General features: G+C 60.8%; 54 protein-coding genes, 5 pseudogenes and 2 riboswitches (2 of these 61 running past the window's edge). Of the genes and pseudogenes, 31 read left to right on the forward strand and 28 right to left on the reverse strand.

The features are described 5' to 3' along the window. Both OSW16_RS14200 and OSW16_RS14205 read right to left on the reverse strand, forming a co-directional pair. Positions 1–151, reverse strand: partial view of a methylated-DNA--[protein]-cysteine S-methyltransferase gene (locus tag OSW16_RS14200; RefSeq protein WP_267816079.1) — the start only. It extends 350 nt beyond the left edge of the window; the window shows 151 of its 501 coding nt (coding positions 1–151); its start codon is at positions 149–151; its stop codon lies beyond the left edge, outside the window. A 73-nt stretch (positions 152–224) separates the two neighbouring features. After that, a complete protein-coding gene (locus tag OSW16_RS14205; protein WP_267816081.1) occupies positions 225–1,025 on the reverse strand; it encodes a lipopolysaccharide biosynthesis protein in 801 nt (266 codons plus the stop codon). 192 nt (positions 1,026–1,217) lie between these two features. Here OSW16_RS14205 and OSW16_RS14210 point away from each other — a divergent pair, with 192 nt between their 5' ends. Further along, positions 1,218–1,415, forward strand: a complete 198-nt coding sequence (locus tag OSW16_RS14210) for a hypothetical protein (protein ID WP_267816083.1) — start codon at positions 1,218–1,220, stop codon at positions 1,413–1,415. Between the two features lie 33 nt (positions 1,416–1,448). Here OSW16_RS14210 and OSW16_RS14215 read toward each other — a convergent pair whose 3' ends face one another. From OSW16_RS14215 to OSW16_RS14250, 8 genes are all read right to left on the reverse strand, one after another. After that, entirely contained in the window at positions 1,449–1,778 is a 330-nt protein-coding gene (locus OSW16_RS14215; protein WP_241803498.1) for a hypothetical protein, read from the reverse strand. Positions 1,779–1,960: 182 nt separating this feature from the next. Beyond that, the gene (locus tag OSW16_RS14220; protein ID WP_241803499.1) at positions 1,961–2,293 is read right to left on the reverse strand and encodes a hypothetical protein; all 333 of its coding nucleotides are present in this window, start codon (positions 2,291–2,293) and stop codon (positions 1,961–1,963) included. Positions 2,294–2,524: 231 nt separating this feature from the next. Next, a complete protein-coding gene (locus OSW16_RS14225) occupies positions 2,525–2,821 on the reverse strand; it encodes a hypothetical protein (RefSeq protein ID WP_267816086.1) in 297 nt (98 codons plus the stop codon). A gap of 103 nt (positions 2,822–2,924) precedes the next feature. After that, a complete protein-coding gene (locus OSW16_RS14230) occupies positions 2,925–3,152 on the reverse strand; it encodes a hypothetical protein (protein WP_267816088.1) in 228 nt (75 codons plus the stop codon). A 390-nt stretch (positions 3,153–3,542) separates the two neighbouring features. After that, positions 3,543–3,872: a hypothetical protein gene (locus OSW16_RS14235; protein ID WP_241803503.1), complete on the reverse strand. Its 330-nt coding sequence runs from the start codon at positions 3,870–3,872 to the stop codon at positions 3,543–3,545. A 113-nt stretch (positions 3,873–3,985) separates the two neighbouring features. Further along, positions 3,986–4,492 (reverse strand): flavin reductase family protein, encoded by a 507-nt coding sequence (locus OSW16_RS14240; protein WP_267816091.1) that lies wholly within the window; start codon positions 4,490–4,492, stop codon positions 3,986–3,988. Positions 4,493–4,602: 110 nt separating this feature from the next. After that, positions 4,603–5,637 carry a methionine synthase gene (locus tag OSW16_RS14245; protein WP_267816093.1) on the reverse strand — a complete coding sequence of 345 codons (1,035 nt, stop codon included), beginning with the start codon at positions 5,635–5,637 and terminating at the stop codon, positions 4,603–4,605. Between the two features lie 26 nt (positions 5,638–5,663). Further along, the gene (locus tag OSW16_RS14250; protein ID WP_267816095.1) at positions 5,664–6,647 is read right to left on the reverse strand and encodes a DUF1852 domain-containing protein; all 984 of its coding nucleotides are present in this window, start codon (positions 6,645–6,647) and stop codon (positions 5,664–5,666) included. 393 nt (positions 6,648–7,040) lie between these two features. Between OSW16_RS14250 and OSW16_RS14255 the strand changes: the two genes are divergently transcribed. Then, on the forward strand, positions 7,041–7,388 hold the full coding sequence (locus OSW16_RS14255; RefSeq protein ID WP_267816097.1) for a hypothetical protein: 348 nt from the start codon (positions 7,041–7,043) through the stop codon (positions 7,386–7,388). Between the two features lie 30 nt (positions 7,389–7,418). On the opposite strand, the gene OSW16_RS14260 is transcribed toward OSW16_RS14255, so the two are convergent. Further along, positions 7,419–7,619 carry a hypothetical protein gene (locus OSW16_RS14260; protein WP_267816099.1) on the reverse strand — a complete coding sequence of 67 codons (201 nt, stop codon included), beginning with the start codon at positions 7,617–7,619 and terminating at the stop codon, positions 7,419–7,421. Between the two features lie 162 nt (positions 7,620–7,781). On the opposite strand from OSW16_RS14260, the gene OSW16_RS14265 reads away from it, so the two are divergent. Further along, complete coding sequence (locus OSW16_RS14265) at positions 7,782–8,261, forward strand: carboxymuconolactone decarboxylase family protein (RefSeq protein ID WP_241803509.1); 480 nt, start codon at positions 7,782–7,784, stop codon at positions 8,259–8,261. Here OSW16_RS14265 and OSW16_RS14270 read toward each other — a convergent pair. Then, positions 8,254–9,690 (reverse strand): PLP-dependent aminotransferase family protein, encoded by a 1,437-nt coding sequence (locus OSW16_RS14270; RefSeq protein WP_267816101.1) that lies wholly within the window; start codon positions 9,688–9,690, stop codon positions 8,254–8,256. The two genes, OSW16_RS14265 and OSW16_RS14270, sit on opposite strands and share 8 nt — an antisense overlap. Before the next feature lie 90 nt (positions 9,691–9,780). Between OSW16_RS14270 and OSW16_RS14275 the strand changes: the two genes are divergently transcribed. The 3 genes from OSW16_RS14275 to OSW16_RS14290 all read left to right on the forward strand — a co-directional run bounded on the left by OSW16_RS14275 (position 9,781) and on the right by OSW16_RS14290 (position 11,451). Continuing rightward, on the forward strand, positions 9,781–10,263 hold the full coding sequence (locus OSW16_RS14275; protein WP_267816103.1) for a GNAT family N-acetyltransferase: 483 nt from the start codon (positions 9,781–9,783) through the stop codon (positions 10,261–10,263). Positions 10,264–10,293: 30 nt separating this feature from the next. Continuing rightward, the gene (locus OSW16_RS14280) at positions 10,294–10,971 is read left to right on the forward strand and encodes an FMN-dependent NADH-azoreductase (RefSeq protein WP_267816105.1); all 678 of its coding nucleotides are present in this window, start codon (positions 10,294–10,296) and stop codon (positions 10,969–10,971) included. Positions 10,972–11,199: 228 nt separating this feature from the next. Continuing rightward, positions 11,200–11,451, forward strand: a complete 252-nt coding sequence (locus OSW16_RS14290) for a helix-hairpin-helix domain-containing protein (RefSeq protein ID WP_267816106.1) — start codon at positions 11,200–11,202, stop codon at positions 11,449–11,451. 205 nt (positions 11,452–11,656) lie between these two features. Here the strand turns inward: OSW16_RS14290 and OSW16_RS14295 are convergent, their stop codons facing one another. From OSW16_RS14295 to OSW16_RS14330, 8 genes and pseudogenes are all read right to left on the reverse strand, one after another. After that, on the reverse strand, positions 11,657–13,315 hold the full coding sequence (locus tag OSW16_RS14295) for a type VI lipase adapter Tla3 domain-containing protein (protein WP_324288778.1): 1,659 nt from the start codon (positions 13,313–13,315) through the stop codon (positions 11,657–11,659). After that, a pseudogene (locus OSW16_RS14300) lies at positions 13,315–13,435 on the reverse strand (PAAR domain-containing protein); the annotation flags it as partial. The pseudogene OSW16_RS14300 and the gene OSW16_RS14295, both read right to left, overlap by 1 nt. Then, the gene (locus OSW16_RS14305) at positions 13,435–14,994 is read right to left on the reverse strand and encodes a type VI lipase adapter Tla3 domain-containing protein (protein WP_267823970.1); all 1,560 of its coding nucleotides are present in this window, start codon (positions 14,992–14,994) and stop codon (positions 13,435–13,437) included. The gene OSW16_RS14305 and the pseudogene OSW16_RS14300, both read right to left, overlap by 1 nt. 97 nt (positions 14,995–15,091) lie before the next feature. Beyond that, positions 15,092–16,715: pseudogene (locus OSW16_RS14310) on the reverse strand (type VI lipase adapter Tla3 domain-containing protein). A 39-nt stretch (positions 16,716–16,754) separates the two neighbouring features. After that, positions 16,755–17,024 (reverse strand): PAAR domain-containing protein, encoded by a 270-nt coding sequence (locus OSW16_RS14315; RefSeq protein WP_267816110.1) that lies wholly within the window; start codon positions 17,022–17,024, stop codon positions 16,755–16,757. Positions 17,025–17,026: 2 nt separating this feature from the next. Beyond that, complete coding sequence (locus OSW16_RS14320) at positions 17,027–18,709, reverse strand: type VI lipase adapter Tla3 domain-containing protein (protein WP_267816112.1); 1,683 nt, start codon at positions 18,707–18,709, stop codon at positions 17,027–17,029. Further along, a complete protein-coding gene (locus OSW16_RS14325; protein ID WP_267816114.1) occupies positions 18,706–20,730 on the reverse strand; it encodes an effector protein Tle3 domain-containing protein in 2,025 nt (674 codons plus the stop codon). Before OSW16_RS14325 ends, OSW16_RS14320 begins: the two co-directional genes overlap by 4 nt. Further along, the gene (locus tag OSW16_RS14330; protein ID WP_267816116.1) at positions 20,727–23,282 is read right to left on the reverse strand and encodes a type VI secretion system Vgr family protein; all 2,556 of its coding nucleotides are present in this window, start codon (positions 23,280–23,282) and stop codon (positions 20,727–20,729) included. The genes OSW16_RS14325 and OSW16_RS14330 overlap by 4 nt, the downstream gene beginning before the upstream one ends. A gap of 772 nt (positions 23,283–24,054) precedes the next feature. Between OSW16_RS14330 and OSW16_RS14335 the strand changes: the two are divergent. The 3 genes and pseudogenes from OSW16_RS14335 to OSW16_RS14345 all read left to right on the forward strand — a co-directional run. Further along, positions 24,055–24,249: pseudogene (locus tag OSW16_RS14335) on the forward strand (site-specific integrase); the annotation flags it as partial. A gap of 20 nt (positions 24,250–24,269) precedes the next feature. Next, a complete protein-coding gene (locus OSW16_RS14340; RefSeq protein WP_241803514.1) occupies positions 24,270–25,856 on the forward strand; it encodes an ABC-F family ATPase in 1,587 nt (528 codons plus the stop codon). 187 nt (positions 25,857–26,043) lie between these two features. Further along, positions 26,044–27,237, forward strand: coding sequence for an MFS transporter (locus OSW16_RS14345; RefSeq protein WP_267816119.1), 1,194 nt, complete (start codon positions 26,044–26,046; stop codon positions 27,235–27,237). A gap of 60 nt (positions 27,238–27,297) precedes the next feature. Here OSW16_RS14345 and OSW16_RS14350 read toward each other — a convergent pair whose 3' ends face one another. Continuing rightward, complete coding sequence (locus OSW16_RS14350) at positions 27,298–27,909, reverse strand: FMN-dependent NADH-azoreductase (RefSeq protein WP_267816121.1); 612 nt, start codon at positions 27,907–27,909, stop codon at positions 27,298–27,300. 134 nt (positions 27,910–28,043) lie between these two features. On the opposite strand from OSW16_RS14350, the gene OSW16_RS14355 reads away from it, so the two are divergent. Both OSW16_RS14355 and OSW16_RS14360 read left to right on the forward strand, forming a co-directional pair. Then, a complete protein-coding gene (locus tag OSW16_RS14355; RefSeq protein ID WP_267816123.1) occupies positions 28,044–28,946 on the forward strand; it encodes a LysR substrate-binding domain-containing protein in 903 nt (300 codons plus the stop codon). Between the two features lie 7 nt (positions 28,947–28,953). Next, the gene (locus OSW16_RS14360; RefSeq protein WP_418942189.1) at positions 28,954–29,298 is read left to right on the forward strand and encodes an MmcQ/YjbR family DNA-binding protein; all 345 of its coding nucleotides are present in this window, start codon (positions 28,954–28,956) and stop codon (positions 29,296–29,298) included. A 28-nt stretch (positions 29,299–29,326) separates the two neighbouring features. Here the strand turns inward: OSW16_RS14360 and OSW16_RS14365 are convergent, their stop codons facing one another. Further along, entirely contained in the window at positions 29,327–29,755 is a 429-nt protein-coding gene (locus OSW16_RS14365; protein ID WP_267816127.1) for a DUF1294 domain-containing protein, read from the reverse strand. A 1-nt stretch (position 29,756) separates the two neighbouring features. Further along, complete coding sequence (locus OSW16_RS14370; RefSeq protein WP_267816129.1) at positions 29,757–30,587, reverse strand: undecaprenyl-diphosphate phosphatase; 831 nt, start codon at positions 30,585–30,587, stop codon at positions 29,757–29,759. A 390-nt stretch (positions 30,588–30,977) separates the two neighbouring features. On the opposite strand from OSW16_RS14370, the pseudogene OSW16_RS27110 reads away from it, so the two are divergent. The 14 genes and pseudogenes from OSW16_RS27110 to OSW16_RS14435 all read left to right on the forward strand — a co-directional run. Continuing rightward, positions 30,978–31,601, forward strand: a pseudogene (locus tag OSW16_RS27110) (cache domain-containing protein); the annotation flags it as partial. 405 nt (positions 31,602–32,006) lie between these two features. Beyond that, positions 32,007–32,522: pseudogene (locus OSW16_RS27115) on the forward strand (methyl-accepting chemotaxis protein); the annotation flags it as partial. A 124-nt stretch (positions 32,523–32,646) separates the two neighbouring features. Then, positions 32,647–32,838 carry a hypothetical protein gene (locus OSW16_RS14380; RefSeq protein WP_267816133.1) on the forward strand — a complete coding sequence of 64 codons (192 nt, stop codon included), beginning with the start codon at positions 32,647–32,649 and terminating at the stop codon, positions 32,836–32,838. 2 nt (positions 32,839–32,840) lie between these two features. After that, positions 32,841–33,191, forward strand: coding sequence for a hypothetical protein (locus tag OSW16_RS14385; protein WP_267816136.1), 351 nt, complete (start codon positions 32,841–32,843; stop codon positions 33,189–33,191). A 54-nt stretch (positions 33,192–33,245) separates the two neighbouring features. Beyond that, positions 33,246–33,770 (forward strand): hypothetical protein, encoded by a 525-nt coding sequence (locus OSW16_RS14390; protein WP_267816138.1) that lies wholly within the window; start codon positions 33,246–33,248, stop codon positions 33,768–33,770. Positions 33,771–34,423: 653 nt separating this feature from the next. Continuing rightward, the gene (pnuC, locus tag OSW16_RS14395; protein ID WP_241803523.1) at positions 34,424–35,002 is read left to right on the forward strand and encodes a nicotinamide riboside transporter PnuC; all 579 of its coding nucleotides are present in this window, start codon (positions 34,424–34,426) and stop codon (positions 35,000–35,002) included. Beyond that, entirely contained in the window at positions 34,999–35,550 is a 552-nt protein-coding gene (locus OSW16_RS14400; protein WP_267816142.1) for an AAA family ATPase, read from the forward strand. The genes pnuC and OSW16_RS14400 overlap by 4 nt, the downstream gene beginning before the upstream one ends. 297 nt (positions 35,551–35,847) lie before the next feature. Next, positions 35,848–36,285 carry a hypothetical protein gene (locus tag OSW16_RS14405; RefSeq protein ID WP_267816144.1) on the forward strand — a complete coding sequence of 146 codons (438 nt, stop codon included), beginning with the start codon at positions 35,848–35,850 and terminating at the stop codon, positions 36,283–36,285. A 1-nt stretch (position 36,286) separates the two neighbouring features. Further along, a complete protein-coding gene (locus OSW16_RS14410; RefSeq protein ID WP_267816146.1) occupies positions 36,287–36,865 on the forward strand; it encodes an adhesin in 579 nt (192 codons plus the stop codon). Positions 36,866–36,912: 47 nt separating this feature from the next. After that, complete coding sequence (locus OSW16_RS14415; protein ID WP_267816148.1) at positions 36,913–38,409, forward strand: heme utilization protein; 1,497 nt, start codon at positions 36,913–36,915, stop codon at positions 38,407–38,409. 66 nt (positions 38,410–38,475) lie between these two features. Continuing rightward, a complete protein-coding gene (locus tag OSW16_RS14420) occupies positions 38,476–39,156 on the forward strand; it encodes a C39 family peptidase (RefSeq protein ID WP_241803528.1) in 681 nt (226 codons plus the stop codon). A gap of 32 nt (positions 39,157–39,188) precedes the next feature. Then, entirely contained in the window at positions 39,189–39,932 is a 744-nt protein-coding gene (locus OSW16_RS14425) for a hypothetical protein (RefSeq protein WP_267816151.1), read from the forward strand. 46 nt (positions 39,933–39,978) lie between these two features. Next, positions 39,979–41,259 carry a hypothetical protein gene (locus OSW16_RS14430; protein ID WP_267816153.1) on the forward strand — a complete coding sequence of 427 codons (1,281 nt, stop codon included), beginning with the start codon at positions 39,979–39,981 and terminating at the stop codon, positions 41,257–41,259. A 134-nt stretch (positions 41,260–41,393) separates the two neighbouring features. Next, the gene (locus tag OSW16_RS14435) at positions 41,394–43,589 is read left to right on the forward strand and encodes an LTA synthase family protein (protein ID WP_267816155.1); all 2,196 of its coding nucleotides are present in this window, start codon (positions 41,394–41,396) and stop codon (positions 43,587–43,589) included. 50 nt (positions 43,590–43,639) lie between these two features. On the opposite strand, the gene OSW16_RS14440 is transcribed toward OSW16_RS14435, so the two are convergent. Then, the gene (locus OSW16_RS14440) at positions 43,640–44,965 is read right to left on the reverse strand and encodes a sigma-54 dependent transcriptional regulator (protein WP_267816157.1); all 1,326 of its coding nucleotides are present in this window, start codon (positions 44,963–44,965) and stop codon (positions 43,640–43,642) included. 341 nt (positions 44,966–45,306) lie between these two features. Between OSW16_RS14440 and OSW16_RS14445 the strand changes: the two genes are divergently transcribed. Next, positions 45,307–45,573, forward strand: coding sequence for a hypothetical protein (locus OSW16_RS14445; protein ID WP_012314620.1), 267 nt, complete (start codon positions 45,307–45,309; stop codon positions 45,571–45,573). A gap of 114 nt (positions 45,574–45,687) precedes the next feature. Here the strand turns inward: OSW16_RS14445 and OSW16_RS14450 are convergent, their stop codons facing one another. The 4 genes from OSW16_RS14450 to cobW all read right to left on the reverse strand — a co-directional run bounded on the left by OSW16_RS14450 (position 45,688) and on the right by cobW (position 52,191). Then, positions 45,688–46,278 carry a vWA domain-containing protein gene (locus OSW16_RS14450; RefSeq protein ID WP_267823974.1) on the reverse strand — a complete coding sequence of 197 codons (591 nt, stop codon included), beginning with the start codon at positions 46,276–46,278 and terminating at the stop codon, positions 45,688–45,690. A 77-nt stretch (positions 46,279–46,355) separates the two neighbouring features. Then, positions 46,356–47,357: an ATP-binding protein gene (locus OSW16_RS14455; RefSeq protein WP_267816161.1), complete on the reverse strand. Its 1,002-nt coding sequence runs from the start codon at positions 47,355–47,357 to the stop codon at positions 46,356–46,358. 1 nt (position 47,358) lies between these two features. After that, entirely contained in the window at positions 47,359–51,120 is a 3,762-nt protein-coding gene (gene cobN / locus OSW16_RS14460) for a cobaltochelatase subunit CobN (protein WP_267816163.1), read from the reverse strand. Positions 51,121–51,123: 3 nt separating this feature from the next. After that, positions 51,124–52,191: a cobalamin biosynthesis protein CobW gene (cobW, locus tag OSW16_RS14465; protein WP_267816165.1), complete on the reverse strand. Its 1,068-nt coding sequence runs from the start codon at positions 52,189–52,191 to the stop codon at positions 51,124–51,126. A 98-nt stretch (positions 52,192–52,289) separates the two neighbouring features. Next, positions 52,290–52,500, reverse strand: a riboswitch (cobalamin riboswitch). A gap of 972 nt (positions 52,501–53,472) precedes the next feature. Further along, positions 53,473–53,698: riboswitch (cobalamin riboswitch) on the forward strand. A 108-nt stretch (positions 53,699–53,806) separates the two neighbouring features. Here cobW and OSW16_RS14470 point away from each other — a divergent pair. The 5 genes from OSW16_RS14470 to OSW16_RS14490 all read left to right on the forward strand — a co-directional run. Further along, entirely contained in the window at positions 53,807–53,992 is a 186-nt protein-coding gene (locus OSW16_RS14470; protein ID WP_241803538.1) for a CbtB domain-containing protein, read from the forward strand. 9 nt (positions 53,993–54,001) lie between these two features. Then, positions 54,002–54,709 (forward strand): CbtA family protein, encoded by a 708-nt coding sequence (locus OSW16_RS14475; RefSeq protein ID WP_267816168.1) that lies wholly within the window; start codon positions 54,002–54,004, stop codon positions 54,707–54,709. A gap of 17 nt (positions 54,710–54,726) precedes the next feature. Further along, on the forward strand, positions 54,727–55,119 hold the full coding sequence (locus tag OSW16_RS14480) for a cobalamin biosynthesis protein (protein ID WP_267823976.1): 393 nt from the start codon (positions 54,727–54,729) through the stop codon (positions 55,117–55,119). A 31-nt stretch (positions 55,120–55,150) separates the two neighbouring features. Further along, positions 55,151–55,903, forward strand: a complete 753-nt coding sequence (cobM, locus tag OSW16_RS14485; RefSeq protein ID WP_267816170.1) for a precorrin-4 C(11)-methyltransferase — start codon at positions 55,151–55,153, stop codon at positions 55,901–55,903. Between the two features lie 66 nt (positions 55,904–55,969). Further along, on the forward strand, positions 55,970–56,137 hold the 5' portion of the coding sequence (locus OSW16_RS14490; protein WP_267816172.1) for a DUF1272 domain-containing protein. It continues 75 nt past the right edge of the window; 168 of the gene's 243 nt are visible here — the first part of the coding sequence; its start codon is at positions 55,970–55,972; its stop codon lies beyond the right edge, outside the window.

The following is a 56,137-nucleotide window of genomic DNA, read 5'->3' on the forward strand; positions in this document are numbered from 1 at the left end:
GTATTGGCTTTTCATCATCGCGATGCACCTCACCCAGGCGCACGCGGTTCTCCCGCTCCTGTTCCCACAGTACAGCGGCCAGGCACTCGCCGCGGGCCACCAGGGTCAAGGTGCCGACCGGGGACTGCATCAAGGTGAAGGCACTGGACATGGGATTTTCTCACTGCAAGGCTGGGTGCGGGCACTGTAGCGTCGGCCCTGGCACCGCGCATCCGTTTTCTTGCTCAGGCATCCACGCAGCTCGCGATGCGGCGGGCTTGGGCCAGGTCGATTTTCGGGATCAACGTCGCGGGAATGCGAGAAACCTCGGACAGGTTGTAAACCCGGAACCGCTCGCTGACAACCTGCTCGGCCATCAGCGTCAGCGACGGCAGTATGCGGCTCTCCCAGTGCTGATCGAGCCCACAGGGGGAATGCTGCCCCTCGGCCTTCTCGTAAAAGCGCCCCAGTGACTGGTCGAGGTCGACACCGACCAGCAACACCTGCTCGAAACCCAGGTGATAGGCCAGTTGCAGCGCTACATAAACCACTGTCCGGGCATCGTAGTAGCCCCTTGAGAGGTCTTTGCTGAAGGCGATCGATCGCGCCCGTTTGCTCCACAACGCCCTGCTGCAGACATGGGACGCGCCGTGCCCGCGCAACCCGTCGAGCAAGCCGGGGTTGTCGGCTTTATGCAGTGGGTAACACGCGGTACCGAGCGGGATATCCGCGCCGACGAACTGCTCTGGCCACAATGCCAAGCGCTGGCTATCGCGCAACGCCAGGGCAAACAACGCCGGCTGCTGCGTGGGAAAACTTTTGTCGGTGCAGAGGTAAAAGAACGGCTTCACACCACACGCATCGGTGAGGGAAACCGAACCATTCATGGCAAGCACAGGAAGGTGTGCAAATTCAAGCAAGGGGAACTGTTTGGCAGAAGCGCCCGACGCAAGAATCACCACAGGCCCTTTCTGGGTATTTCGGCACGCCTCGAAACTTGAGAACGCGCCACGCTCGGCGTTGAGCCGTGTAGGAGATGTATTCATCGTGCCATCATCGGTTTGCAGTACTCAAAACACAATACCCCGGGCACCGTACGATCATTTATACAGAGCGCACACACCTGGGCAATGTCTGGCCCTGCGTATCAGGCGCCGGCGTCATTTATTCATGAGTCTCCTTGCTGGTTACCCCTGGCGGTACTAATACTTAACTCTCTGCCTGGGGAGGCACGAACAATGCAACCAAGATTCGTTATCGTTCCCGCAGTACCTATCGAAAGGGAATCATTCCGTGTCGCCGGCCGTTATTACGCAGCAATCGTCAGCGGCGGCTACGACATCTACGACAACCAAGCAAAGGAGCGTCTCAAGCCCAGTTACTCCAGCAAAGAGGATGCGCAGGTGCAATGCCGGCAGATGAACCTGAAGGCCTAGAAGGCATGGGAGTGCCAGGAGCCAGGCCTCACCTCAATCCAGACACTCCCTGGCCGCCAGGCGCAATTTGTTGCCCGAGAGGAAACTACCTTTGTAGAACGTCGCCCGGCTGCCCTCCCCGGACTCCACCACTTCAAGGACTTCGTCGGAAGTCACTGCGCTGGGTGCGGTCAGGCGGTAGCCGTGGGAAATGGATTTTTGCGTCGTCATTGGCGCCAGCGCTTGCCATTTGGGCAATACACAGGCGACATAGCCTTCTGGCGACTTGCGGGTCAGCTTGCTGGCTGTCGGCTTTCCGGGGTTTGCACAACCGGCCAGGCTCATCACCAGGACGGAGCAGAAAAAGATGCGAAAGTTAGGCATTTGCATTTGACTCAAGTGAACAGGGTGCATTTTAACCACGGTTTTGCATCAGCACTAATCCACCAAGGTAGGACTCGAAATCGTTCCGCATGCAATCAAGCCTGCTCAGGCGCGGGCGCTGAGAATGAAAAGCCCGCACCTGTGTGGCGCGGGCTTTCATGCTCAGGGTTGCAGTTGGCGAATTAGGCCTTCGAACACATGAGCGCTGCGTCGAGCAGCCGCCCGTGGTCATACCAGGCATCACGCTGATAGGCCATGAACTGGTGACGCGTGCCGTAGCTACGCAACTCTACAAGGCCATTGGCTGTATTGGGGTCGGTACTGTCGACGAACAGGCGGACCGAGTCGCCACTACCCACCTCATAGGTGGTAGCACTCCCATGCAACTCTTCTTTGACGCACCCCAGATAATCCGGCGGGCTCTTCTCAGTGATACCCGAGGTCTGATCATGCCCATCCCGAACATCGGGGTTATGTGCACACCCGGCCAAAAAAGTTGCAGCCAAGGCTGACATCAGTATTGCGCTTGCGAACGATCTAGAGTTTTTCACGCGACACGCTCCGGCGCCCCCGTCAACAACCCTCGAAAAACAGCTAATGAGAAACGCCCTGTTTTTATTTTGCCCTGCTCATATTACCCTCACTGTTAGCAGGGCAATATTCTTCTTCGCTATATGGCTGGCGACAGCGTCCTAGCTGGTTTGCTGCTGACGGGCACTCGGCATGAGGAGTGCCAACCGCACCGCTCAATCTTGCTCGGTCAGTTCACAAACGCCATTTGCACCGCCCTTGCCCGTGTACGAAACCCCCACAGACTCATCCGGGTTGACCATGATGGAGACGGTAACCCCAGCGCCCTTGGCTTCGTAATACGCGTCACTGAATTTCTTCACCTTTGCCTCCTTGGCATTGATGTAGACAGGGCCGCCTTCATCCGCGTGCACTTCGATGTCGCCCGGGCATGTGGCATTCACCAATGGGATGCCTGCGTTGGCCATACCTGCAACAGCAATCAGAAAAACGCCCAGCATTGGCCGCTTCATTCAAACCTCCTGATCCGAATACAACCTCAGTTATAGGCATAGACGAATGTGAGCGCGCGCGCCTGCAACCTGACAAGGCCGTCGAAGCTGCCCGCCAGGCGCCTCAGCCTCTGGCACGCTCGTAAGCGTCCACCTGCTGCTTCGGGATCAGCACAGTTCTTGAAGCAGGAAGCTTGCTGGCGACATCGGGGTCACGCGCCACTTCATGTGCGAAACAGACGAGCCAGGCACCGTCTGCCTGAACAGCCACGTGGGCCAGGTAACTACCCACTTGGTCAATGGTGAGGCCGGAGGCGTCGGCTATCAGTTGGTATTGGTCAGCAATGTCCATTCGACCTTCCAGGTGCCGGGCCCTTGCCGGCCATGCATGCGTTCGATCGAGTGGCAGGCATCAGGCTCTGCCCGCCTGGCTCTGGACATACTGCTCAGCCATCACCTTGCCTTCGAGGATGGCCTCCGTGGAGGACGAAAATGCCCGACTCACTCGCAGCGTTCTCGAAACACTGCCTGGTCGGCCGACCTCTACCAGCATGCCGGTGGGTGATTCAGTGCACGATTCCCACAAAACGTAAATGGATGCCTGGTAACCCAGGTAAGAATGCACATAAAGGTCATGATTGGTGGACTGAAGGTTCATCTGATTCTCCAACGGGCGCCCTGATTGCACCTCTACTGCAAATACGACTGGTGCGTTCACGCGTGCGTTCCGTTTCCAGTGCGGTTACCTGGAAAGTCGCGAGCCTTTTCGCGGCAGCGGCTCCGGGGCGGGTGGCTGTGGCGCTGGAAACGTGCGGGCAACCCAATCGCGAGCCCTGTCCAGCGCCCAGGCCATGGCTGCGGACAGCTTCTGTCCAGGGCAATCGGTAAAGCTCTCCTCGAGCAGGAGCACGCCTTTTTTCCCATAGATGCCCAGGAACAGCTGCGTGACGTTATCCCTTGAAAGCCGTGCCTGGATATTGATCAAGGTGCCGCAGGAGAGCCGCTCGTCGTAGTTGCGCACATGTAATTCTGGACTGGCCCAGTCCCAATAAATCTTGCCGCGATTGCGCATGGAGCGGACCTTCACCTTTGACATTCCTGACCGGGAAGACAGCATACACAGCTGCACCGGGGAATCCAGGCAGGAACGACAAGGTTACATTCTTTTACATTTGCAAGCGGCGCTCAAACCGCGATGGGTTCGGCGAGGTTGCAGTATTGTCCCTTGAAATACAGCAATGGCTGCGCATCAGCGGCTTTGTGCAGGTTCAGCGCCTTCACTTCACCGATCACGATCAGATGGTCGCCGGCTTCGTGCTCTGCGTGAATTTCGCAATCGAGCCAATACAGACTGCCAGCGATGATCGGGTTGCCCAAAGGCGATTGCTGCCACTCGACCCCGTGCCACTTATCCGTCCCGCGCCGCGCGAACTGGTTGGAGATCCCGACCTGTTCACCGGACAGAATGTTGACCGCGAAGCGACCTGCCTGGCGAATCTTCGGATAGCTGGCCGAGTTGGACATTACGCTGAATGACACCAGCGGCGGGCTCATCGACACGCTGTAAAAGGACTGGCACGTGAAGCCAATCGGCTCGTCACCCATGTGGGTTGTGATCACCGTGATGCCGGAGGCGTAGTGCCCAAGCGCTTCGCGCAAGCGCGTCGGCTCGATAGCATTAGGGAATGACATAGTAGGTCCTGGGTATTGATTACCGCGCGAAGGTGCAGCAAAAGCCTAGTCAGCCCGAGCATTCGGGCTGAACCTTACCTGAGCCTTCGCTGAGCACCTTCGACTTGGGCTCAGCGTTTGTTCAGGAGCTCTTGACGGACGATTTCCGCGCCCGCGCTCAGCGCATTGAGCTTGCCTCTTGCCACCTCACGCGGCAGCGGCGCCATACCGCAGTTGGTGCAGGGGTAGAGCTTGTCGGCATCTACGAACTGCAGGGCCTTGCGCAGCGTGTTTGCCACCTCTTCCGGGGTTTCGATGGCGTGGTTTGCCACATCGATGGCACCGACCATCACTTTCTTGCCACGGATCAGCTCGATCAGTTCCATGGGCACGTGGGAGTTGTGGCACTCCAACGAGACGATATCGATGCAGGACTTCTGCAGCTTGGGGAAGGCCTCTTCGTATTGACGCCATTCCGAGCCCAAGGTCTTTTTCCAGTCGGTATTGGCCTTGATTCCATAGCCGTAGCAGATGTGCACGGCGGTTTCGCACTTGAGGCCTTCGATGGCGCGCTCCAGGGTAGCGACACCCCACTCGTTCACCTCGTCGAAGAAGACGTTGAAGGCGGGCTCGTCGAACTGGATGATGTCGACACCGGCGGCTTCCAGTTCGCGCGCTTCCTGGTTGAGGATCTTGGCGAATTCCCAAGCCAGCTTTTCACGGCTCTTGTAATGCGCGTCGTACAGCGTGTCGATCATGGTCATGGGGCCTGGTAGCGCCCATTTGATCGGTTGCGAGGTTTGCTGACGCAGGAACTTGGCGTCCTCGACAAAGACCGGCTTGCGCCGCGCAACGGCGCCCACCACCGTTGGCACGCTGGCATCGTAGCGATCGCGAATCCTGACGGTTTCACGTTGTTCGAAATCCACGCCATCGAGATGCTCGATAAAGGTCGTGACGAAATGCTGACGTGTTTGCTCGCCATCGCTGACGATGTCGATACCGGCATGTTGCTGTTCTTGCAAAGACAAACGCAGCGCGTCCTGCTTGCCTTCGATCAGTTGATCACCTTCCAACTTCCACGGGGACCAAAGTTTTTCAGGCTCTGCGAGCCAGGACGGTTTAGGCAAGCTGCCAGCCGTTGAAGTGGGGAGCAATTTTTTCACAATAAAGACCTTGTACGTTAGACGATTCAAGCGGCGTCACTGGCAGACCACTGCTCAAGAATGGCGTAATAGGGTTTGATGAAGTGCTCTTCGGCAAACTTCCCTTGCTCGATAGCGAGCCGGCCGCGTTCTTCACGATCATAAACAATACGCGTCAGCGAATAATCCTGGTGTTGCAAGCTGGGCTGATAAGACTTCCCAGCAGCGGAGTTCGCGTTGTAGATTTCAGGCCGGTAAATTTTCTGGAACGTGTCCATCGTGCTGATGGTGCTGATTAATTCCAGATTGGTGTAGTCACCAAGCAAATCACCGGCAAAATAGAAGGCCAGCGGTGCAACACTGTTCGGCGGCATGAAGTAGCGAACCTTCAGGCCCATCTTGCTGAAATACTCATCGGTCAGGGAGTACTCGTCCTGCCGGTACTCGACGCCGAGCACGGGGTGCTGATTCTCTGTGCGCTGGTAGGACCTGGCGCTGGAGACGCTCAGGCAGATGACCGGCGGCTTGCTGAAATGCGCCTTATACGTGTCCGAGTTGACGAAGGACTTGAACAGCTTGCCGTGGAGGTCGCCAAACTTGTCGGGGGTGCTGAATTGCACCTGGCCCTTGTTGTGGCTCAACAACAGCACGCTGAAATCATAATCCCTGACGTACGAGGAGAAGTTATTCCCCACCATACCGGCGATACGCTCATTGGTGTGACGGTCAACGACCGTCGTTTTCAAGACCTCGATCAATGGCAAGGCAGGCGTGCTGCGTACAGCACCGATATTCATTTCAACGGAAATGATTTCAAGCTCGAGCGTATAACGATCAGCATTGGGGTTATCCCAATGCGCCAAGGCATTGAAGCGATTGTCGATCATCTTCAGCGTATTGCGCAAATTCTCTTGACGACTCGCCCCTCTCGCCAAATTGGCGAAATTGGTCGTTGTGCGCGTATTGTCCGATGGCTGATAATGCTCATCGAAGCGAATGCTTTTGAGGGCAAATGCAAATTCATTGCTCATGTTGGCCTGACGTCCTGATCTCGTAATCCGTTCAGTGCACCGTATAGCTTTTTTGATCAGCTAATTAGTGGGTCACTGGCGCTAATTGAGGGGCAGTTTATAGAGCGCGGTTGAGCGGTGGCTAATGAATTGATTTCAAAGGATCGTTAGCGCTGCTCATGATCAGGCCAGGATCAGATGAATACCCTTCACTCAGCTGAGCTTTTAGGCCTTGGACGCTCGCGATTGCTGATCTTCACCCCACGCCCCGCCCTGACGCCCTGACGCCCTGACGCCCTGACGCCCTGACGCCAGCAGTACTCACAATCGGCTGGGTGTTTGGGTGGTCAAAAAAAACGTCTAGGCAATACCGGAAGCCGGCGAACACAGGCAGGGTGAGCTAGAGTTTTTGGTATGTCCACGCACCGTGAGATGACGATCATGCTAAAACAAGAAGCAGACGACGTGATTGAGCGTATCAGGGAAGATCTGAAAAGGCATGGCGTGTTGATTGGCTACGATCCAGAGTTCACCACCCCTGATTTCGGTTGCGACCTGGACCACCACGTCGCTCAGGTCAGAGAGGATCCAGAAGCCCGCGTCCTGTGTATCGTGATACATGACGAAGGCTTGTGGGCTCAGCTCAAGCAGGGGTCCATTTACCGCTGCGTCGTCAGTGAGTGTAAAGGCAAGCTGTTCGGCCTGCCGGTCATCATCGACCCGCAAACCGATGCGTCATACACCATTGAATACAAGCCCTGACGCGGCTGCAGGGTAGCCTGCCAGCGAGGGTCACCATCTGCCTGCCAGGTAGAACATCCCTCCACCAAGCGCCGTCAAGACGATGCCGTCAAACACATCGCCAAAAGAGGCTTTACCTGAACACCATGCCTCGATCTGCGTGGCCAGGAAAAAGACCGCGATGAATAACACGGCGCCCGCGATGCGGCGCTGAACCTTGAACCTGGCCTTGTCGGTTCCGAACCACAGCATGCATGCCTCCTTTCGTGTTCACTGATGAACTCAGGATAACCCGACGCGCGCATCGATACCGACATGGCCTAGTTCGAAATCACCCTCTTGGCCCTGTGGGGCTAGTCCAAGCGTAGCTACAGTGGGCGCCAACGAACACCAACCCACTGCGAGTAACTCCCCATGAACAACCGCCTTGACTACTTCAAGCTGTCTCCCCAAGCGTCCAACAAACTGGTCGAGCTCACCCTGCAGCTGAGCAAGAAGCCGCCACTGGCCGAGCTTGCCCACCTGATCATGCTACGGGCTTCGCAGCTCAACGGCTGTGCGTTCTGCGTGGATATGCATGTGAAAGAGGCCAAGATCCATGGCGAGCGCGAGCTGCGTCTTCACCATGTCGCCGTCTGGCGTGAATCGCAGCTGTTCTCGCCAGTAGAGCGAGCGGCGCTGGAGTGGACTGAAGCCCTGACCCAACTGCCGCCTCATGGTGTTTCCAACAGCCTGTATGCACGTGTGCGCGAGCAGTTTTCCGAGCAGGAGCTGTCGGACTTGACGTTCCTGATCGTTGCCATCAACGGCTGGAATCGCCTCAATGTGGCTTTCCAGGCGGTCCCGGGCTCGTCCGATGAGCTGTTCGGCCTGAACAAGGCCAACCTCAACTGAGGAGCTGGCTGATCAAAGTGCCAAGCTGCTCGCCCGGAGCAGCCGTGGCACAGTTGGTAAAACTCAGCAGCAGGCCTGACTGGCGCTGCGATGAGGCAGCCCAGCGCGACAACGCTTGTACCGACATGCCCTTGGCCAGCAGCTGCTCGGCCAGGGCTGTGTCGCTCACCTCCTCCGGCAAACGCAGTACCAGGTGCATGCCGCCTGGCGAGCGCTCCACCTGCATACCCCTGGGCAATGTTCGCTCCAGCGCTTCGAGGGTCACTGCCCGTCGCTCGTTGTACAGTCGGCGCATGCGTTGAATATGCCGAGCGAAGTGCCCCTCGGCAGCGAACTCCGCCACCAAGGCCTGGGTAATGGACGGTGATCCGGCCGCGAACAAGGCTCGGCCCACGCGCTCGAACGCTGCCACCTGAGCCTGCGGCACCACCAGGTAAGCCAGCCGAATGCCAGGGAACAGCACTTTGCTGAAGGTGCCGGCATACAGCACGCGCCCATGGCGATCCAGGCTGGCCAGCGCAGGAAGTGGACGACTGACGTAGCGATACTCGCCATCGTAATCGTCCTCGACGATCCAGGCACCGGTGCGGGCAGCCCAATCCAGTAGCAACTGTCGGCGCGGCAGCGACAGCGCCATGGACAGCGGGCTCTGATGCCCCGGTGTCACCATGGCCACCTGAGCCGGCCGAGAAGCGGCGATGGCCTGCTCCACATTCATTCCATCGGCATCGACCGGCACCGCTTCGAGCGCCAAGCCGAACTGGCGAAGCACCTGGCGCGTAGTGGGATAGCCCGGGTCTTCCACCCAGGCGCGCTCGCCTGGCTGCAACAAGGTATGCGCGACCAACGACAGGCTATTGCGCCAACCGCTGGTGATGAACACCTGATGAGCACCGCAATCGATACCTCGGGACACCTGCAGGTACGAGGCGATGGCGCTGCGCAACGCCGCCAGGCCGTGGGGGGCCGGATAGTCCAGGTCCCCCAGGCGCATCCCGCGCAGATACCGAGCACCGAGGCGCGCCCATATCTTGCGCGGAAATGCATCCAGCGCCGGCACCCCCATCTGGAACGGCAACAGTTGCGGCGGACGCCAGAGCGAATCAGCACAGTCTTCGATCACTGGGCTGCTGACCGGTAACGCGGTGGCCGTCGATACAGGCTTCTGCAGTTCGGGGTTGACCACGGTGCCTTTCTGCCCGAGCGCCAGAAGGTAACCCTCGCTGACCAGCAGCGAATAGGCCAGTTCGACGGTACCACGGGCCACCCCCAGGTCCTTGGCCATGGCGCGCGCCGACGGCAAGCGGTCACCGGGAGACAACGTGCCGGCGGCAACGGCAGCCAGCACGCGGTCGTAGAGTTGACGATACAGAGGCAAACCGGACTGCTCTTGCAAGGGTGCAAAAGACGGCGTGGGGGGAGTCATCATGGCCTAGTTCATATCCCATTTCTTGGCTCAGGCAAGTGGGTCATTGCACGTTCACTATAGCGCCATCAGCTACTGATGAGGCTAACCCCCATGACATTCACTTCGCACAACTTCGTACCCAGCGTGCTCGATCTGAACGACACCGCCCTGCGTCCCTTGGACAGCACCCAAGATCTGCGCAGCGCATTCCCGGTAATGCAGCAATTGCGCCCACACCTGACCAGCGAAGCCGACTTCATCAGCCGCATCGAGCGTATGCGCGTTGACGGCTATCGCCTGATTGGCGCCTACGACTCAGGCGTTCTCGTGGCGCTGGCGGGTTACCGCCTCCAGGAAAACCTGGTCTACGGCGCATTCCTGTATGTCGATGACCTGGTAACCGCCGAGGCTCAGCGCGGTGGTCATTGGGGTTCGCGCTTATTGCAGGGCTTGGAACGACTGGCCCGTGCCAGCGGTTGTGCACGCCTGGTGCTCGACACGGGTTTGGCTAACGCCCGCGCACAACGGTTCTACTTCCGCGAAGGCCTGTTGACCGGTGCTCTGCGCTTTCAAAAACAGTTCGTTACGCCATAACCCCCCTACGCTTCCAAGGAGGCAACCAGCATGACAACGTCCCAGCAGCCACTTGCTCCTGTGCGTATTCTTCGCCTGATCGCCAGCCCCAATGCAGGCGCTTCTGAAAGTCTGAAACTGTCCCAGCAGATCCTGTTCGCCCTGGCCAACCAGTCCGGCAGAAGGGGCATCCAGTTGACCAATCTTGACCTCAACACCTTGGCCCCAGTCGATGCGCCATACGCCCAGGCGTTAGCCAATCAGGGCGTGGTCGTAGCGAGCGGCCAGGAAGGTACGTTGACCCGTTCCGACGAATTGATCGACCAACTGCTGGCCTGCGACGTACTGCTGATTGCCACGCCGATGCACAACTACAGCGTGCCCGCCTCGCTCAAGACGTGGATCGACCAAGTGGTGCGCGTGGGCAAAACGTTTCTCGGCACCGCCAAAGGCAAAGTGGGCACGCTGGCGGATCGGCCGGTTTACGTCGCGATAGCCAGCGGTGGCGCGATCAGCGGCCCAAATGCCCGGCAACCCGATTTTCTGCGCCCCTACCTGTCCGCCGTCCTCGCCACCATTGGGCTGAATCACGTGGACTACTTTACCGTTGAAGGTACGGCCAAGGGGGTGGAGTCACTGAATACTGGAAGAGCAACAGCGTACGGTGAAGTGCAGGCGTTCTTCAGTAAGAGTAGGCAAAGAGTGGATCAAGTCTATAGTCCGCGTTAAGACCAACCGGTCGGCGCGCCCGCACTGGCGGTGTAGATCGCCATGGGCAAATTCCTGGCCTGGTCAGCGTCCATGTTCGCTGGCCTGCGGCAGAGACTCGCATCGATCCTTGGGCGGTGTTGGCTCAGCCGTGATGTTCTGCCTGCACGCACTTGTAGCGCTTGTAGCGGCGCCATTCAGCATAAGGCAATATTCGGGCGGTCAACATCGCATAGAAGGATTGCATGGATGCCGTTTTCACCGAAGGAACGTGCTGCACTATTAGCGCTTAAGGGCGTAGGCCCAACCGTCATCACCAGACTTGAGCAGTTGGGTATCGAATCAATGTTCGAGTTGAGCAGGGCCAGCGTTACCGACATCTTGGCCCGGGCATCCGCTGCCGTAGGGTCGACATGCTGGAAAAATAGTCCTCAAGCAAAAGCAGCGGTGACCGCCGCCGTCGAGCTTGCGAAAGGCTCGTTAACGAATAGCTCATCCTGACTTGGCCACGCTTTTGGGCATTTCAGCGTGGGGATGATGAAGGCGTAGCCATGGCGCTGATGTCGCGGTGCAGGGCGTGTAACTGGCCATGGCCATCGTTAATGCGACAGGGGTGACAGCTGGGCTAATGTAGCGATCCACTCGGTCCGAGCGCGTGACCAGTTGGCCAGTCATGCTTTCGATCCGCTGATGAGGATGGGACGGTTCATGCCTTGGGTGGTCCGGCACTTGGCAGGCCGTACTTGAAGGGGTCAGCGCCACGGTTCTGCTGGTTTTTCGCTTTGCGTGCCTCATCTGGCGGGCTGATCATCTGCACGGTGAGGCTGCCGTCGCTGCCGGCGTACACCACGGCACTGGCACCGCCGTCGTGGTAGCTGGCGATGGTGGCCAGGTTGATTTCCACCAACGCGCTGCTGACGCCGGTATTGCCCAGGCGTCGACCGATGTCATAGCCCTCGTCGACATTGCCCACGCCCAGGCCATGGCCATCGGTATTGAGGCTGTGCAAGGCGTTGGTCAGGGCGATTTCTGCCTCAGCGTTGTTAGTGGTGTCGTAGAACACGCGCACAGGTTTTTGCCCAGCGGGCAGCGTGTCGAGGGCCTTGAGCCAACCTGCTTGCAAGGCCTTGGCCTGCAACGCGGGTTTGAGGCGCTTGCCGTGCTCGTCCTGCATGGAAACCTTGATCGGACGGTGCAGATAGCCCAGCACTGGCGCTGCGTCGAACTCTTTCAGCTGGTGTTCGGCCCAACGCACCGGCAGCCAGGGGGACGGTTCGAAATGGCCTGGGCCACGGTTGTCGATGGTTTTCCACAAGTTAGGTAGTTGCGATTGCCAGTAGGCGCTGGATATGGTGTAGGAGAGTGCTGGTGCTTTAGCGCCTTTTGCATGTTCGTCGGCTTTATACCAGTCTAGAAATGTCTTGCTCCGGTCCCAATAAAACGCCCACAACCTGCCAAAGTCAGTGTTTTTGTTCTGATTATCCTCGGCGTCATGGCTGACGAAGGGGCGAATGTAGCGGTCCACTCGGTCTGAGCGCGTGACCAACAGGCCAGTCGCGTTTTCGTAGATAGTCGGTACCACGTGGCCATTTTCCAATCCCGGTGTGCCCGGTTTGCGATAAGGGTCACGCGCCACGTCACCGTCCTGGCTCGCGATCAAGGCCTGTGGCACCTTGGGGTTATCGTCAAAAAACGTGAACAGTCGTTCGATCATGCCTTGTGCATGTGTAGTGCTTTCATCGTCTTGCCACAGAAACTGGGTAACGCCCAAAGTCGCAGCATTACGCCCTTCATTGATCAGGCCTGCAGCTCTGTAGCCCTTTGCGTAGGGATCTGGCGGCCCAAGCGCAAACACGGGGATTGGCCAGTATGCCACTGATTCACCTGCTGAATTCTTGAATGCGATACGGACTTTGATGTCCGCGGAGTTCTCCCTAGATGTTAATGACGGGTTGTAGTCTTTCGCGTCCCGCGAGTAAATCGAAGCGTAGTTGTCGTTCTTCTTTTTGATGAACTGCCAGATTTTGGACTGGCCGTCTGTGTAAATTCCTAGACCCACTCCCCGAATTTCCAGGGCGTAGGTCCGCGCTTGCGTGGCCTGCTGTTCGGCGTTTTTGGCCTCTATCTGTTTTCGGTAATTGGCAAGCTCTGCCTTCTCACTTGCCAGGGCATTGCCCCACCAGTGAGTGCCAAAGATAACCAGCAGCGAGCCGACAATAGCAGCAATGCCCCAGGCCATGATGGGTTTCATGTCGCGAAGTACCATGCCGATTTCCTGTGCTTTGAGTTGGACAATCCAGATAGAGCCGATCCAGAGCACAAGCAGCACCCCGGCGATCTGCTGATGAGGTTTGAGGTTGGCCAATGGCCTTGCAGCACCACCGGATTAACGTTCATGCGTCGGCTTGGATGCCACTCGACAAAGGCAAAAAACCCCTTTGTGAAGCGGGCAACTGGCCTTGTCGCTCAGGCAGATGGGACGCTTCATGCCTTGGGTCGCCCGACACTTGGGAGGCCATGCTTGAAGGGGTCAGCGCCACGGTTCTGCTGGTTTTTCGCTTTGCGTGCCTCATCTGGCGGGCTGATCATCTGCACGGTGAGGCTGCCGTCGCTGCCCGCGTACACCACGGCGCTGGCACCGCCATCGTGGTAGCTGGCGATGGTGGCCAGGTTGATTTCCACCAGCGCGCTGCTGACGCCGGTATTGCCCAGGCGTCGACCGATGTCATAGCCCTCGTCGACATTGCCCACGTCCAGGCCATGGCCGTCGGTATTGAGGCTGTGCAAGGCGTTGGTCAGGGCGATTTCTGCTTCAGCGTTGTTAGTGGTGTCGTAGAACACGCGCACCGGTTTTTGCCCATCGGGCAGCGTGTCGAGGGCCTTGAGCCAGCCTGCCTGCAAGGCCTTGGCTTGCAACGCGGGTTTGAGGCGCTTGCCGTGCTCGTCCTGCATGGAAACCTTGATCGGGCGATGCAGGTAGCCCAGCACTGGCGCTGCGTCGAACTCTTTCAGTTGGTGTTCGGCCCAACGCACGGGCAGCCAGGGAGACGGTTCGAAATGGCCTGGGCCACGGTTGTCGATGGTTTTCCACAAGTTAGGTAGTTGCGATTGCCAGTAGGCGGTCGACATAGTGCTGGGGGGGATAGAGACTTTAGCGCCTTTGGCACGCTCGGCCGCTACATACCACTCCGTAAATGCTCTGTTCCGGTCCCAGTAAAATGCCCACAGCTTGCCCAGGTCAGTGTTTTTGTCCTGATTATCCTCGGCGTCTTGGGTGACGAAAGGGCGCACGTAGCGGTCAACCCGGTCTGAGCGCGTGACCAGAAGGCCAGTCATACTCTCGTAGATCGTCGGAACCACATGGCCATCCTGCAATCCCGGTGTGCCGGGTTTGCGGTAAGGGTCTCGTGTTACGTCACCGTCACGGCTTGCGATCAAGGCCTGTGGCACCTTGGGGTTATCGTCAAAAAACGTGAACAGCCGCTCGATCATGCCTTGCGCATGGGCCGTGCTCTCATCGTCTTGCCACAGGAACTGGGTAACGCCCAAGGTTGCAGCATTACGACCTGAACTGATCAGGCCCGATGCACTGAAACCGCTTGCATAAGGATCAGGCGGCCCAAGCGCAAACACCGGAATCGGCCAGTAAGCCACTGCCTCACCAGCTGAATTCTTGAATGCAATACGCACTTTGATATCTCGGGAAATTTCCCTGTCGTCTAATGACGGGCTGTAGTCTTTCGCGTCCCGCGAGTAAATCGAAGAAAAATTGTCGTTTTTCTTTTTTATGAACTGCCAGATTTTGGACTGGCCGTCTGTGTAAATTCCAAGTCCGACTCCCCGAATTTCCAGGGCGTAGGTCCGCGCTTGCGTGGCCTGCTGTTCGGCGTTTTTGCCCTCTATCTGGTTTCGATAATTGGTAAGCTCTGCCTTATCACTTGCCAGGGCATTGCCCCACCAGTGAGTGCCAAAGATCACCAGCAGCGGGCCGACAATAGCGGCAACGCCCCAGGCCGTGACGGGTTTCATGTTGCGAAGTACCATGTCGCACTCCTGTGCTTTTTTGGACAATCCAACAGAGCCAGAGCACAAGCTGCACTCCGGGGATCCGCTGATGAGTCACCCAGGCAGATGGGACGCTTCATGCCTTGGGTCGCCCGACACTTGGCAGGCCATACTTGAAGGGGTCAGCGCCACGGTTCTGCTGGTTTTTCGCCTTGCGTGCCTCATCGGGCGGGCTGATCATCTGCACGGTGAGGCTGCCGTCGCTGCCGGCGTACACCACCGCGCTGGCACCGCCGTCGTGGTAGCTGGCGATGGTGGCAAGGTTGATTTCCACCAACGCGCTGCTGACGCCGGTATTGCCCAGGCGTCGACCGATGTCATAGCCCTCGTCGACATTGCCCACGTCCAGGCCTTGGCCGTCGGTATTGAGGCTGTGCAAGGCGTTGGTCAGGGCGATTTCTGCTTCAGCGTTGTTAGTGGTGTCGTAGAACACGCGCACCGTTTTTTGTCCATCGGGCAGCGTGTCGAGGGCCTTGAGCCAACCTGCCTGCAAGGCCTTGGCCTGCAATGCGGGTTTGAGGCGCTTGCCGTGCTCGTCCTGCATGGAAACCTTGATCGGACGGTGCAGGTAGCCCAACACTGGCGCTGCGTCGAACTCTTTCAGTTGGTGTTCGGCCCAACGCACGGGCAGCCAGGGGGACGGTTCGAAATGGCCTGGGCCGCGGTTATCGATGGTTTTCCACAAGTCAGGTAGTTGCGATTGCCAGTAGGCGCTGGACATGGTGGTCGGGCCTAGCAAGATTTTAACGCCTTTGGCATGCTCAGCGGCTTCATACCAGTCCATGAATGCCCTGCTCCGGTCCCAATAAAACGCCCACAATTTCCCGAAGTCAGTTTTTTTGTCCTGATTGTCCTCGGCGTCATGGCTGACGAAGGGGCGCACGTAGCAATCCACTCGCTCTGAACGCGTGACCAGCAGGCCAGTCGCGTTTTCGTAGATCGTCGGAACCACGTGGCCATTCTGCAATCCCGGTGTGCCGGGCTTGCGATAACCGTTTCGTGTCACGTCACCTTCTCGGCTCGCGATCAAAGCCTGTGGCACCTTCGGGTTATCGTCAAAAAACGTAAACAGTCGTTCGATCATGCCTTGAGCATGGGTAGTGCTTTCATCGTCTTGCCACAGAAACTGGGTAACGCCCAAGGTTGCAGCATTACGGCCTGAATTGATCAGGCCCGCGGCGCTATAGGAGCTGTCGTAGGGGGCAGGCGGCCCCAGCGCAAACACCGGGATTGGCCAGTACGCAACTGCCTCACCTGCCGACTTTTTGAATGCGATACGCACTTTGATGTTTGCAGAGTTTCTCCTGGAGGTTAGTGACGGGTTGTAGTCTTTCGCGTCCTGCGAGTAGATCGAAGAAAAATTGTCGTTCTTTTTCTGGATAAACTGCCAGATTTCGGACTGGCCGTCAGTGTAAATTCCAAGTCCCACTCCCCGAATTTCCAGGGCGTAGGTCCGCGCTTGCGTGGCCTGCTGTTCGGCGTTTTTGCCCTCTATCTGGTTTCGATAATTGGTAAGCTCTGCCTTATCACTTGCCAGGGCATTGCCCCACCAGTGAGTGCCAAAGATAACCAGCAGCGGGCCGACAATAGCGGCAACGCCCCAGGCCATGACGGGTTTCATGTTGCGAAGTACCATGTCGCACTCCTGTGCTTTTTTGGACAATCCAACAGAGCCAGAGCACAAGCTGCACCCCGGCGATCCGCTGATGAGGTTTGAAGTCGGGCGGTCTGACTCGTGACTACTCGACGCTCACAGTCAGCGCATGGCTGGCCACGCCGTGGCACCCGCATGCCAGCCGATGGCCATGCAGCACCACCGGCCTACCATTCATGCGTCGGCTTGGATGCCCTTCGACAAAGGCAAAAATCCCTTTGTGAAGCGGGCAACTAGCCTTGTCGCCCAGCACCGCTGGTGTTTTACCGTTGACGGTGTGGGTGCCAGCCAGTTGGCATGACAGCACGCTGCCCCCGCTGCTGGTGGGGTCGCCCAGGCAGATCGGATGGTTCATGCCTAGGATCGTCCGACACTTGGCAGGCCATACTTGAAGGGGTCAGCGCCACGGTTTTGCTGGTTTTTCGCTTTGCGTGCCTCATCGGGCGGGCTGATCATCTGCACGGTGAGGCTGCCGTCGCTGCCGGCGTACACCACGGCACTGGCACCGCCATCGTGGTAGCTGGCGATGGTGGCCAGGTTGATTTCCACCAGCGCGCTGCTGACGCCGGTATTGCCCAGGCGTCGACCGATGTCATAGCCCTCGTCGACATTGCCCACGTCCAGGCCATGGCCGTCGGTATTGAGGCTGTGCAAGGCGTTGGTCAGGGCGATTTCTGCTTCAGCGTTGTTAGTAGTGTCGTAGAACACGCGCACCGGTTTTTGCCCATCGGGCAGCGTGTCGAGGGCCTTGAGCCAACCTGCCTGCAAGGCCTTGGCCTGCAACGCGGGTTTGAGGCGCTTGCCGTGCTCGTCCTGCATGGAAACCTTGATCGGACGGTGCAGGTAGCCCAGCACTGGCGCTGCGTCGAACTCTTTCAGTTGGTGTTCGGCCCAACGCACCGGCAGCCAGGGGGACGGTTCGAAATGGCCTGGGCCACGGTTGTCGATGGTTTTCCACAAGTTAGGGAGTTGCGATTGCCAGTAGGCGGTCGACATAGTGCTGGGGGGGATAGAGACTTTAGCGCCTTTGGCACGCTCGGCCGCTACATACCACTCCGTAAATGCTCTGTTCCGGTCCCAATAAAATGCCCACAGCTTGCCCAAGTCAGTGTTTTTGTCCTGATTATCCTCGGCGTCTTGGGTGACGAAAGGGCGTACGTAGCGGTCAACCCGGTCTGAGCGCGTGACCAGAAGGCCAGTCATACTCTCGTAGATCGTCGGAACCACATGGCCATCCTGCAATCCCGGTGTGCCGGGTTTGCGGTAAGGGTCTCGTGTTACGTCACCGTCACGGCTTGCGATCAAGGCCTGTGGCACCTTGGGGTTATCGTCAAAAAACGTGAACAGCCGCTCGATCATGCCTTGCGCATGGGCCGTGCTCTCATCGTCCTGCCACAGGAACTGGGTAACGCCCAAGGTTGCAGCATTACGACCTGAACTGATCAGGCCCGATGCACTGAAACCGCTTGCGTAAGGATCAGGCGGCCCTAGCGCAAACACCGGGATTGGCCAGTATGCCACTGATTCACCCGCTGAATTTTTGAATGCGATACGGACTTTGATGCCTGCAGAGTTTCTCCTGGAGGTTAGTGAAGGGTTGTAGTCTTTCGCGTCCTGCGAGTAAATCGAAGAAAAATTGTCGTTTTTCTTTTTTATGAACTGCCAGATTTTGGACTGGCCGTCTGTGTAAATTCCAAGTCCCACTCCCCGAATTTCCAGGGCGTAGGTCCGCGCTTGTGTGGCCTGCTGTTCGGCGTTTTTGGCCTCTATCTGTTTTCGATAATTGGCAAGCTCTGCCTTCTCACTGGCCAGGACATTGCCCCACCAGTGAGTGCCAAAGATCACCAGCAGCGGGCCGACAATAGCGGCAATGCCCCAAGCCATGACGGGTTTCATGTCGCGAAGTACCATGCCGGTTTCCTGTGCTTTGAGTTGGACAATCCAGATAAAGCTGAGCCAGAGCACAATTAGCACCCCAGCGATCATCTGATACGGTTTCAGGTTGGGTCTTGTCTTAGGGGAGGGCTGGTGGATCTTCATCGGCGTACTCCTTTGTCAGGAGCATTGGCTATTGCGGTAGGTGGCTTAAGTGATACCAGTCCAGAAGGCGGAAACAGGCCGCTCTGATAATACTGATAACTCGCAGTCACCAATGCTTGGGCCTCTTCACTCAGTCTTTCCCAAGCCGGTAATGTAGAGGTTTTTGTGAAGGCGGCTTCATCCATCTTCCAATCTGCAATCGCTACCAACACCTCCCGCATAGCGGGATCATCGAGGCTGTGAGCCTGGCCAATAGCAATGTCCATCGCCGTTACCCAGCGTTGGTTCTCCGGGCTGCGCAGAACGGCTGAGTGGTAGCTGTTAGGGTCCATTTCATCCGGATCTACGGGCATTCGGGCCTTGATTTCATTGGGCGTCTCTTCGCGGAAAATGACGTAATGATCCTGGGTCTTCAGCATTGCATTACCCGATACCGGTTTTTGACGTATGGCTGCAGTTTGATCGCCGGGCTCTTTGCCGCTGTTCCACCGGGCACGTTCTTCTTCCAGGTCGATTCGGGTAGGGTTGGTACGCACCTTGAACCATTTGAACTTGGCCTCCGGGTTGCCCAGCGCGGAGCGGATGCTCACGTCATCAGGGCTGTCCAGGCCTGCCTGGGTGGGGGTGCCGGTTACCGCCTCGCCGCCAAACATCTGTGGCGCATGGGGCGGGTTCAAAGGTTCGGCATTGATCAGGCGCTCTTCACCTTTCGCGATTGATGCTTGTGAGGCCACGGCGGCGGCCGACCAGCCGCCAGGGTAGCGGGGTTCACCCTCGGCACGCAGCACGGTTTGTTGAATGGCTTCGCCGACCAGTACCGGCTCGCCGTTGCGATGACGCTTGGTCCACATGCGCTGGTAAAAGCGCAAGGACTGCAACGCCGCCATCGCCGGTTTACCGTCAGCCAAGGCATTGGGTACCCCATAGGTACCGATGCCATGAACGTCGTCCAGGGCGACCGTGGTGTCGTCCGGGCAAAAGTACAGGTACACCTTGCCGCGGTTGTCACGTTCGGGGAAAACGGTCAGGTTACCCACCTTGTCCTTGCGCGAGCCCTGTGTGGGTGACCACTTGGGGCCCGTGCGACCGCCGTAGGTCTTGCTGTCCCTGAGCGCGGACAACGGCGGCTGGGCATGGGGTGCCTGGGTGACTGCGGTGGCGATGTTGATCAATGTCGCGAGTGTGTCGTGGCCTTTGGGTGTGGCCTTTGGCAGCACACTGTAAGGCGTGTCCACCATGATGACGGTGTCGGCACAGCGTTGGCCCTTGTCGATCAGCATGGCTTGAGCAAGCAGGGTAATCAAGGTGCCTTGACTGTGGCCCATGATGGTGATGGTTTCATCAGGCGATACACGGCGGATCTCACTGACCAACATGGCCAAACGCGTTGCTGCGAACACAAAGTAACGCCGGTGGGGCCCTTTTCCCATGTACTGGGTGTTGGATAGTTGGACTTGCGCAACGTGCCGGACAAGCTTGGCAAAGCCTTGGCTGTACATTTCCAGCAGGTTGTTGGTGGCGTTGGCGAAAAAACCGCCGCCCTTGGCAAAGTGCCGGTCCAGACGGTTCTCGAACACGTCCTGATATTGGTCGCGCAGTTTGGTCGGGTCGTTATTTTTATCGCGCTTGATCTCGCCAGGCTCGGCGCGATAGCCCCAATAAAACGGGATCATCAGGCTGCGGGTATTGGGGTCGGCCGTGTCTCGCTGATAAAGAAACGTGTCTGGATCATCGAGTGTGGCTTTGTGATCTTCACCGAGGTCCTGAATCGGGATTTTTTTTGCAGCATTGTAGTCAGCCCCATACCGCCCCGCCTTAAGATCAGGCCGATCCAAACGCTCATTCACCCCCTGACACAACCCCGTCTCCACCGATTCGTATGAAGCCCCCGGGTCATTCACGCCGTGCAAGAAGATCACCACCCCTGGCAGGTCGGCGGGCACCTCCATTTTGCGTTCGGTACTGAAATTGGGTACCAGCCGGGTGACGCTTTCAGCCACGGTAATTTGATCGCCACTCATTGGCTGCCTCCTTTGCTACCGACGCTGCGCAAGGCAGCTACTTGCGCCTGGTGCATCGCTTCGCGCTCGACGTGTTCGGTGAGCCCGCTGGCGTCGGTCAACCCTTGCACGGTGCTGCCGTCTTCGAGCTTGATTTGGTAGGCGTGGTTAACGGCCATTCGCACGCTGTCGTCGGCGTGCCCCGGGTAGTGGAAGGCAAGGCGTTGCGCCGCCGGGTCGCGGGTGAATGCCGGCACCTGGGCGCTGTCGGTGTTGGGGCCCATCCAGTCATGCTCACTGGCCTGGACGATCACCTTGCCTTGGCTGCCGATTTCGACACCGCCACCGATCTTGATGTAACTGCCGTCATCGGCCACCAGGCGAATGGTGGGTGCGGTGACGACTACCTCGCCTTCTGCGGCCGACAGGTGCAGGTTCTTTTGCGCGTTGGCGGTGATGTCGTCTTCCTGGGCCTGGACCAGCACTTTGCCGCGGTTGGCGATGGCATTGATGCCCTCATCCTGGGCGAAGGCAGTGATGCCCTTGCCGGCTTGCAGGCGCATGGCGGCGCCGCTGGTCAACTGCAGATGGTCCTGTGCGGTGGTGTCGTGGTTGGCGCCGGCATAGTGGATTTGCGAGCGCGGTGTGGCGCTGGCAATACCCGCCTGGGCCGCAACGGCCATGACGGGCTCGCCCGCACCGTCGCTGTCGGGCGCTGGCCACTGTTTCAGCGCCTGGCTCAAGGCGTCCATGCCCTCGCTGTGCACCGCTGCCCCGCCTCGCGCGGCGGCGGTTTGCCCGAGGCTTTTGAACAACTCCCCGCACTCGGCCAGCAGCGTGAGCAGTTCTTCGCGGTCCAGCTGCGCGCCCTTGGCGTCCTGCCGTGCATAGGTGGTCAGCAACATGCCTTGGGCGGCGCGCAGCGCAATCGCGGCGTCGGTGCGCAATTCGGCACCGTTGCCACGGGCCTTGGCCTGGCCGTCAGTACGTGGCTCGGTGAGTTTGCCCAGATTGAGCGCTGTGGCCTGGTGCGTGGTGCCGACGCGGGCACGCAAAGCGCCCGGTGTGTCGTCGAACAACAGCTCGTTGAAACCGCGGCCCTTGTGCTCCTTGGTCTGGATGCCGGAAAGCGCGCGGTTGCCTGGCAGGCCCGAGGCTTTGCTGAAGCGCGGCGGTGTCTGCTCGGCGTTGTACAGCACAGAGGTGACCACGGGGCGGTCGATATCGCCTGCCAGGAAGGTGACCAGTACTTCCTGGCCGATCCGTGGCAAGAACTGATGGCCAAAACCCCCGCCAGCGCTGGGCATCGCCACACGCACCCAGGTGGTACCCTGCGGCAGGCTGTCGCCGCGCTGCCAGTGGAACCTGACCTGGATCCGCGCCAGCTCGTCGGTGAAGACTTCTTCGCCCTCCGGCCCGACCACGATCGCACTGAGCGGCCCGTTGACGGTGGGGCGCGGCACGGTGAGCGGGTGGCGGTAAGGGATGCTTCGGCGAATGCAGACAAACTGGTTGTCGTAACCTGCAGACTCATCCGAGAAATAGTTGTTGCGCCCCCGGTGCTCGACCGACACGAGCAGGAACTGGCGATCTTCTGGCGCACCGTCCTCATGGTCGAAGTGCTGGGTCAGTTCGAAGGTGTAGCCCGCACGCATGGCCCGGCAGTTGCTGGTGCCGGTGAAGGTCTTGGCCTGGGCTTCGATGACCTCCAGGTGGCGGCGGACCAGCGCCTCGCCCTCGTCAGGCAGGCGATGACTGTAGGCCCCGAGGAAATCGTACACCTCGTAGGGCGCAACATCGCCCTGTTCATTGAGGCTGCCCATGTGGATGGGCAGCGGATTTCTTGGCTGCTTGTAATCGAACGTCTGGATGGCCATCTTGCCCGATTGCAATACCCGGTGGCTGCGCCATTGGGTGATCGAGTCACTGGTTTCGGTGACAAAGGCGCTGTGGTAGCGGATTTGCGGTTGTTCGGGCAACGCCTGCAGAGCCTGGGATTCATCCATGATGATCAGGCTGTGCCCGTCCCTGCCGTGATCGAAGTAGAAGAACAGGCCGTCCTGCTCCAGCAAACGCAACACGAAATCCAGGTCGGTTTCGCGATACTGGGTTATGTAACTGTGGGACTTGAGAGGCTTCAGCAGGCGGAACTCGAATGTGCCCAGCCCGCCGTAATGCTCGAAAACGGTGCGAATGACCGCCTCAATGGTCTGCTCTTGAAAGATCCGCGAGTCAACGCGTCGCGTCAGCATCCACAGCCACGGGCTCAGTGTCGCGCTGTAACGCGCCAGGCCACCATCGCTGCCCAGCAGGTTGAACCGGGTGATGTGACCATGGATGTGGCGTACGCCGCCGTTGGCCAGCTCGATGTCGAGACAGGCAGGTTGGCCGATCAACGATTTGAGTTCGAGCCTGGCATCCTGGCTGATCAACGACAGCTCGAAGCTGAACAGCGTGGATAACCCTTCACTGCCGCTGAAATGCTCCAGCAACAACGCCTGGTCATCTCGGATGGGAGTGGTGAGTTTGATCAGCCGGCGGTTCTGTGGTGCAAAGATACTCGTCAATTCCATCAACGATATTACTCCCTGTTAAAACTAGCTGCGGAAAGTATCACAGGGCCCGGGAGGATCAACCCCATCGGGGCAAGTCAGAATTTGACAAACTGTGACGGTCGTCCCATTGACAGCGTTTTTCGCTTACCACCGACAGCTTCACCGACGTGGGTGGTGGGTGTTGAAGGCCGACTACCCGGCAAGGCGGAATGTGACGACACAGGCCAGGCAATCCGCGTGTGGCAGCCGTTCTACCCAGACGATTGGCGCTGGGTCAGCGATGACGGTGCACAATAGGGCATCTGCGTCCATACCCCATGTATTGGATGCCTTGGGCAGGGAGATCGGGGTAAACAAAGAGGTGATCGAATTGGCAAGAAAACGGGCGGTTGCCAGGTTCGGTGACGCGCAACGCCCTAGTGGCAAGGTGGGCAAGCATGTCCATAGCTGATGAAGCGCTTTTACCGCAGCGAGACAGGGCACCACCAACCGGGGGTCTGGCTGGGTGGGGCTAAGCTGGTGCTATAGGGAATATTCGGCATGCCGATTACCTTTGACCCTCAAACGGATGCGGCGTACACCATTGAGTACAAGCCCTGAAGTGTCTGCAGGGTAGTTCACCAGGGAGGGCCACCCTCGGCTTGCCAGGTAGTACATCCCTCCGGCGAACGTCGTTAAGACGATGCCGTCAAATACTTCGCCAAAAGCGGCTTTCCCTGAGAGCCTTGCGCCGATCTGTACGGCCAGAAAGAAGATTGCGATGAATAAAACGGTGCCCGCGATGCGCCAATGCCGCCACACCTATGCGACAATACGCTCAATGTCTGGTCTCAACCCCACATTTATCGCCCAACAGCTCGGGCATGGCGTGCAGATGCTCTCATCGACTTATGCGCGCTGGATTAACTCGTCCAACGACTGGCAGGAGCCGGAAACGCTCCAGATGGGTCCGAAATTGGTCCGCAGCTGCGAAGAAGCCACGTAAGTTATTGATAGGTAAGCTCCTTGATCTCCACCGCTAACATCACCATGCAGTTCGGCTCCAAGCCGCTGTTCGAAAACGTCTCGGTCAAATTCAACAACGGCAACCGCTATGGCCTGATCGGTGCCAACGGTTGTGGCAAGTCGACCTTCATGAAGATCCTCGGCGGCGACCTGGAGCCTTCCGGTGGTCAGGTCATGCTCGAGCCGAACACCCGCCTGGGCAAGCTGCGTCAGGACCAGTTCGCCTACGAGGAATTCACCGTGATCGACACGGTGATCATGGGCCACGGCCAACTGTGGAAGGTCAAGGCCGAGCGCGACCGTATCTACTCGCTGCCGGAAATGACCGAAGAAGACGGCATGGCCGTCGCCGAGCTGGAAACCGAATTCGCCGAGATGGACGGCTACACCGCCGAATCGCGCGCCGGCGAGCTGCTGCTGGGCCTGGGTATTCCGCTGGAACAGCACTTTGGCCCGATGAGCGAAGTGGCCCCGGGCTGGAAGCTGCGGGTGCTGTTGGCCCAGGCGCTGTTCTCGGACCCGGACGTGCTGCTGCTCGACGAACCGACCAACCACCTGGACATCAATACCATCCGCTGGCTGGAAACGATTCTGACGGCGCGTAACAGCACCATGATCATCATTTCCCACGACCGACACTTCCTGAACAGCGTGTGCACGCACATGGCCGACCTGGACTACGGTGAGCTGCGCCTGTTCCCAGGCAACTACGACGAGTACATGACCGCGGCCACCCAGTCGCGTGAGCAGCTGCTGTCGGACAACGCCAAGAAAAAAGCCCAGATCGCAGAACTGCAGACCTTCGTCAGCCGCTTCTCGGCCAACGCCTCCAAGGCCAAGCAGGCCACTTCGCGGGCCAAGCAGATCGACAAGATCCAGCTGGCCGAGGTCAAGCCTTCGAGCCGCGTCAGCCCGTTCATCCGCTTCGAGCAGACCAAGAAGCTTCACCGCCAGGCTGTGGTCGTGGAAAAAATGGCCAAAGCCTTCGACGACAAGGTGCTGTTCAAGAATTTCGACATCACGGTCGAAGCCGGCGAGCGCGTCGCGATCATCGGCCCCAACGGTATCGGCAAGACCACCCTGCTGCGCACCCTGGTCGGCGAAATGACCCCGGATGCGGGCTCGGTAAAATGGACCGACAGCGCCGAAGTGGGCTACTACGCCCAGGACCATGCGCACGATTTCGAAGAAGACATGACCCTGTTCGACTGGATGGGCCAATGGACCTCTGGTGAGCAGGTCATCCGTGGCACCTTGGGGCGCATGCTGTTCTCCAACGACGAGATCCTCAAGTCGGTCAAGGTGATTTCCGGTGGTGAACAGGGCCGCATGCTGTTCGGCAAGCTGATCCTGCAGAAGCCCAACGTGCTGGTGATGGACGAACCGACCAACCACCTGGACATGGAATCTATCGAGGCGCTGAACCTGGCGCTGGAAAACTACCCAGGCACCCTGCTGTTCGTGAGCCATGACCGTGAATTCGTGTCGTCGCTGGCGACCCGTATCATCGAACTGTCGGCGGACGGTGTGGTGGACTTCAGCGGTACCTACGACGACTACCTGCGCAGCCAGGGTGTGCTGGTCTGAAATCGTTGCGCTGGCCTGGCCCTCTCAGGTGATCAGGCCGGTCTCTGTTGCGGTTAACCGCTTCCACAGGCACTGCGCAGTGTCTGTGGAAGCGGTTGCCACTTGAATAGTTCGTTAGCCTGCTTTCATTTCCTTCGCGCAACGGCCATGATGGGGCCACGCCCACCGCCCGCCCGCGAACGAGCCCATGACCGCGCCACAGCCCGCCCCCGCCAGCAGCACCGCCTCCATCACCCTGCAAATTCTCTCGATCGTTTTCTACACTTTCATCGCGTTTCTCTGCATCGGCCTGCCGATCGCGGTGCTGCCCAGCTATGTCCATGACCAACTGGGCTTCGGCGCGGTAATTGCCGGGCTGACCATCGGCCTGCAGTACCTGGCCACCCTGCTCAGCCGGCCTTTCGCGGGCCGAGTGGCCGATACGCTGGGCGGCAAGCAGGCGATCCGCTACGGCTTGCTGGGCATCGCGGCCTGTGGGGTGTTGACGCTGGCCTCGGCCTGGACCTTGTCGGCGCCCTTGCTGAGCCTCGCGCTGCTGCTCGGTGGGCGCGTGCTGCTCGGGCTCGCACAAGGCCTGATCGGCGTTGCCACCCTGAGCTGGGGGATCAGCCAGGTGGGGCCTGAACATACGGCGAGGGTCATCTCCTGGAACGGTATCGCCTCATATGGAGCCATCGCCATTGGCGCCCCCGTTGGCGTGCTCGCCGTCGACAGCCTGAACTTCAGCGTGCTCGGCCCCGCCTTGGTGCTGCTCGCCGTGCTGGCCATGCTGGCGCTGCGCAAACGCCCGGATGTGGTAGTGGTGCGCGGTGAGCGCCTGCCGTTCTGGTCGGCGTTCAGCCGTGTTGCGCCTTGCGGCGTTGGCCTGACCCTGGCCTCGATCGGCTATGGCACCCTGACCACGTTTGTCACGCTTTATTACCTGGAACGTGGATGGGTAGGCGCCGCGTTGTGCCTGAGTGCCTTCGGTGTGTGCTTCATCATTTCGCGGTTGCTGTTCGTCAACGCCGTCAACCGCTTTGGCGGTTACAACGTGGCGGTAGCCTGCATGGCCACGGAAGTGCTCGGCCTGAGCCTGCTGTGGCTCGCGCCCTCCCCGCTGTGGGCACTGGTGGGGGCCGGCCTCACCGGTTTCGGCCTGTCGCTGGTGTACCCCGCCCTGGGCGTGGAGGCCATCAAGCAGGTGCCCAGCAGCAGCCGGGGTGCCGGCCTGGGGGCCTATGCAGTGTTCTTCGACATGGCGTTGGCCATCGCCGGCCCGGTCATGGGCGCTGTGGCGGCACACCTTGGTTACGCATCGATATTCTGCGTCGCGGCCCTGCTGGCCTTGAGCGGTGTTGGCCTGACGTTGTTGCTGGCGCATCGCAGCCGTCGCGCCTGAGCGTCACCTATGAAAACGGCCGCCGCGCCAGCGACAGCCGTTTGTTGTGATACAGGTTGCTCAAGCCGTGGCGAACAGCTCGTTGGCAATCTGCGCCTGAGCAGCATCGATGGCCTTGCTGCGGTGCTCCGGGCCATAGGCCAGGCCGTGGGCGCGAACGATTTCCAGGTCGGTAATACCGATGAAGCCCAGGAACACCTTGAGGAAGTCTTCGTGGCCCGCGCCAGTCGGCTGGCCGGCATGCAGGCCGCCAGCGGTGGACACCAGTACTACTTTCTTGTCACCGCACAGCCCTTCAGGGCCTGCCTCGGTGTAGCGGAAGGTCTTGCCGGCCACTGCCACGCGGTCGATCCACGCCTTGAGCTGGGTCGGCACGGTGAAGTTGTACATCGGCGCGCCAATCACTACGGCGTCGGCGGCAAGAAACTCGTCCAGTGTTTCGGCACTGAGCTTGGCTTCGAAAGCCAGGGCTGCATCGCGAACGTCTTCCGGAGTGCCGGCTGCAACCAGGGTGGCTGCAGAGAAGTGGGCGATGGCATCGGCGGCGAGGTCACGGTAGACCACTTCGATGCTCGGGTCAGCGGCTTGCCAGGCCTGAACCACTTCACGGCTCAGTTGGCGCGAGGCGGAATTGTCACCCAGGATGCTCGAATCAATGTGCAACAGTTTCATGGGACTCTCCTGTGAATGAAGACCGCAGCATTGGGCGATCAGGATGGAGAGAATCCTACCGGGCCGTCGAATAGCTGATAAGCCAGCAAAAATGCGTTAGTTTGTCCCACTGATAGAACAGTGAGACAGCCTTCATGCAAGACCTCAACGATCTCTTCTATTTTGCTCGCGTAGTCGAAGCCGGTGGCTTCGCCGCCGCCGGACGCCAGCTGGGCATCCCCAAATCGCGTCTGTCGCGGCGCATCGCCGAACTGGAGGAGCGGTTGGGGACGCGGTTGCTGCAGCGCACCACGCGCCAACTGAAGCTCACTGCAGTGGGTGAACGCTATCTGCACCACTGCCAGGCCATGCTGCTGGAGGCCGAGGCCGCTGACGAGGCGGTAGCCAGCATGAGCAGCGAGCCGCGTGGGCGCTTGCGGGTGTCCTGCCCGGTAGCGTTGGCCCACGCGTTCCTGCCGGATGTGATCAGCCGTTTTCTGGATCTGTACCCCCAGGTGCAACTGGACATGGTGCTGCTCAACCGCCGTGTCGACCTGATTTCCGAGGGCATCGACGTCGCCTTGCGCGTGCGCGATCTGGGCGACGAAGACCCTGCGCTGGTCACGCGCCGGCTGCGTCAGGCGCAGATGCAGCTGGTGGCCGCTCCCGGCTTTGCCGACCATGTCCGTGAGCCGTCCGAGCTGACCGCCCTGCCAGTACTGGGCGCTGCTGAAGCGGACCGGCTGGTGCATTTTCGTCTGCTCGGGCCCCACGGCCGCCAAGAGGAAATCGCCTTGGAGCCGCGATTGGCCATTGATGATTTTGTGGTACGCAATGCCGCCGTACGTGCCGGGCTAGGCTTTACTGCGTTGCCGAGCATGTTCTGCGAGCATGAGCTCGAACGCGGCGAGCTGGTGCGGCTGCTGCCGGACTGGTCGCTGCCGGGTGGCTATCTGCAAGCGGTTTACCCGCATCGGCGTGGTTTGCTGCCTGCAGTACGGGTGTGGATCGATCATCTGGCAGCATCGTTCGAAGCGTGTGGAGACCGTTATGTCTAGACAGACCATGACCGAGGATCAGGTGGCGGCGTTCTGCCTGGCGCTGCCCGGGGCGCAGGAAGACTACAAGTGGGGCGGCATCCGGGTATTTTCGGTGGCCGGTAACAAGATGTTCGCGGTACTCGACCTGGCAGGGGCTGGCTTGTCGTTCAAGGTGGCCGATGAGCTGTTTCTGGGGTATTGCGACAGGCCAGGTATACGCCCGGCACCGTATCTGGCACGGGCGCGCTGGATCAGTATGGCGCCGCCCTACCCCATGGGCCGGGATGAGTTGAGTGACCTGCTGCAGCGCTCGCACCAGTTGGTAGTGCGGCGGCTGGCGAAGCGATTGCAGGTGGGCTTGCTGATGTGAGCGGCCCGCGAAAGGCAGTAGCAGACCATCAACCCAGCGACAGCACACGCCCACCCAGAAGCAGGTGATCAACCCAAAACACCTGGTGCAGCAAGACGATCGCCCAGAACACCATCTGGTAAGAGGCCTTGCGGGTCTTGTGCCTGAAAAGCTGCTGGGCGATCAGCGCCCCTGGCCAGCCACCCAGCAGTTCACCGGCATGCAGCACCTTCTCTGGCGTGCGCCAGGCCTGGGTGCGGGCCTGCTGCTTATCCTGCCAATACAACAGCAGCGTAACCAGGCTTACGGCAGGATAAGTCGCCAGCGGCAGCCATGACTGCCCGCTCCAGGCCATCTGCGCCGCACCCACCACCGGCAGCAGGCACAACACCCCGAGCATCAGCAGCTTCAGGCGCACATTGCGTACGCCCTGCTCCTTGCGCGCTGCGCGCCGCTGCTCCGTTTGGGCCCGAGGCATATCAGCCGTGCGCCGTCGACCAGTCGACCCAGCCGAACTGCCAGGTGGCCAGGATCAACAAACCGAAGGCTATGCGGTACCAGGCGAAAGCGGCGTAGCTGTGGTTCGCAATGAACTTGAGCAGGCCGCGCACTGCGATCATGGCGAAGATGAACGACGTCACGAAGCCAATCGCGAATACCGGAAGATCGCTTGGCTGGAACAGGTCGCGGTATTTGTAGCCCGAGTACACTGCCGCACCGACCATGGTCGGCATGGCCAGGAAAAACGAGAACTCGGTGGCTGCCTTGCGCGACAGGCCGAACAGCAGGCCGCCGATGATGGTCGAGCCGGAGCGCGAGGTGCCTGGGATCATCGCCAGGCACTGCACGAACCCGATCTTCAAGGCATGCGACCAGCGCATGTCATCGACGTGGTCGACCGCCACGCTGTGGGTACGGCGCTCGGCCCAGAGCATGATCACACCACCGATCACCAGCGCTGTCGCCACGGTGATCGGGTTGAACAGATATTCATGGATCAGGTCGGCGAACAGCACGCCCAACACCACCGCAGGCATGAACGCCAGAAGCAGGTTGGCGGTGAAACGCCGCGCCGTCGGTTGGCTTTTCAGGCCGAACACTACATCGAAGATCTTGCGCCGAAACTCCCATACCACCGCCAGGATGGCCGCCAACTGGATGATGATGTTGAAGGCCATGGCCCGTTCGCCACCAAAGCCGATCAGGTCTGCCACGATGATCTGGTGACCGGTACTGGAGATCGGCAAAAATTCTGTCAGTCCTTCGACCACGCCCAAGATGATTGCCTGAAAGGCAGTCCAAAAATCCATCGTTCCCCCGGTTGGAGCGCTGCTGCTTGCAAGCCCCTTGTTCTTGATTTGCTTGTGATTGCCGCGTGCGGCGCGGCCTTTTTACAGCGTCAGTTGGGACCAATGCCAGTGCAAAAGTTCACGTGGGCTAAAGGTTTCATCTTGCGCGGCCGAAATCCTAGCAGAGCGGCTTTGCAAAGGCTTGCGCGGCATGCGGCAGTTCAGCCGTTAACTAGCACTTAGCCATTAGTCGGGTTTGGCCAAGCGCCGAAGCATGCTTGGATGCACCTTCATAAAAATAACAATGCGGGAGTGCCGTTCATGAAGAACTTGAGGTCAATGTCGATCAGCCGCCGATTGTGGCTAATACTGCTGGTTGCGGTGGCAATGCTTGTGATCCTCGGCCTGCTGATGCTGCGCCAGATCCATGGCGACCTGTACCATGCCAAGGCGGAGAAAACCCACCATGTGGTGCAGACCGCTGCGGGCGTGCTGGCCTATTACCAAGGCCTGGAGGCGGCCGGCACGCTCAGCCGCGAGGCTGCCCAGCAACAGGCCCTACAGGTGGTGCGCACGCTGCGCTACGACCAGAACGACTACTTCTGGATCAACGACCTGGGGCCGAAAATGATCATGCACCCGGCCAACCCCAAGCTCGATGGCCAGGACCTTTCCGCCATTCGCGACCCTGACGGTTTCGCCGTGTTCAACGAAATGGCGGCCCTCGCCCGCAGCCAGGGCGCTGGCCCGGTCAATTACCGCTGGCCCAAGCCCGGTGCCAGCGAACCGGTGGCCAAGACGTCTTATATTCAGCTGTTCAAGCCATGGGGCTGGATCATCGGCTCTGGCGTGTACATCGATGATGTGCAGAACGAATTCGCCCGCCAGTTGCGCCATGCCTCGCTGGTAGGCCTGGGCATCGCCCTGCTGATGGCTCTGGTGGTCATGCTCATCGCCCGCAGCATCGCCCGCCCGTTGCAGGAGGCGGTACAGGCGATGGGCAACATCGCCAGCGGCGAAAGCGACCTCACCCGGCGCCTGGATACCCATGGCCGAGACGAGATTACCCACCTGGGCGAGCACTTCAATCGTTTCAACGGCAAGTTGCAGCGTGTGGTCGGCCAACTGCAGGGCGCGGCGCACTCATTGGCGCAGTCCGCCGGGCATGTTGGTGACAACGCCGGTGCCGCGCAACAACGCAGCGCACAGCAATCGATGCAGATGGATCAGGTGGCAACCGCGGTCAATGAGGTGACCTACGCGGTGCAGGACGTGGCCAAGACCGCGGAGCAGGCTGCAGGCGAAATGCGCGCGGCTCAGCAGCAGGTGGAGCACGGGCAGCAAGCGATCCATGGCAGCCTGCAGCAGATCGACCGGCTTTCGGCGACGATCGACCAGGCTGTGCAGGTGATCCGTGACCTGGCCGGGCACAGCACGAAAATCGGCGGGGTGCTGGAGGTGATACGCTCCATCGCCGAACAGACCAACCTGCTGGCCCTCAACGCAGCCATCGAAGCGGCCCGCGCCGGCGAGCAGGGCCGTGGCTTCGCGGTGGTGGCCGATGAAGTGCGGCTGCTGGCTCAACGCAGCGCCCAGTCGACGGCAGAGATACACACGATGATCGAGCACCTGCAAGGGCAATCGGACGCCGCGGTCAAGGCCATCGACACCAGCAGCGAAGCTTCGCGCCAGACAGTGGAGCAAGCCCGGGAGGCCGGCTCCAGCCTGGACGCCATCAGCCAGGCGCTGCACAACCTCACCGTGCTCAACGCCACCATTGCCAGCGCCACGTTGCAGCAGTCGCACGTGGTGGAGGAGATCAATCGGAACGTACTGGATACGGCCGGGTTATCGCAGCAGACCGCCGCTGCGGCCCGCCAATCCAGTGAGGCAGGCGTGGCATTGGGGCAATTGAGTGAAGAGCTGGAGCAATTGTTGCGTCAGTTCCGCGTTTAGCGCCGTCACGATCTTGCCAAGCCCCGCGCTAGAGCGGCTAAAGCGCCGACCTGACATTTTTGCCAGTAGACCGGTAACGGCCCGCTGAACACTGTGAAACCTCCTTTGACCTGGAGGTTTCACCATGGATACCCGTTACTTTTGCGGTGCGCTGCTAGTCGCCCTCTCCCCTGCCTGGGCGGACCCGCAACTCATCATCCAACTTGACCCGATGCAAACGCTGCAGCGTATCAACCGCAACTACAACAAGGTGACCGATGCCTGCCGTGAGCCAGATACGCTGGCACCGCGGGGCACTACTACTGCAGCGGCGTAACCTTGCGCATGGTCGACGATGGCAATTTCAATCCTTGGGACTACAGCCCCTACGCCATCAAGACGGGCGCCACATCATTCAGCTGGATCCGCAGGGACTTGAGCACCAACCGCCTCATCCGGCCCGCCGGGTATATCCTGCTTACGCCCATGAACGCGCGGGAGCTGGGCCTGCCGGTCATGGAGAAAGGCTTCGTGTGCATCTATAGCTTCGACGGTTTCACCGGCCCCGAACGCAAATGGTACGGATGCGGCCGTTATGGCGCGCCGCTGCCGGCGAACCACCTGAAAAATTCGGCGACCTCCCCGCCTAACCGCAACGCAGCACTCGCCTACGGCAACTGTGATACGTGAGGTGTCCACAACGCGGAGCAATGGCGCAAAAACTACCGCTACGCACGTAACGACATGAATCGCATCCAGGTGACTCAATGCTCCTGGAATGCCGAGCAGCCGTCGGACTGGAGGGCGATGATCGCTGTTCACGAAAACCCCAAAACCATCGGCACGGACACGTTTGCCCGCAAGGAATTGCTGAACGAGCTATTGCTGAGCAACGTGGAACCGGCGGTACAAAAATCACCCGACGATGGCAGTGCACGCCTGCCCTACATCGACGCGGTGGTCTGGGATGTCAACAGCACCCACGTCGGCAGCACACGGGGCGATGTCAAGACGCCCAAACCCACCAAAGGGCTGGAACCTGCGCGCAGTTTCCAGCGCAAGCTCTATGCCCAGGGCTACGCTGTACCGATCCTGCGCCTGGACTTCAGCAAGCCCCCTGCTCAACGGTTTGCTACCGCGCATGCTGAACGCACACTGGCGTTTGTGGCGCTCTTGACGGTCTGCACTACCGCCCAACCCCTCGTAGTGCTGTTTCCAACCATTGAGGTCATTGATACCCAGTGCCTGGCAACTTTTTTCGACGTTTGATGTTTGCCTGTTATCACCACACCCGCGCTCGGTGCGATCATCCGTCCAGGCATCGATGGGGTAGGCACAATAAACATCGAGTTTCGCCAGAGGCCGTTCGACAAACTGGCGCGGGGTGAAAATAATGCCGTTATTCGCTTTCATCCCTGGGTCTTCATAACCTATTCGATCACTGCGCATCCAGGACACCGACACACCCCCAGAGGCCTGCGAGGCCGGGCTAGGGTTCCACACGTCATAATGGTTCGGCTGCCTTGCGCCCGCCTCATCCCACCGATGCGTCGCGCGCATCATCACGCCTGAGCAGTCCACCGCGGGGTCGTTACCGCAACCGGACGGCGTGTCGTTGTACCAGCGGGTAACTTCCGACACGACAGACTCACAACTAGCAGCCTGCACTGAAATGGTGAACGTTATGAGCGGAATAAATAACACGGGCGCGACGTTGCCTGCCAATATATTCATGACATTGCCTCTGTTCAGTAGTGCAATTGATATAACTGCATGAATGAGGCTTAAGTTATAAAGTCATGGCGACAACTGACAAAACTAATAGTTTTTTGAAGTGGCGGCACTTAATGGCAACATTACCGCTGGCACTGGACGGCGTTCGCGGTACAATCGCGCCCCCCCGATTGTTCCAAGGATCGCCGATGTCCGGCCTCGAACTCATCGCCGCCATCCTAGGCACTGCTGCCGTGTGGCTCACCGTCAAACAGAACGCCTGGTGCTGGCCGGTGGGCCTGGTCATGGTGCTTATTTATGGCTGGTTGTTCTTCGATGTGAAGCTGTACTCGGGGATGCTGCTGCAAGGCGCCTACGCGGTGTTGCAACTGTACGGCTGGTGGCAATGGAAACGCCCGGACCGCGCCGAGGATGCTCGTGTGGTGTCGCACCTGTCCAGGCGAGCGGTATTCACCGGGCTGGCGCTTGGCCTGGTGCTGAGCATTGCCCTGGGCGCAGCCATGGCCTATTGGACCGATGCCGTCCTGCCCTGGCTGGATGCCACGCTGACCGGCTTCAGCCTCGTCGCGCAAGTGTGGATGGCGCAGAAACGCGTGCAATGCTGGCCGCTCTGGGTGGTGGTCGATGTCGTCTATGTCGGCCAGTACCTGCACCAGCAGCTGTACTTCACGGCAGGCTTCTTCGCCTTGCTGACCCTCATCGCCGTGCGTGGCTGGCTGGAGTGGCGCCATGACCCGGCCCTGCGGGCAACCGGGGTGCAGCCATGAAGGTGGTGGTACTGTGCGGCCCCGAGTCCAGCGGCAAAAGCTGGCTAAGCGGCGAAATCCAGGCGCACTTTGGCGGCGTGGTGGTCAGCGAGTACGTGCGGCATTTCATCGACCAGCACTGCCGCGACACCTGCTATGCCGATATCACCCCCATCGCCCGCGGCCAGTTGGCCTGGGAGGACCAGGCCCGGGCGATGGCGCCGCCGTTGCTGATCCTCGATACCCACCTGCTCAGCAATATGCTCTGGAGCCAGGCGTTGTTCCAGGATTGCCCTCCCTGGTTGGAACAGGCTTTGCTTGCACGCCACTACGACCTGCATCTGCTGCTGAGCCCGCAAGGGGTTGGCTGGGTTGCCGATGGCCAGCGCAGCCAGCCCGACCTGGCTGACCGCCAGGCTTTCTTCGATGACAGCCTGCAATGGCTGCAACGGCATCAACAAAGGCTGGAAATCATCGATGGCCACTGGCCCCAGCGTAGCGCTTCAGCATTGCGTGCTGTGCAGAACCTACTGCAGGGCAGCGTGGCGCACTGCCCTACCGAGTGTTAACCCGGCGATACACCTGCCTGGGCCTTGACCCCCGTATTTGCGCACTTCCCCACCGATTGCGGGGGGAGTGTCAAGCGGATGAGACATTGTCGAAAAGCGCGCTGCGGGCAACGTGTATAGCGGGCAAAACGGCAACTGCCGGCAAATCTGTCTCAGCACTGATACAACAACTTCCGGGTTCTCCCAGCTCATTTCTGCAACCCACTGAATTCGAAGCGTTATCCAAAAGCGGCACGGCTCCTGCTCTCCTCCTCGCAACGCTGAACCAGGCCAGCGCACAAAGAAGGAATCGCCGTCGTGAGCACACTGGATAAAGGCATTACCCGCCTCCTGTTGGTCAGTTGCGTGTTAGGGGCAAGCGTGGCGCTGCCGGTCCAGGCAGCCGACGGGATCATCGTCATCACCCGCGATGTGCAACCTCGCATGGCGATCCGTGCGCCACTGGCGCCCGACCCCAACCCAACCACCGCCAATGCCAACCCGTCCGCGTACGTGCTCAAACAGAGCACAGAACTCAGTGACGGCGACTTCGCCAACATCACCAGCGGCACGGGCATCTCTTCGTTGATTACCCAGCAGACCGACAACCTGGGCGGCAACATCAGCAACCAGAACCAGCTACCGAACCTGGCAGCTGGCCGTGGCACAGGCTCCGGCAACGGCATTTCAAACATGGTCAACTCGAGCGTCCAGCGTGGCCTTGCCCCCTTGCAGATCCTGACCGGAGGCAAATGAGATGAGGCAGACGTTGTCTATCCTGGCCACGTTGTTCAGTGTTTCGGCCCTCGCCCAATCTCCCGTTCCCGTACTGAACACTGCCACCATCGACAGTTCTGGCGCGCAATACCAAGGCAACTTCAGCGTGAACCAGGCCGCCGGCGACCGGCAGCAGCAGGCCAATGCCCGGGCTTTTGCGATTGGCCACGGGGCTGATGCAACCACGCAGATTCGCCAGCGCCAGCAATCTTTGGTAGACCCCAATATGGGAGCCACCGCCAGCATCCAGGGCGGCGCCTTCAGCCATGGCAGCGGCGCTCTGGGGGTCAACCAGAGCGCAGGCGCCAGCACCCAGCAGGCCAATGCCCTGCGCATCAGCATCAGTACACAACCGCAAAGCATCGATGACAGCGTCCTGTTGCAGCAGAACGTGGCGCTGATCAACAGCTCCGATCCAACTGATACCTCACCCGGCTATCGCCAGGTCACCACCGGTGACCAGGCATTCACCGGTAGTCGCGGGGTCATCCAGCTGAATCAGAGCGCCGGGGTGGGCAACCAGACGGCAAACACCCTGAGCGTACGGGTCGCGAACTGACCCAAACAGGTGAGAACAACACTTAACCTAAAAGACGGAGAAACACCATGAAACCCTCGATGGCAATCAAGCCTCTGGTTTTCGCAATTGCTGCGGTCATGGCTGTTGCTGCACAAGCGGATCAGAATGATAGACGCGGTGGCCACGGCCACAATAACAACAACAATCACCAGCAAATGGACAGGGCGGTTTATACCAACGCCAGTGCCACAGCTACTGATTCCCAACGGAGCACGGGTAACTCCATCCGCAACGAAGGCACCATCAACGAAGCCGAAATGAGCAGCTCCGGCGCGGGTGCCAGTGGCAACGTCGGCGTCAACGTGGCGGCCGGTAACGGCAACCAGCAGGACAACGCCGCGGCCATTGCCAACACCTCGTCCGATAACGCCGACATCGACAACAGCTTCGTCTTCGGCACCGCCACCGCCTCCGCCGATGTAATTCAGCGCAGCAACAATAACACCGTCAACAACTGGTCGACCCAAAGCTCGGCCGTCATGAGCGGCTCGGCTGATGGCAGCAGCGGCAACATTGGTATCAACGTGGCTGGCGGCGACCTGAACCAGCAGAAAAATACCATGGCAATCGCCAACAATGCCGCAGGCATCGGTAACTCGAGCGCCACCGCTTCGGCCGATCAGAGCGGCCCTGGCCTGGAAGTGAACAACCGTGCCGACCGTACCTATACCGTCGATACGTTGACCTTCACCACCAGCAAGAGCGGGTCCTCCTCGCGCAGCGGCTCTTACGATGCGAGCATCGACAAGAGCTCCAGCTCGAGCTTCAGCGTTGCTGGCTCCAACAGCAGCAGCGCCAGCGGTTCGAAGAGCAGCAGCTCTAGCGGCTCGAGCAGCATGACCGCCAGCGGCTCCAGCAGCAGCAGCGCCAGTGGCACCAACAGCATGGCTGCCAACGGCTCCAACAGCTGGGACGCCAGTGGTTCGGCCAGCCGGGACCACAGCGCTTCGTCCAGCGCTTCGCTCAATGCATCGCTCGATGCAAGCGCCAACGGCAGCTCCTCCTCGTCTGAAACCTTTGGTCGCTTCGAGCGCTCTCGCAGCGCCGAGTTCGACGCCTCGCTCAATGCCTCGCTCGATGCATCTGTCGATACCTCGCACGAGTCGGCCAGCAACTCGTCGTTTGACAAGTCCTACAACTCGTCCTTCGACAAGGCGTATGACTCTTCGTATGACCGTACCCGTGACTCGTCCTACGACAAGTCTCGTGATACCGCCTACGAGAAGGCACATGACTCGGCATGGGAAAAAGCAAGCGCTTCGGCCTACGAGAAAGCTGGCGAAAAAGCGTCGGAATCTTCGGACAGCATCTCGAAGAGCTTCAGCGAGTCTAGCGAGTTTGCACTGAGCAACACCGTGTCGTTCCAAGTGCTGACCCCGACCGGCTGGGCCAACCCTGTGACCAACACCGCTACCCTGAGTGGTTCGGTCAATGGTGGCAGCGGCAACCTGGGCGTCAACGTGGCAGCAGGTGTGGGCAACCAGCAAAGCAACTCGCTGGCCATCTCCAACACCTCGATGTAACAACTGCGGCCTGGAGGCCCCCTTCGGGGGGCCTCTTTCTAACAAGAAAAACAGGGGGCATCGAACATGCGCATGATCGCCTTGGCAATGTTGCTGAGCATGGCCGGTGTAAGCGAAGCAGCCCAGATGCCATTGTCCGTGCTACCGGGTGGCGCGGTGATCTACAAACCCATCCAGAGTATCCGTGAGCGCAAGTTCGCTGACCTGGTACAGCAGAAAACCGACTTTAGTTGCGGTGCAGCCTCACTGGCGACCATCCTGCGCCAGGCCTACTGGCTGGACGTCGACGAACAACACGTCATAGAAGGCATGCTGGCACACGCTGACCAGGACCTGGTCCGCACTCAAGGTTTCTCGATGCTCGACATGAAGCGCTACGTGGAAAGCCTGGGCATGCGTGCTCGCGGCTATCGGGTAGCCCCGGACACCTTGCACAGTATCCGCATTCCGGTGGTCGTGCTGATGGACATCCGCGGCTACAAGCACTTCGTAGTGATGCAGAAAGTCGACAAGGGCTGGGTCTACATCGGCGACCCGGTACTGGGACACAAGCGGTTCAAGATCGATGACTTCATCAAAGGCTGGAACGGCATCATCTTCGCCGTCATCGGCCAAGGGTACGACAAGAGCAACATCTTGCTCGATCCGCCGCTGCCGCTGAGCGCCAAGAACCGTGTCAGCAACTTCACCCCGGTGCAAGACGCCGAGCTGATGGACTTCGGCTTCATCCAAAGCGACTTCTTCTAACGACAATGGGCAAGACGCTCCGGGAGCAACCCATGAAGACCTCAATCTGGCTGGCCGTCACTTGCATGGCCGCCAGCCTTGCGACACAGGCAGAAACGTTCAAACCGATCGAGTTGAAGGACCAGGAACTGGCCGACCTGCGCGGGCGCTACGTAATGCCGGGGCGCATCGTTAGCTTTGGCATCGTCATGACCAGCACCTGGCAGAACGCCAACGGTGAAGTGATCGGTGCAACCTCCGCGATGCAGATCCAGCAGTCGACCATCAAGCCGCAGTTCTATGTATCGATGATCAATGAAAAAGGCACAGGCAGGCCGCAGTCGGGCAGCTCCGGTACAGGTACCGTCACCGGCGGTGCCGGCCTGAACACCACCGAAGGCGTGACCCAGGTCGTGCGTGCTGCCGGCGATTACAACACCGCCCATAACAATGTCGATATCAACGTCACCAAGGCTAACCAGGCGCCCACCACACAACCCCAAGGGCAGGCCCTGGCCGCTGGCGCTACGCTGGTCGGCGCCAATGGTGCAGGGTCGCTGAGCGTTACCTCCAGTGGCCGCGGCGTGCAGCTGAGCATCATCGCCGGCAACAACCAGGGCAACACCCTGCAGCGCCTGGGGCAAGGCGGCCTCATGCAGAACACTACCCTGCTCGGAAGCAGCAACCGGGTCAGCAACCTGACGTCGCTCAATGTGGTGCTGCGTGACGCGCCCACAGCCGGATCGATGGCCCCCAACCTTGATCAGCTCAAAGGCCTTCGTAATCTCGGATACTGATCTACGCTCAGTCTCATCGTATGTAGTCAGAAGGGACGGCTAACCCATGCACCGTTTGTTGACGTTCAGAGCTATCGTTTGTTTGACAACCTTGGCCCCGGCCACTCTGCTACAGGCGGCAACCGACCCACAGGTCGAAATCCTCAAACAGGAACTGATGGCGCTCAAAGAGCGCTACGAAGCCCAACAGAACGCACTGATGGTACTCGAGCAACGCCTGCGCCAGGTGGAGCAAGCACCGCAAGCGCCAGCGCCCAAGCGCCTGACAAAGTCCCCTGCAGAGGGCGTCAAGGGCGGGCAAACCGTGGCATCGGGCGCACCGGGGACCACCGGCAGCTCCTATGGCCAATCGCTGCAGGACGATTCGGAACCTGCGCAAAGTGTCTCCAACCTGTATGACGAAGCCAGTGGCTTCTTTGGCGGCGGCAAGTTCAGTGTCGAAACCGGCCTGACCTACACCCACTACGACACACGCGCCTTGACCCTCAACGGCTTCCTCGCCCTCGATTCGATCTTCCTCGGCAACATCAACATCGACCGTATCAAGGCAGACAACTGGACGCTGGACCTGACGGCCCGCTACAACGTCGATCAGCGTTGGCAGTTCGACATCAACGTTCCCATCGTCTACCGCGAATCCACCTACTCTTCCGGCGGCGCAGGTGGGGCTGCCGGTGTCAGCTCCGATGGTACCGTTACCCGCGACCCGGCCCTTGGCGACATCAACGTCGGCGTGGCCTACAAGTTCCTGGATGAGTCGGAGAACTGGCCCGACGCAGTGGCCACCTTGCGCATCAAGGCGCCCACAGGCGACGACCCCTACGGCATCAAACTCATCCCGGTTGCCGGCAATGACAACCTGGCTGTCCCGGAGGACCTGCCAACCGGCAACGGCGTCTGGGCGATCACGCCCGGCATCTCGCTGGTCAAGACCTTCGACCCGGCCGTGTTGTTCGCCAGCCTGTCGTACACCTACAACATGGAGGACTCGTTCAGCGACATCAGCCCCACCGTCAACACCAAGGTGCCTGGCGACGTGAAACTCGGGGATTCCTGGCAGATCGGCGGGGGCATCGCGTTCGCCTTGAACGAGAAGATGAGCATGTCGTTCTCGGTCACCGATCAGTTTTCCAGGAAAAGCAAGATCAAGCCTGACGGCGGTGACTGGCAGTCGATCACCAACAGCGACTACAACGCGGCGAACTTCAACATCGGCATGACCTTCGCGGCCTCCAACAACCTGACCATCGTCCCGAACCTTGCCATCGGCCTGACCGACGACGCCCCGGACTTTTCCTTCAGCCTGAAATTCCCGTACTACTTCTGACGCCATTGATGACCGGGCTCACAGCGGGCCCGGCCTTTGGTTACCAACCTTGTAATACGCCGCTTTCATGCCCCCGCCCTGCTATGATTGCTCACATATTTGTGACGTTTTAACGGCAATCAAGGAAAGTTTTCGTGAAAAACCTGCACGGCCATCCGCATACCCGGCTCGTAGCCCTCGCGACCCTGGTACTGGTGATCCCCCTGGCTGTGCGGACCCTGTTGGGGTGGTCCAACCCGCTGGGTTATCTTTCGGACCTTGCCTTGGGCAGCCTGCTGGTGCTGCTGTTGCACCGCAGGCCCGGGTGGTTGGCAGCACCGGTGTTGCTGGCGTGGGCTGCATCATGGATCGCTTCGGCGGAGCTGGTCAGCGCGGTGGGCCGGCTGCCAACAAGTGCCGACCTGAGCTACCTGTTCGATACACAATTCATGGAAAACTCCACCGCCGGTGGCCTTGCCCATGCCTGGCTACCCTGGGTCATGGGCGCCGGCCTGCTGGTTTGGGCGCACACTGCCTGGCGCAACCGCGCAAGGCCTGGCGCACCGCTGGGGTTCAAGGCGCTGGCCATCCCGTTGGCGTTGTTTGGTGTGCACTGGGGCGCTCAGCATCTGCTACCGTCCGACGCCGAGCAGTGGCGCCAGTACAACCTTGCCCACCAGCTCATGTCCGGTGGCGTCGGTACGCTGCAGCGCGAGGCACTGAGCTGGGCCGGGCAAACGCGACCAATCACCCCCCTGCCCAGTGCCGGCCTGACCCAGTCCGACCTGCACGGCCAGAAGCTGCCAAGCGGGCGTGCCCGTAACCTGCTGGTGATCACCCTCGAAGGCATCCCGGGGGCCTACGTGCAGCCCAACCGTCAGGCTCTGCACAGCCGTTTCGATGAAAACCTGATGCCCAACCTCAGCCGCTGGGCCGAGCGTGGGATGAACACGCCAGACTACGTATTGCACACCCACCAGACCATTCGTGGCCTGTATGCGATGCTTTGCGGCGACTACGACAAGCTGGCCAACGGTACCCCGAAGGGGATGGAACTGCTCACCCAGCACCAGCGTAACCAGGCTTGCCTGCCAGCCCAGCTACGCCAGGCCGGCTTCACCACGCATTACCTGCAAGGCGCTGGCCTGCGCTTCATGGCCAAAGACCGCATCATGCCGCACATCGGTTTCGACTCGGTGCACGGCCAGGAGTGGTTCAGCAACGAGAACTACCTGCAATTCCCCTGGGGCAAGGACGACCGCGCGTTCTTCGAGGGTGCGCTGGACTACGTTGGCCAGCTCAGGCAACAAGACCGTCCCTGGATGCTCACCCTGCTGACCGTGGGTACCCACCAACCCTATTCGGCGCCCGCTGAGTACCTGAAGCGCCATGACACAGCCAAGCAGGCCGCGGTGGCTTATCTGGATGACGCAGTCGGTGCCTTCCTCGACAACCTCGAACACCAGGGCGTGCTCGAAGACACCCTGGTGGTAGTCACCTCGGACGAGTCCCACGGTATCGACGGGGTGCGGCTTGCCTCCGCTTGGGGCTTCAACCTGACATTGGCCCCGGAGCAGGCGCAGCTGCCTCACATCAAACAGGGCACCTATGGGCATATCGACCTGGCGACGTCCTTGCTCGACTATTTCGCCTTGCCAATACCCGCCGCCCTGGGCGGCCGCTCGCTTTATCGCGATTACGATACTGGCCGCGAGATGATTTCCTACACCAACGCGATGTTGCGCTACCACGATGGCCAGGGCGTGTTCACCGAATGCGACTTCCAGCAGCGCTGCCGCCGCTACGCCAGCGAGGGCTTCATCGCCGAGAAGGCCAAATACCTCGGCGCTGGCGACAGCCGACTCGGCGCTCAGCTCGGCGCCCTCGTCGGCGTGCTCGATCAGTCCTTGCTGCAAACGCCGCTCAACCTGCGCTATCAGTTCGGTGGGCCCTCGCCCATCCAGCTGCAGGCGCGAATTCATGATGACTGGGCCGATAACCTGATTGGCGCCCAGTACCTGGAGATGCCGGGGGGGTCACGCACGCGGGTGAAGGTCAAGGTACGCGCACTCGACCCACGGCATGCGGCCTACATTCGGCTCAAGGCCAAGGAACGGGAACAAGATGTGCCGCTGGGCCTGCCCGAGGAAATTCGCGTGACTGCCGCTGAACCGCTGGAGATGGAGTTCGGCTTCGACAACCCCACGCAGCGCAAGGCGTTTTCGTTCCACCTGCTGGGGTACGGTGCAGGGGAAGTCGAAGTCAGCGATTTCAGCGTGATCACGGCGCTGCCAGGGGAAGATGAAACGGTCGAAGAAGGTCCCGACGCGCATATCGCTCAGTCGAGCTGATTGGCTCTGGGTCGCAGCCGGCTCCGGGGTCAGGCGCCGCTGGGAAAGGTTCAGCGAATCTGATGCTTGTGCAACAGGCGGTAGAACGTAGGCCGCGATATCCCGAGCACCTTCGCGGCAAAGCTCAAGTTGTTGCTGTGCCTGTTGAGCACATCACACAACGCCTGACGTTCTGCCCGATGCTTGTAGTCTTCCAGGGTACCCAACGGCAGGTCTTCCTGTTCCACCACATGCAGGCCAAGGTCTTGGGGCTCGATCTGGCGCCCTTCTGCCAGCACCAGGCCGCGACGCACCCGGTTGGCCAGCTCCCGTACATTGCCCGGCCAATGATGGCGGCCCATCGCAGCCAACGCGTGATCACTGAATGTGCGGGGCCTGCGGCCTGTTTCCAGGCTGTAGAAATGAGAAAAATGGTTGGCCAGCATCGAAAGGTCACCATGCCGGTCTCGCAACGGCGCGGTCACCACCTGCAGGACATTGAGCCGGTAGTACAGGTCCTCGCGAAAGCGGCCTTGTTCGATGGCACGCTCCAGGTCCACGTGCGTGGCCGCGAGCACCCGCACATCGACCGGTATCGGCTGGCTTCCACCTACCCGCTCGATATGCTTTTCCTGCAGAAACCGCAGCAGATTGGCCTGTAACTCCAACGGCAGGTCACCAATTTCGTCGAGAAACAAGGTGCCACCATGGGCCGCTTCGATACGCCCGACCTTACGCTGATGGGCGCCGGTAAAAGCGCCTTTCTCATGCCCGAACAGCTCCGACTGGATCAGGTGCTCGGGTATCGCACCGCAATTGATGGCGATGAACGGCATGTCGCAGCGCTGCGACTGGCGATGCAGGGTGCGCGCGACCAGTTCCTTGCCTGTACCGCTTTCCCCGCGAATCAGCACGGGTGATTCGGTGGGTGCCAGCTTGCCCAGCAGTTTGCGCAATTCGAGAATCGGCCGGCTGTCGCCGAGCAACTCGTCCTTGAGCCCATCGATCGGCACCGCCCCCTTGCCGCGCAAGCGCGCCATGCCGAACGCGCGGCCCAAGGTCACCAGCACCCGTGAGACATCGAACGGCAAGGTATGGAAGTCGAAGAACCATTCGCAGACGAAGTCACCCACGTTCTGCATTCGCAGCTGGTCGGCGTTGAGTACCGCGATCCATTCGGTGTTGCTGCGTTTGATCATGTCCTTGACCGCATCGGGGTGTCGCAAATGCGAATCCTGCAAGCGCAACAGGCCGATATCGCACCGGTGCTCCAGCGCCAGGTCAAGGCTACAACTGTGCACATCCCAGCCGGCGCTCTCAAGGCCTGGCAGCAAGCGGTGGCAATCGTCGCAGGGGTCGACGATGAGCAAGCGACGAAGGGATGCGGTTTCGTGCATGACCGTTCCTTGGCGCCAGATTATGGTTTTTTACGAGAAAACAGTAAGTTGCGGCGCCCATTTAACAGTAGCAACGAACTTGACGCTGCCCACTACCGTCTGTCCGCCCATTTCCGACGGTTTTTGCGCGCTCGGGAATTTTTCATAATAAACGGCGTCACAGGCGGCGCAGGAAACAAAAACGTGTGGGCCGTAAAAAATTTACAGCCACCGTGTGACTCCACCCCTAACTTGGAGCATCAGTACAAGTAACCCCGCGCTGCGAATCGCCACTCGCTGAAGCGATGATGCAGTTAAGCGGACTTGAATTTCGATGTTTGGGACCATAGAGAGACCGAACCATGAATGCCCCGCTCCGTGTCAACGAAGCACTGCTGATCGCCGACCACGCCTTCGAACCCTTCCAGTGCGTCGCCTGGGATGCACCCAATGGTACTGGTGAGCTGAGCCTGGCAGTGATCGACCGGACCAGCACCCGTATCGGCAGCAAGCAAGTGTCTTCGCGCATCTATTCCGACCCGGCCCAGTGGGCCAGCCTCATCGAGGAAGTGCGCGCCGAACTGTGCCAGAAAGGTTATGCCCTGCAACCCTGGTCGATGCCGAAGTAATATCAGCGTTCGCCTGCAAGTGCGTGCTTGGCACGCACTTGGGCAACTTTTCCAGTGCCAGTCAGGCAACTTTTATAACTGCGACAAAGTGTCACCCCTTCCTCGCACAGTGCATCACTGTTTGAGCCTGAAGTGCTCGATATGCTGATAGTCCGCTTGTAATTGCGTGGCCATCTGCCGTGCTCGCCCCAGACGAACTGGCGCCATTTCCATGTCGACCAACAGTGTGGCGCAGGGCATCGGCTGTAGATCGTTCGAGCGCTGCAGACGGCCATCGGTGAATACCAGGCAGCGCTGCTGCTCTTGCGGATGGGCTTTTTGCCGTGCGTGCAACCAACGTCTGCCCTGCTCCAGGGCTGCAACCAACGGCGTACCGCCGCCAGCACCCAGCGCGTTCAACCAAGGTTGCAGGGACGCTGAGGCCTTCAGGCCATGGCGCTGCCACTGCGGTGCCCCGCCACTGGCTGTGAGCAAGGCTAGCCGGGCGCGCTGGCGATAAGCCTGATCGAACAGCTCTGCCAGCAGCCCTTTACTCTGGGCCAGCGCCTGATGCCGGCGGGTCGAGGCCGACGCATCGACGATCACCACCCACAGTTCGGCAGCACGGCCTTGGCGCTGTTGCCAGCAAAGGTCCTCGGGCAGGCGTGGGCGCCCCTTGAGCAACGTCGAAAGCCAGGCAACCCGGCCTTTCCCCGCCGCCCGCACGCGCCCACGGCTGGCTCCATTGTGTTTTCCAATCCGGGGCAAGGCATCCGCCACCTTGGTGCCTGACGGGCGGATGCTCAGGGCTTTTTTGCCCAGTTCGGTACCTCGCGCCGGGCGCCGCTGGCCACGGGCTGCGCAGGCAGCGCGCCCCAGTCACCCTGCCCGCCTTGGCTATCCCCATCGCGCCCACCTGCCTGTGGGGGCTCGGAGGGAGGAGCAACCTCAGGCGGTACTTTGCGTCGATGGCGCAACGCAAATTCTGCTACTGCTTGGATATCGATCTCTTCGATCGCCCCCGCGCCGCGCCAGGCACAGTGGGCGCGGGCGGCACGTAGCCACACCAGGTCGGCTCGCATGCCATCGACCCCTGCGGCGAAGCAACGCTCGGTAATCCAACCCAAGGCGCGGTCGTCCAGCGCGATCGCAGCAAGGCCTTGGCGCGCCACCTGGCAGCGCTCCCGCAATTGCGCCTGGGCAGCGGCCCACTGTTCACAGAACGCCAGCGGGTCGCTGTCGAATGCCAAGCGGCGACGAATGATCTGCTGGCGCGCTTGCGGCTCTGGCAGCCCGTCCAGCACCACGTTCAGGCCAAAGCGGTCAAGCAACTGCGGACGCAACTCGCCTTCTTCTGGATTCATGGTGCCGATCAGAACGAAACGGGCACTGTGGCGGTGGGAAATACCGTCACGTTCTATACGGTTGGTGCCGCTGGCAGCCACATCGAGCAGAAGATCGACCAAAGTGTCGGGTAGCAGGTTGACCTCATCGACGTACAGCACGCCGCCATCGGCCTGGGCCAGCACCCCGGGCGAAAATTGCGCCTTGCCCTGCCCCAGTGCCGCATCGAGGTCGAGCGTGCCGACCAGCCGTTCTTCGCTGGCGCCCAGTGGCAGGGTGACGAACGGCCCCTCACCGAGCAGGTCGGCCAAGCCGCGGGCCAGGGTACTTTTGGCCATGCCACGCGGGCCCTCGATCAGCACACCGCCGATCTTCGGGTCGATTGCGGTCAGGCACAGCGCCAGCTTCAGGTCGTCTGCACCGACCACCGCCGCCAAGGGAAATTGTACGGGCTCATTCATTTCAAGCTTGCTCCTCGCCGTCGAGCAACTGCTCCTCGAGGGCTTCGCGGTAGTCACCAGGTGCTTCCCAGAGCCCGCGCTGCTGGGCCTCCAGCAAACGCTCGGTGAGGTCTCGCAAGGCCTCGGGGTTATGCTCACGCATGAAGTCGCGGGTCGCCGGGTCGAGCACATAGGCATCGGCCAGCGACTGATAATGATGGTCATCGATCAGGTGCGTGGTGGCATCGAAGGCGAACAGGTTGTCGACCGTCGCCGCCAGCTCGAAGGCGCCCTTGTAGCCATGGCGCTTGGCCCCGTCGATCCATTTGGGGTTGAGGGCACGGGCGCGAATGACCCTGTTCAGTTCCTCTTTGAGGGTACGGATGCGCGGCCGGTCGAGCTGGCTGTGGTCGCCGTGGTAACTGGCCACCCCCGCAGCGGACAAGGTTTCCGACGCCGCCAGCATGCCACCTTGGAACTGGTAATAGTCGTTGGAATCGAGCAGGTCATGCTCATGGTTGTCCTGGTTCTGCAGCACCGCCTGGACCTGGCCCAGCCGCCTGGCGAACTGGGCACGCGCCGGGGTTCCTTCGTCACTGCCACCGTACGCGTAGCCGCCATGGTTGAGGTACACCTCGGCCAGATCCTCCCGGCTATGCCAGAGGCGGCCATCGATTGCATTCTGCACCCCGGCCCCGTAGGCGCCGGGCTTGGCGCCGAATACCCGCCAACCGGCCTGGCGTGCAGCCTGTTCGGCCTCAACGCCCTCGGCCTGCAATGCCGCGCGCTCGGCACGCACCCGCGCCGCCAGGGGGTTGAGGTCTTGCGGTTCGTCCAGTGCGGCTACCGCCTGCACCGCCGCATCGAACAGGCGGATCAGGTTGCCGAAGGCGTCGCGGAAGAACCCCGAGACGCGCAAGGTCACATCCACCCGAGGGCGATCGAGCAGGCTCAACGGCAGGATCTCGAAATCATCGACACGCTGGCTACCGCTGGCCCACACCGGGCGCACGCCCATCAGCGCCATGGCCTGGGCAATGTCGTCACCGCCGGTGCGCATGGTCGCCGTGCCCCATACCGAAAGCCCAAGCTGGCGCAGGTGGTCGCCGTGGTCCTGCAAATGCCGTTCGAGGATCAGATTCGCTGAGGCGAAACCCAGGCGCCAGGCAGTGGTGGTAGGCAGGTTGCGTATGTCCACGGTGTAGAAGTTACGCCCCGTGGGCAGCACATCCAGGCGGCCGCGGCTAGGGGCTCCGCTGGGGCCCGCAGGCACGAAGCGCCCCGCCAAGGCGGCGAGCAGGCCATTGATCTCGGCCGCCCCGCAGGCGTCCAGGTCTGGAGCTACCTGCCCCTGTAATGCCTGTACCACCTGATGGACCGGCTGCCACTGCGCCTCGTCGGGCAATTGCAGCGTACCGCCCAAAGCGTGCTCGATCACCTGCAGTGCCAGCAGTTCAAGGCGTTCCCGGGTGTCGCCACAGGTACGCCACAGCGCGTCGCTCACCCCCTGCAATAGCGCCGGACGCGGCCCTGCCCAGTTTTGCCCAAGGTCACAGTCCAACGGGTCGAAGCCCAGCGCCAAAGCCTTGGCGAGTGTACGCAGCAAACTGGCGTTACCACCCCGACCATCACCGCGCTCGACGCGCAGCAAAGCCAGCAGGGTGTCGATCCGCAGCCGTGCTTGCGGCGACTGGCCGAACACGTGCAAGCCATCACGGATCTGTGACTCCTTGAGGTCGCACAGGTAGGTATCCAGGCGTGGCAGCCACACGGCAGCGTCGTCCAGTTGCCCTTCCAGTTGCAGCTCACGGTCGATGTGGTTGGCCTTGACCAGCTCCAGAATATCGCGCTGCAGTTCACGGGCGCGGCGTGGGTCGAGCATCTGCGCTTCGTAGAACTCGTCTGCCAGCTGTTCAAGGTGGCGCAACGGGCCGTAGGTTTCGGCTCGGGTCAACGGTGGCATCAGGTGGTCGATGATCACAGCCTGCGTGCGACGCTTGGCCTGAGCGCCCTCGCCCGGATCGTTGACGATAAACGGGTAGATGTTCGGCAGCGGGCCAAGCAGTGCATCCGGCCAGCACTGATCGGACAGGCCGACACCTTTGCCGGGCAGCCACTCCAGATTGCCATGTTTGCCCACATGGATGACCGCATCGGCGGCGAAGGCGTGGCGCAGCCAGAAATGGAATGCCAGGTAGCCATGCGGCGGAACCAGATCCGGGTCGTGGTAAACGGCACTGGGGTCGACCTGGTAACCGCGGGCCGGCTGGATGCCGACGAACGTCAGGCCATAGCGCAGCCCGGCCACCATCAGGCGACCGCTGCGGTACATCGGGTCTTGCTCGGGCGCCCCCCAGCGTTCCAGCACGGCCTGGCGGTTGGCTTCGGGCAGGCGCTCGAAAGCAGCCTGATAATCCGCCAGGCTCAGGCTCTGGGTGCAGGGGCGCTGGTCGAGGTGATCGAGGTCGTTGGTGACGCCGCCGAGCAACTGGTGAATCAGTTGCGTGCCGCTGTCTGGCAGTTCGCCCAGCGGGTAGCCTTCAGCCTGCAGCGCCTTGAGAATGTTGAGCGCCGCTGCGGGGGTATCGAGGCCAACGCCATTTCCGATGCGCCCGTCTCGGGTCGGGTAGTTGGCCAGCACCAGCGCAACGCGCTTTTGCCCATTGGGCAGGCGCGCCAGCGCCACCCAGCGCCTGGCCAGTTCAGCGACAAAATCCATACGCTCTGGATGGGCGCGGTAGCACACCACATCAGACTGGCTGCGCTCACTGCGCCAGGCCATGTCCTTGAAGCTCACCGGCCGCGTGATGATGCGCCCGTCCAGCTCGGGCAAGGCAATGTGCATGGCCAGGTCGCGAGCGCCCAGGCCCTGCTCGCTGGCTTCCCAACCGGGTTGGTTGTCCTGCGCGCAGATCGCCTGCAGCACCGCAATGTCACGGCGAAACGGCCGCAGGTTGGGACGCTCCGGGCTGGACATGGCAAAGCCCGTGGTATTGATCAGGACCTCGGCCCCCACTTCGTCCAGCCAGTTCTCGACCTGCTCCAGGCAGGCGCTTTCCTTGAGGCTGGCAACGGCGATCGGCAACGGATTGAGGCCCGCCGCCTGCAGGCGCTGGCAAAACACGTCGATGAACGCGGTATTGGCGGCCTGCAGGTGCGAGCGGTAGAACAGCAGTGGTGCTACCGGGTGCTCCGGGTGCCACTGGCCGAACCAGTCCTTGAGCGTCGCAGTGGGGGTGCCGGGGTGATACACCGACGTGCGTGGCAACGGTTGCGGTGCATCCCAGCTGTAATCGCGGCCCAGCCACTGGCTGGCCAGGTATTTGAACAGGTTGATGGCATTGGCCTTGCCCCCTTGGCGCAGGTAATGCCAAAGGTGCTCGGCTGGCTCCCCGGTGATGCTGCCCAGCCCGGTCAACTCCGGGTCGGGGCGGTCGTCACCGGGCACCAGGATCAACTGCACCCCGCGCGAAGCCAGTTCGACCAGCTGTTGCACACCATAGCGCCAGTAGCCCACGCCACCGTGCAACGACACCAGGATCACCTTGGCGTGGCGCAGCACCTGGTCGACATAAAGGTCGACGGAGGCATGGTTCTGCACCTGCATGGGGTTGGCCAGGCGCAGGCTGGGGTAGTCGTCCGGCAGTTGCTCGGCGGTTTCAGCGAGCAATGCCAAGTGCGAGTCGCCGCTGCAGAGAATCACCAGCTCGGCGGGTGTCTGGCCGAAGTCGGCGATGCTGTCGTCCGGCACGAAACCGCCGGGCTGGGTCCGCAGCAAGTGCATGGGTCAGGCGCCCAGTGCCTGGCGCAGACGAGCTTCCAGCTGTGCGGCGTCAAGGTCTTGGCCGATCAGCACGAGGCGGGTGACGCGCGGCTCATCGGCACGCCAGGCGCGGTCGAAGTGCTTGTCGAAACGGGTACCTACGCCCTGCACCAGCAGGCGCATGGGCTTGCCAGGAATGGCTGCGAAGCCTTTGGCACGGAGGATGCCGAATTCCACCACCAGTTGGGTCAGGGCGTCGAGCAGCAGCGCTTCGTCGGCCTCTGGCAGGTCGATGGAGATGGAGTCGAAGGCATCATGGTCGTGGTCGTCGTGGTCTTCGCCGTCGTGATGCGAATCATGGTGGGTGCGGCGGCCATCGATGTGCGCTTCGGACTCTGCGCCGACGCCCAGCAGCACGTTCAGCGGCAGGCGGCCGCTGCTGGCCTCGACTACCTTGACCGCGGGCGGCAATTCATCGGCCACTTCAGCGCGGACTTTCGCCAGGCCTTCGGCGTCGATCAGGTCGGCTTTGTTCAGTACCACCAGATCGGCACTGGCCAGTTGATCGGCGAACAGTTCGTGCAGCGGCGACTCGTGGTCCAGGTTGGGGTCGAGCTTGCGTTGGGCGTCGACCTGGTCTGGGTAGGCGGCGAAGGTACCGGCGGCGACAGCCGGGCTGTCGACCACGGTAATCACCGCGTCGACGGTGCAGGCGTTGCGGATTTCGGGCCACTGGAAGGCTTGCACAAGGGGCTTTGGCAGTGCCAGACCGCTGGTTTCGATGAGGATATGGTCGAGGTCGCCACGGCGCGCCACCAGTTCACGCATGACCGGGAAGAATTCTTCCTGAACGGTGCAGCAGAGGCAGCCGTTGGCCAGTTCGTAGACGCGGCCGCTGGCTTCTTCTTCGGTGCAGCCGATGCTGCATTGTTTGAGGATTTCGCCGTCGATGCCGAGTTCGCCGAACTCGTTGACGATGACTGCGATGCGGCGGCCTTGGGCGTTGTCGAGCATGTGCCGGAGCAAGGTGGTCTTGCCCGAGCCGAGGAAGCCGGTGACGATGGTGACGGGGAGCTTGGCCAGTGTTTTCATGTCGCGTTGCCCTTGGCAGGATGGCGCGGGCATGCGGGACGAAAGCCGCGGTCGGACCGGCCGGGCTCGTTCGCCACCGGATCACCCCGCCCGGTTGATAGTCGAAAACGTTGCGAGGCAGGTCTCCTGGCTTGCACCGTTGCGGCCCTTTCGATCAAGGGGCTGGCGGGATGACGCCTTCCCGCGCTCAGGCGCAGTGGCTGTGTCGATCCGTTACCGGTGCTTACAGTTGCGGGGGCAGCCGCGGCTTGTACCGCGTTCCCGTCTTAGCTTCGGCCTGGCCGAAGAACCTCGAAGCGGCAAGGCTACGCGGGGGGTGGCAGGTGGTCAACTGTTGACGCGCCCGTCCCCCCCCTACGCAATGAACCAAGCCCAAGCCCAAGCCCTGCCCCTGCCCCTGCTCTTGCTCTTGCTCTTGCTCTTGCTCTTGCTCTTGCTCTTGCTCTTGCTCTTGCTCTTGCTCTTGCTCTTGCTCTTGCTCTTGCTCTTGATTTTCTAGCGCGCAAGTGCAGGCACCGCAGATTGCGACTTCAGGAGGCCGAGCGCAGGTCTTGCGGAGGGAGGTGACGGGCATGGATGCCCGTCAAGCGCTTCGGCCCATGGATGGGCCGTGAGCGCGGTCCTCCCGGGAGCAAGGCCGGAGCGAGGGAACCCCGAAGCGCAGCGTAGGGGCCGGATGATAGGAGCCAGCCTTTTTTGGTTACTTTTTGGGGCGTTTGCCAAAAAGTGACCCGCCGTAAGGGCGGAAAGGTGAGTGAGCGTCGCCATAGCAAATGGATATGCCCAGATGAATCAAAACCCCAGCATGAGCTTGTGGCTTGTGGCTTGCGGCTTGCGGCTTGCGGCTTGCGGCTTTCAGCTAGCGTGAATATCCATTTGCCGGGGCGGCGCTGAATCACCTTTCCGCCCTTACGGCGGGTCCCTTTTTGTCTTGGCAAAAAGGAACCAAAAAACCGCCCGCTCCCATCATCCGGCCCCTACGCTTCGCTTCGGGGTTCCCTCACTCCGGCCTTGCTCCCGGGAAGACCGCGCTCACGGCCCATCCATGGGCCGAAGCGCTTGACGGGCATCCATGCCCGTCACCTCCCTCCGCAAGACCTCCGTTCGGCCTCCTGAAGTCGCAATCTGCAGCGTCTGATCTATCGCGCACTGAAAAGCAAAGGCAAGAGCAAAAGCAAGGCAACGGCAACGGCAACGGCAACGGCAACGGCAACGGCAACGGCAGGGAAATCGTGGCATGCGATTAGGGCTGCGATTGACGCAAACCCTGCCCCGTGCTCTCCTTGCACCTTACGTTCAGGTGCCCCCATCGGGGGTGAAACGGGAAACCGGTGCGTCGCAGGCCCTCGATCAGGGCCGGACAATCCCGGTGCTGCCCCCGCAACGGTAAGCGAGCGAAGCGTCTAGACCACTGTGCCACGCCATCCGGCATGGGAAGGTGACGCTTTACCAGGAGCCCTGCTCCTCCTCGCAAGCCCGGAGACCGGCCTGGCGTTCATGAACACCCCGCGGTGGGCGGGCGCTGTCGCATTTCTCTGGGCCACCCAAGCCCGGGGCTGCCGCGCTTGCCTGTTGCTCAATAAGCACAATGCCCCACAAAGCAGAGGAACGCGTCATGCCCGTCACCAGCGCCAAACACGGTATCGCCACCCCCGTCACCCTCAGCCAGCGCGTGGTCATCGCCACCGCTGCCAGCCTGTTGGGCCTGTGCCTGATCTACTTTGCCGGCTTCTCACACATCGAGGCGGTACACAACGCCGCCCACGACACCCGCCACAGCGCCGCATTCCCTTGCCACTGAGACCGCCCCATGATCAAGCGCATCGCCCGCACCGCAGGCTTCAGCGGCCTGCTCGCAGCCCTGTTGTTGACCCTGCTGCAAAGCTTCTGGGTCGCACCGCTGATTCTTGAGGCAGAAACCTATGAATCGGCAGCCCCCGCCGCCGAACACCACCACGATAGCCAGGCAACCGCCGGGCATGAACACGCCGCGGCGCACGAACACAGCGCAGAGGCGTGGTCACCAGAGGATGGCTGGCAACGCATCCTCTCCACCACCGGAGGCAACCTGGTCGTAGCCGTCGGCTTTGCCTTGATCCTTGCCGCGCTGTACAGCCTGCGCGAACCCAACCGCGTCACCACCGGCGCATTGTGGGGCTTGGCCGGCTTCGCCGTGTTCTGCCTGGCACCCACCTTGGGCCTGCCGCCAGAGCTACCAGGCACCGCCGCGGCCGACCTCGGCCAGCGCCAGAGCTGGTGGATTGGCACGGCCGCCGCAACCGCATTGGGGCTTGCTTTGCTGGTGTTCCCGCGTCATTGGCTGCTCAAGGCCTGCGGCGCCGTGTTGCTGGTAGTCCCGCACGTGATCGGTGCTCCGCAACCCGACGTTCACCGAAGCCTGGCCCCAGAAGCGCTGGAAACCCAATTCAAGATCGCGTCGTGGGTAACCAACGCTGCCTTCTGGTTGGCCCTGGGCCTGCTCAGCGCCTGGTTGTACCGCCGCTCCAGCCAGGCCTGATGGCAAGCCAATGCACACTGCCGGCGCTCTACGCCGGCTTTGGTTGCCGCCGGGGCTGCCCGGTGGAGGCCCTCGACGAACTGCTACACCAGGCACTGCATAGCCACGGGCTGACGCTGGCGGCGCTGCGAGGCATCGCCAGCATCACAGCGAAAGCGGACGAACCCGGCCTGCGACAACTCGCCGAACGTCACGACCTGCCCCTTTTGGTGTTCGCACCCTCGCAACTGCAGGCATACGAGCCGCAACTGAGCCACCGCTCTGCGGTAGCATTCGCCCACAGCGGTTGCTGGGGCGTGGCGGAGAGCGCAGCCCTGGCCCTGGCCGATCATGAATGTGGCAACGCCGCGCTCGTGGTCACGCGGCAAACCCTTGGCGGCGCTACCCTCGCCCTCGCCAGCGGCGGATAATTGTTTCACCATTCACCTGCAAGGATTTTCCATGACGGTCTACTTCATCGGCGCCGGCCCAGGCGACCCGGAATTGATCACGGTCAAAGGGCAGCGCCTGATTCGTCAGTGCCCAGTGATCATCTACGCCGGCTCGCTGGTGCCCGCTGCCGTGCTCGAAGGGCACCAGGCCCAGACCGTGATAAACAGCGCCGAACTGCACCTGGAGCAGATCGTTGCGGCCATGCACGCGGCACATGAACAGGGCCAGGATGTCGCCCGTGTCCACAGCGGCGATCCCAGCTTGTATGGTGCCATCGGCGAACAGATCCGCCACCTGCGCGAGCTGGGCATCGACTACCAGATCATTTCGGGCGTAACCGCTACCGCCGCCAGTGCCGCTTTGCTGGGCTGCGAACTGACCCTGCCTGAGGTGGCACAGACGGTCATCCTGACCCGCTACGGTGACAGCTCGCCCATGCCGGCAGGCGAACAACTGGGCGACCTGGCACGTCATGGCTGCACCTTGGCGATCCACCTCGGCGTGAAACACCTGGCACGAATCGTCGATGAGCTTGTTCCTTATTACGGCGCAGACTGCCCCGTGGCCGTTGTTCACCGGGCCACCTGGCCCGATCAGGACTGGGTACGGGGCACCCTCCACGATATCGTCGAGCAGGTAGCCGCGAAGGGTTTTCGTCGCACCGCGCTGATCCTCGTCGGGCATGTGCTGGGTGATGCGCCGTTCGCCGAATCAGCCCTGTACCGTGCCGGGCATGCGCACCTCTATCGCCAGGGCAGTTGAACATTGCCAAGCCGATCCCCGCCATAGCAGACTCCAGGCTCCATCCCGCGGACCGGAGTCGCCCCCATGCTGGAACTACGTCCCAATTGCGAATGCTGCAACGCCGATCTGCCGGGCGACAGCCCTGACGCGCTGATCTGCTCGTTCGAATGCACATTCTGCAAGCGCTGTGCACAAACCCACTTCCAGGGCCGCTGCCCAAACTGCTCAGGTCAATTGGTCGCACGCCCCACC

Source organism: Pseudomonas putida, from assembly GCF_026625125.1.
In the GTDB taxonomy this organism is placed as follows: Bacteria; Pseudomonadota; Gammaproteobacteria; order Pseudomonadales; family Pseudomonadaceae; genus Aquipseudomonas; species Aquipseudomonas putida_X.

Excerpts from the sequence above, each read along its gene's own strand:
- OSW16_RS14205 (WP_267816081.1), bottom strand. The coding sequence starts at position 1,025 with ATGAATACATCTCCTACACGGCTCAACGCCGAGCGTGGCGCGTTCTCA.
- OSW16_RS14210 (WP_267816083.1), top strand. The coding sequence starts at position 1,218 with ATGCAACCAAGATTCGTTATCGTTCCCGCAGTACCTATCGAAAGGGAA.
- OSW16_RS14215 (WP_241803498.1), bottom strand. The coding sequence starts at position 1,778 with ATGCCTAACTTTCGCATCTTTTTCTGCTCCGTCCTGGTGATGAGCCTG.
- OSW16_RS14220 (WP_241803499.1), bottom strand. The coding sequence starts at position 2,293 with ATGTCAGCCTTGGCTGCAACTTTTTTGGCCGGGTGTGCACATAACCCC.
- OSW16_RS14225 (WP_267816086.1), bottom strand. The coding sequence starts at position 2,821 with ATGAAGCGGCCAATGCTGGGCGTTTTTCTGATTGCTGTTGCAGGTATG.
- OSW16_RS14230 (WP_267816088.1), bottom strand. The coding sequence starts at position 3,152 with ATGGACATTGCTGACCAATACCAACTGATAGCCGACGCCTCCGGCCTC.
- OSW16_RS14235 (WP_241803503.1), bottom strand. The coding sequence starts at position 3,872 with ATGCGCAATCGCGGCAAGATTTATTGGGACTGGGCCAGTCCAGAATTA.
- OSW16_RS14240 (WP_267816091.1), bottom strand. The coding sequence starts at position 4,492 with ATGTCATTCCCTAATGCTATCGAGCCGACGCGCTTGCGCGAAGCGCTT.
- OSW16_RS14250 (WP_267816095.1), bottom strand. The coding sequence starts at position 6,647 with ATGAGCAATGAATTTGCATTTGCCCTCAAAAGCATTCGCTTCGATGAG.
- OSW16_RS14255 (WP_267816097.1), top strand. The coding sequence starts at position 7,041 with ATGTCCACGCACCGTGAGATGACGATCATGCTAAAACAAGAAGCAGAC.
- OSW16_RS14260 (WP_267816099.1), bottom strand. The coding sequence starts at position 7,619 with ATGCTGTGGTTCGGAACCGACAAGGCCAGGTTCAAGGTTCAGCGCCGC.
- OSW16_RS14265 (WP_241803509.1), top strand. The coding sequence starts at position 7,782 with ATGAACAACCGCCTTGACTACTTCAAGCTGTCTCCCCAAGCGTCCAAC.
- OSW16_RS14270 (WP_267816101.1), bottom strand. The coding sequence starts at position 9,690 with ATGATGACTCCCCCCACGCCGTCTTTTGCACCCTTGCAAGAGCAGTCC.
- OSW16_RS14275 (WP_267816103.1), top strand. The coding sequence starts at position 9,781 with ATGACATTCACTTCGCACAACTTCGTACCCAGCGTGCTCGATCTGAAC.
- OSW16_RS14280 (WP_267816105.1), top strand. The coding sequence starts at position 10,294 with ATGACAACGTCCCAGCAGCCACTTGCTCCTGTGCGTATTCTTCGCCTG.
- OSW16_RS14290 (WP_267816106.1), top strand. The coding sequence starts at position 11,200 with ATGCCGTTTTCACCGAAGGAACGTGCTGCACTATTAGCGCTTAAGGGC.
- OSW16_RS14305 (WP_267823970.1), bottom strand. The coding sequence starts at position 14,994 with ATGGTACTTCGCAACATGAAACCCGTCACGGCCTGGGGCGTTGCCGCT.
- OSW16_RS14315 (WP_267816110.1), bottom strand. The coding sequence starts at position 17,024 with ATGAACCATCCGATCTGCCTGGGCGACCCCACCAGCAGCGGGGGCAGC.
- OSW16_RS14320 (WP_267816112.1), bottom strand. The coding sequence starts at position 18,709 with ATGAAGATCCACCAGCCCTCCCCTAAGACAAGACCCAACCTGAAACCG.
- OSW16_RS14325 (WP_267816114.1), bottom strand. The coding sequence starts at position 20,730 with ATGAGTGGCGATCAAATTACCGTGGCTGAAAGCGTCACCCGGCTGGTA.
- OSW16_RS14330 (WP_267816116.1), bottom strand. The coding sequence starts at position 23,282 with ATGGAATTGACGAGTATCTTTGCACCACAGAACCGCCGGCTGATCAAA.
- OSW16_RS14345 (WP_267816119.1), top strand. The coding sequence starts at position 26,044 with ATGACCGCGCCACAGCCCGCCCCCGCCAGCAGCACCGCCTCCATCACC.
- OSW16_RS14350 (WP_267816121.1), bottom strand. The coding sequence starts at position 27,909 with ATGAAACTGTTGCACATTGATTCGAGCATCCTGGGTGACAATTCCGCC.
- OSW16_RS14355 (WP_267816123.1), top strand. The coding sequence starts at position 28,044 with ATGCAAGACCTCAACGATCTCTTCTATTTTGCTCGCGTAGTCGAAGCC.
- OSW16_RS14360 (WP_418942189.1), top strand. The coding sequence starts at position 28,954 with ATGACCGAGGATCAGGTGGCGGCGTTCTGCCTGGCGCTGCCCGGGGCG.
- OSW16_RS14365 (WP_267816127.1), bottom strand. The coding sequence starts at position 29,755 with ATGCCTCGGGCCCAAACGGAGCAGCGGCGCGCAGCGCGCAAGGAGCAG.
- OSW16_RS14370 (WP_267816129.1), bottom strand. The coding sequence starts at position 30,587 with ATGGATTTTTGGACTGCCTTTCAGGCAATCATCTTGGGCGTGGTCGAA.
- OSW16_RS14380 (WP_267816133.1), top strand. The coding sequence starts at position 32,647 with ATGGATACCCGTTACTTTTGCGGTGCGCTGCTAGTCGCCCTCTCCCCT.
- OSW16_RS14390 (WP_267816138.1), top strand. The coding sequence starts at position 33,246 with ATGAATCGCATCCAGGTGACTCAATGCTCCTGGAATGCCGAGCAGCCG.
- pnuC (WP_241803523.1), top strand. The coding sequence starts at position 34,424 with ATGTCCGGCCTCGAACTCATCGCCGCCATCCTAGGCACTGCTGCCGTG.
- OSW16_RS14400 (WP_267816142.1), top strand. The coding sequence starts at position 34,999 with ATGAAGGTGGTGGTACTGTGCGGCCCCGAGTCCAGCGGCAAAAGCTGG.
- OSW16_RS14410 (WP_267816146.1), top strand. The coding sequence starts at position 36,287 with ATGAGGCAGACGTTGTCTATCCTGGCCACGTTGTTCAGTGTTTCGGCC.
- OSW16_RS14415 (WP_267816148.1), top strand. The coding sequence starts at position 36,913 with ATGAAACCCTCGATGGCAATCAAGCCTCTGGTTTTCGCAATTGCTGCG.
- OSW16_RS14420 (WP_241803528.1), top strand. The coding sequence starts at position 38,476 with ATGCGCATGATCGCCTTGGCAATGTTGCTGAGCATGGCCGGTGTAAGC.
- OSW16_RS14425 (WP_267816151.1), top strand. The coding sequence starts at position 39,189 with ATGAAGACCTCAATCTGGCTGGCCGTCACTTGCATGGCCGCCAGCCTT.
- OSW16_RS14430 (WP_267816153.1), top strand. The coding sequence starts at position 39,979 with ATGCACCGTTTGTTGACGTTCAGAGCTATCGTTTGTTTGACAACCTTG.
- OSW16_RS14440 (WP_267816157.1), bottom strand. The coding sequence starts at position 44,965 with ATGCACGAAACCGCATCCCTTCGTCGCTTGCTCATCGTCGACCCCTGC.
- OSW16_RS14445 (WP_012314620.1), top strand. The coding sequence starts at position 45,307 with ATGAATGCCCCGCTCCGTGTCAACGAAGCACTGCTGATCGCCGACCAC.
- OSW16_RS14455 (WP_267816161.1), bottom strand. The coding sequence starts at position 47,357 with ATGAATGAGCCCGTACAATTTCCCTTGGCGGCGGTGGTCGGTGCAGAC.
- cobN (WP_267816163.1), bottom strand. The coding sequence starts at position 51,120 with ATGCACTTGCTGCGGACCCAGCCCGGCGGTTTCGTGCCGGACGACAGC.
- cobW (WP_267816165.1), bottom strand. The coding sequence starts at position 52,191 with ATGAAAACACTGGCCAAGCTCCCCGTCACCATCGTCACCGGCTTCCTC.
- OSW16_RS14470 (WP_241803538.1), top strand. The coding sequence starts at position 53,807 with ATGCCCGTCACCAGCGCCAAACACGGTATCGCCACCCCCGTCACCCTC.
- OSW16_RS14475 (WP_267816168.1), top strand. The coding sequence starts at position 54,002 with ATGATCAAGCGCATCGCCCGCACCGCAGGCTTCAGCGGCCTGCTCGCA.
- cobM (WP_267816170.1), top strand. The coding sequence starts at position 55,151 with ATGACGGTCTACTTCATCGGCGCCGGCCCAGGCGACCCGGAATTGATC.